41 protein-coding genes (1 of these 41 running past the window's edge) are annotated in these 49888 nt (G+C 38.1%); 26 read left to right on the top strand and 15 right to left on the bottom strand.

Annotated elements, in window-relative coordinates:
* On the top strand, positions 1-4017 hold a 4017-nt coding region (locus H4J61_RS09560; protein WP_182184889.1), incomplete at its 5' end, for an Ig-like domain-containing protein.
* Positions 4018-4624: 607 nt separating this feature from the next.
* Here the strand turns inward: H4J61_RS09560 and H4J61_RS09555 are convergent.
* Positions 4625-5491 carry a LysR substrate-binding domain-containing protein gene (locus H4J61_RS09555; RefSeq protein ID WP_182184888.1) on the bottom strand — a complete coding sequence of 289 codons (867 nt, stop codon included), beginning with the start codon at positions 5489-5491 and terminating at the stop codon, positions 4625-4627.
* Between the two features lie 221 nt (positions 5492-5712).
* Here H4J61_RS09555 and H4J61_RS09550 point away from each other — a divergent pair, with 221 nt between their 5' ends.
* On the top strand, positions 5713-6843 hold the full coding sequence (locus H4J61_RS09550) for an S-(hydroxymethyl)glutathione dehydrogenase/class III alcohol dehydrogenase (RefSeq protein WP_220461236.1): 1131 nt from the start codon (positions 5713-5715) through the stop codon (positions 6841-6843).
* A gap of 125 nt (positions 6844-6968) precedes the next feature.
* Positions 6969-7820, top strand: a complete 852-nt coding sequence (gene fghA, locus H4J61_RS09545; protein WP_220461235.1) for an S-formylglutathione hydrolase — start codon at positions 6969-6971, stop codon at positions 7818-7820.
* Between the two features lie 308 nt (positions 7821-8128).
* Here the strand turns inward: fghA and H4J61_RS09540 are convergent, their stop codons facing one another.
* Complete coding sequence (locus H4J61_RS09540) at positions 8129-8788, bottom strand: response regulator transcription factor (RefSeq protein WP_182184887.1); 660 nt, start codon at positions 8786-8788, stop codon at positions 8129-8131.
* Complete coding sequence (locus H4J61_RS09535; protein ID WP_182184886.1) at positions 8778-10184, bottom strand: cache domain-containing protein; 1407 nt, start codon at positions 10182-10184, stop codon at positions 8778-8780. The genes H4J61_RS09540 and H4J61_RS09535 overlap by 11 nt, the downstream gene beginning before the upstream one ends.
* Positions 10185-10381: 197 nt before the next feature.
* On the opposite strand from H4J61_RS09535, the gene H4J61_RS09530 reads away from it, so the two are divergent.
* The 5 genes from H4J61_RS09530 to H4J61_RS09510 all read left to right on the top strand — a co-directional run bounded on the left by H4J61_RS09530 (position 10382) and on the right by H4J61_RS09510 (position 14774).
* The gene (locus H4J61_RS09530; protein ID WP_182137848.1) at positions 10382-11461 is read left to right on the top strand and encodes a TRAP transporter substrate-binding protein; all 1080 of its coding nucleotides are present in this window, start codon (positions 10382-10384) and stop codon (positions 11459-11461) included.
* Positions 11462-11521: 60 nt separating this feature from the next.
* The gene (locus H4J61_RS09525; RefSeq protein ID WP_182137849.1) at positions 11522-12043 is read left to right on the top strand and encodes a TRAP transporter small permease subunit; all 522 of its coding nucleotides are present in this window, start codon (positions 11522-11524) and stop codon (positions 12041-12043) included.
* The gene (locus H4J61_RS09520; protein WP_182137850.1) at positions 12040-13320 is read left to right on the top strand and encodes a TRAP transporter large permease subunit; all 1281 of its coding nucleotides are present in this window, start codon (positions 12040-12042) and stop codon (positions 13318-13320) included. The genes H4J61_RS09525 and H4J61_RS09520 overlap by 4 nt, the downstream gene beginning before the upstream one ends.
* A 42-nt stretch (positions 13321-13362) precedes the next feature.
* A complete protein-coding gene (locus H4J61_RS09515; protein ID WP_182184885.1) occupies positions 13363-14121 on the top strand; it encodes a sulfite exporter TauE/SafE family protein in 759 nt (252 codons plus the stop codon).
* Positions 14122-14357: 236 nt separating this feature from the next.
* Positions 14358-14774: a GFA family protein gene (locus H4J61_RS09510; RefSeq protein WP_182184884.1), complete on the top strand. Its 417-nt coding sequence runs from the start codon at positions 14358-14360 to the stop codon at positions 14772-14774.
* 163 nt (positions 14775-14937) lie between these two features.
* On the opposite strand, the gene H4J61_RS09505 is transcribed toward H4J61_RS09510, so the two are convergent.
* Positions 14938-15291, bottom strand: coding sequence for a site-specific integrase (locus H4J61_RS09505; protein WP_182184883.1), 354 nt, complete (start codon positions 15289-15291; stop codon positions 14938-14940).
* A gap of 384 nt (positions 15292-15675) precedes the next feature.
* On the opposite strand from H4J61_RS09505, the gene H4J61_RS09500 reads away from it, so the two are divergent.
* The 5 genes from H4J61_RS09500 (at position 15676) to H4J61_RS09480 (ending at position 18365) form a co-directional block, all read left to right on the top strand.
* Entirely contained in the window at positions 15676-16167 is a 492-nt protein-coding gene (locus H4J61_RS09500; protein WP_182184882.1) for a hypothetical protein, read from the top strand.
* A 189-nt stretch (positions 16168-16356) separates the two neighbouring features.
* Entirely contained in the window at positions 16357-16698 is a 342-nt protein-coding gene (locus tag H4J61_RS09495; RefSeq protein WP_182184881.1) for a PDZ domain-containing protein, read from the top strand.
* Positions 16699-17188: 490 nt separating this feature from the next.
* The gene (locus H4J61_RS09490) at positions 17189-17659 is read left to right on the top strand and encodes a DUF2846 domain-containing protein (RefSeq protein ID WP_182184880.1); all 471 of its coding nucleotides are present in this window, start codon (positions 17189-17191) and stop codon (positions 17657-17659) included.
* Between the two features lie 72 nt (positions 17660-17731).
* Complete coding sequence (locus H4J61_RS09485; RefSeq protein ID WP_182184879.1) at positions 17732-18067, top strand: hypothetical protein; 336 nt, start codon at positions 17732-17734, stop codon at positions 18065-18067.
* A gap of 1 nt (position 18068) precedes the next feature.
* Positions 18069-18365: a hypothetical protein gene (locus tag H4J61_RS09480; RefSeq protein ID WP_182184878.1), complete on the top strand. Its 297-nt coding sequence runs from the start codon at positions 18069-18071 to the stop codon at positions 18363-18365.
* A gap of 602 nt (positions 18366-18967) precedes the next feature.
* Here the strand turns inward: H4J61_RS09480 and H4J61_RS09475 are convergent.
* The 6 genes from H4J61_RS09475 to H4J61_RS09450 all read right to left on the bottom strand — a co-directional run bounded on the left by H4J61_RS09475 (position 18968) and on the right by H4J61_RS09450 (position 26653).
* Positions 18968-20938, bottom strand: coding sequence for an LTA synthase family protein (locus tag H4J61_RS09475; RefSeq protein WP_182184877.1), 1971 nt, complete (start codon positions 20936-20938; stop codon positions 18968-18970).
* Between the two features lie 221 nt (positions 20939-21159).
* Positions 21160-21885, bottom strand: a complete 726-nt coding sequence (locus H4J61_RS09470) for an ABC transporter substrate-binding protein (protein ID WP_182184876.1) — start codon at positions 21883-21885, stop codon at positions 21160-21162.
* Between the two features lie 380 nt (positions 21886-22265).
* Complete coding sequence (locus H4J61_RS09465; RefSeq protein ID WP_182184875.1) at positions 22266-22631, bottom strand: diacylglycerol kinase; 366 nt, start codon at positions 22629-22631, stop codon at positions 22266-22268.
* A complete protein-coding gene (locus tag H4J61_RS09460; RefSeq protein WP_182184874.1) occupies positions 22631-24319 on the bottom strand; it encodes a phosphoethanolamine transferase in 1689 nt (562 codons plus the stop codon). Before H4J61_RS09460 ends, H4J61_RS09465 begins: the two co-directional genes overlap by 1 nt.
* A gap of 216 nt (positions 24320-24535) precedes the next feature.
* Positions 24536-25978 (bottom strand): HAMP domain-containing sensor histidine kinase, encoded by a 1443-nt coding sequence (locus H4J61_RS09455; protein ID WP_182184873.1) that lies wholly within the window; start codon positions 25976-25978, stop codon positions 24536-24538.
* Between the two features lie 9 nt (positions 25979-25987).
* Positions 25988-26653, bottom strand: coding sequence for a response regulator transcription factor (locus H4J61_RS09450; RefSeq protein ID WP_182137861.1), 666 nt, complete (start codon positions 26651-26653; stop codon positions 25988-25990).
* Positions 26654-26989: 336 nt separating this feature from the next.
* On the opposite strand from H4J61_RS09450, the gene H4J61_RS09445 reads away from it, so the two are divergent.
* The 11 genes from H4J61_RS09445 to H4J61_RS09395 all read left to right on the top strand — a co-directional run bounded on the left by H4J61_RS09445 (position 26990) and on the right by H4J61_RS09395 (position 39138).
* Complete coding sequence (locus tag H4J61_RS09445; protein WP_259363239.1) at positions 26990-27325, top strand: hypothetical protein; 336 nt, start codon at positions 26990-26992, stop codon at positions 27323-27325.
* Positions 27326-27474: 149 nt separating this feature from the next.
* Entirely contained in the window at positions 27475-28017 is a 543-nt protein-coding gene (locus tag H4J61_RS09440; protein ID WP_182184872.1) for a DUF411 domain-containing protein, read from the top strand.
* Positions 28017-29474, top strand: a complete 1458-nt coding sequence (locus H4J61_RS09435; RefSeq protein ID WP_182184871.1) for a TolC family protein — start codon at positions 28017-28019, stop codon at positions 29472-29474. The genes H4J61_RS09440 and H4J61_RS09435 overlap by 1 nt, the downstream gene beginning before the upstream one ends.
* Positions 29474-31090, top strand: coding sequence for an efflux RND transporter periplasmic adaptor subunit (locus H4J61_RS09430; RefSeq protein ID WP_182184870.1), 1617 nt, complete (start codon positions 29474-29476; stop codon positions 31088-31090). Before H4J61_RS09435 ends, H4J61_RS09430 begins: the two co-directional genes overlap by 1 nt.
* Positions 31091-31092: 2 nt before the next feature.
* Positions 31093-34230: an efflux RND transporter permease subunit gene (locus H4J61_RS09425; protein ID WP_182184869.1), complete on the top strand. Its 3138-nt coding sequence runs from the start codon at positions 31093-31095 to the stop codon at positions 34228-34230.
* Positions 34231-34334: 104 nt separating this feature from the next.
* Complete coding sequence (locus tag H4J61_RS09420) at positions 34335-34667, top strand: hypothetical protein (RefSeq protein WP_182184868.1); 333 nt, start codon at positions 34335-34337, stop codon at positions 34665-34667.
* A 67-nt stretch (positions 34668-34734) separates the two neighbouring features.
* Positions 34735-35268 carry a cytochrome c gene (locus H4J61_RS09415; protein WP_182184867.1) on the top strand — a complete coding sequence of 178 codons (534 nt, stop codon included), beginning with the start codon at positions 34735-34737 and terminating at the stop codon, positions 35266-35268.
* A 32-nt stretch (positions 35269-35300) separates the two neighbouring features.
* A complete protein-coding gene (locus H4J61_RS09410; RefSeq protein ID WP_182184866.1) occupies positions 35301-35786 on the top strand; it encodes a DUF4440 domain-containing protein in 486 nt (161 codons plus the stop codon).
* Between the two features lie 285 nt (positions 35787-36071).
* Positions 36072-36500, top strand: coding sequence for a MerR family DNA-binding protein (locus H4J61_RS09405; protein ID WP_182184865.1), 429 nt, complete (start codon positions 36072-36074; stop codon positions 36498-36500).
* Positions 36493-38757 carry a heavy metal translocating P-type ATPase gene (locus H4J61_RS09400; RefSeq protein ID WP_182184864.1) on the top strand — a complete coding sequence of 755 codons (2265 nt, stop codon included), beginning with the start codon at positions 36493-36495 and terminating at the stop codon, positions 38755-38757. The genes H4J61_RS09405 and H4J61_RS09400 overlap by 8 nt, the downstream gene beginning before the upstream one ends.
* A 15-nt stretch (positions 38758-38772) precedes the next feature.
* Positions 38773-39138: a cupredoxin domain-containing protein gene (locus H4J61_RS09395; RefSeq protein WP_182137871.1), complete on the top strand. Its 366-nt coding sequence runs from the start codon at positions 38773-38775 to the stop codon at positions 39136-39138.
* A gap of 287 nt (positions 39139-39425) precedes the next feature.
* Here the strand turns inward: H4J61_RS09395 and yfaE are convergent, their stop codons facing one another.
* The 5 genes from yfaE to ubiG form a co-directional block, all read right to left on the bottom strand.
* A complete protein-coding gene (gene yfaE / locus H4J61_RS09390; RefSeq protein ID WP_182137872.1) occupies positions 39426-39683 on the bottom strand; it encodes a class I ribonucleotide reductase maintenance protein YfaE in 258 nt (85 codons plus the stop codon).
* A gap of 12 nt (positions 39684-39695) precedes the next feature.
* Positions 39696-40826, bottom strand: coding sequence for a class Ia ribonucleoside-diphosphate reductase subunit beta (nrdB, locus tag H4J61_RS09385; protein WP_182137873.1), 1131 nt, complete (start codon positions 40824-40826; stop codon positions 39696-39698).
* 142 nt (positions 40827-40968) lie between these two features.
* Positions 40969-43239 carry a class 1a ribonucleoside-diphosphate reductase subunit alpha gene (gene nrdA, locus H4J61_RS09380; protein WP_182137874.1) on the bottom strand — a complete coding sequence of 757 codons (2271 nt, stop codon included), beginning with the start codon at positions 43237-43239 and terminating at the stop codon, positions 40969-40971.
* 678 nt (positions 43240-43917) lie between these two features.
* Positions 43918-44595, bottom strand: a complete 678-nt coding sequence (locus H4J61_RS09375) for an HAD family hydrolase (RefSeq protein ID WP_182184863.1) — start codon at positions 44593-44595, stop codon at positions 43918-43920.
* A gap of 125 nt (positions 44596-44720) precedes the next feature.
* Positions 44721-45428 carry a bifunctional 2-polyprenyl-6-hydroxyphenol methylase/3-demethylubiquinol 3-O-methyltransferase UbiG gene (gene ubiG / locus H4J61_RS09370; RefSeq protein WP_182184862.1) on the bottom strand — a complete coding sequence of 236 codons (708 nt, stop codon included), beginning with the start codon at positions 45426-45428 and terminating at the stop codon, positions 44721-44723.
* 478 nt (positions 45429-45906) lie between these two features.
* On the opposite strand from ubiG, the gene gyrA reads away from it, so the two are divergent.
* Positions 45907-48651 carry a DNA topoisomerase (ATP-hydrolyzing) subunit A gene (gene gyrA / locus H4J61_RS09365; RefSeq protein ID WP_182184861.1) on the top strand — a complete coding sequence of 915 codons (2745 nt, stop codon included), beginning with the start codon at positions 45907-45909 and terminating at the stop codon, positions 48649-48651.
* A 507-nt stretch (positions 48652-49158) separates the two neighbouring features.
* Positions 49159-49888: the 5' portion of a 3-phosphoserine/phosphohydroxythreonine transaminase gene (gene serC, locus H4J61_RS09360; protein ID WP_182184860.1), read on the top strand. It continues 353 nt past the right edge of the window; the window shows 730 of its 1083 coding nt (coding positions 1-730); it begins with the start codon at positions 49159-49161; its stop codon lies off the right edge, out of view.

Genomic DNA, 49888 nt, shown 5'->3' with positions numbered 1-49888 from the left:
ACGTTAACCGGCACACCAGTTCAAGCCGATATAGGTACCACCTCAGGTATTATCATCAGTGTTGCCGATGCTGCGAATGCAACAGTAAGCTTAGCGGCCTTTACTATCACAGTGTCAAACACCAATGATGCGCCGGTAATAACAGGTACGCCAGCAACAACGGTGGCTGAAGATACTGCCTACAGCTTTACTCCAATAGTTTCTGATGTTGATGCAGGGGATACCCAAAGCTTTAGCATTAGCAATAAACCTAGCTGGGCAACGTTTAGCACTTCAACAGGCGCCTTAACGGGCACACCCATTAATGCGGATGTTGGTATAACTAGTGGTATTATCATTAGTGTGACCGATGCTGCGAATGCATCAGTAAGCTTAGCGGGCTTTACTATCAAAGTGACAAACACCAATGATGCGCCGGTAATAACAGGTACTCCAGCAACAACGGTGGCTGAAGAGGACGCCTATAGTTTTACCCCAACGGTGACTGATGATATTGGTGATACCCAAACCTTTAGTATTACTAATAAACCTAGTTGGGCATCGTTTAACGCGTTAACCGGCGCATTAACCGGCACTCCTTCGAGAACAGATGCTGCAGATTATGCAGATATTGTGATTAGTGTTACTGATAGTGCTAATACCGTAGGAAGTTTGCTTGCCTTTACCATTACGGTGACTAATACCAATGAAGCTCCTGTGGCTGATGCACAAACTCTATCACTTGAAGAAGATAGCGAGTTAACCATCATATTATCTGCCGAGGATTTTGATGAAGATGAATTAACCTATGCCATTTTGACTGAGCCAGTACATGGTTCTTTAGTTCAATCAACTGATAATATATGGATTTATACAGCGAATACAAACTTCAACGGCACGGATAACTTTACTTATAAAGCAATGGATGCAGAAACTGATTCTGAGCCAGTAACTGTTGAGTTAACGATCAACCCTGTTAATGATGCACCTGTCGCTCAAGATGACACAATTGTTCTTACTTATAGTGAAAACGGACGTTATAACCTTGATGTGTTAAATAATGACAGCGATGTTGATGGCGATGTTTTGAGCATTATTAATGCTAATAGCGCTATTGGTAATACGCGCATCGAAGTAGGAGAATTGATTTTTCAAATACAAGGTGTTTTCGAAGGTGAGATTAAATTACAGTATGCTATTAGCGATGGCAATGCCGTTAAGGATAACGATGATAGTAAAGCAAACGTAACACTTGTTTTTGATAACCATATTGATGCCTTACTGCCTGTTATTACTCTACCTCAGGATATTGATATTAATGCGACGGCTTTATTTACTAAGGTTGACTTAGGTGTTGCTACCGCTATTAACAGTGAAGGTGGTTCAGTGCCTGTTTCTCTTGTTGATGGCATTACACGCTTTGCCCCAGGTAATAACTTGGTCTATTGGCAAGCGCAAGACAGTGATGGCTTTAAGCGAGTTGTTACGCAGCGTGTTACCGTTCAGCCATTAGTTAATATTGCTGTAGACAGCCAAGGTACTGAGGGTTCTCATTATAAAGTCGCTGTTCACTTAAATGGTGAGTCACCGACTTATCCTGTCATCGTTCCTTACTCTGTAAGTGGTGATGCGGATAGTAATGACCATGACTTAGTATTAGGTGAGCTTATCATTGATTCTGGTTTATTGGGCTATATCGAATTTGATACCTTTAGTGATGGGGTAGTTGAAGCCGATGAAGTCGTTGTTATCACCCTTGATAATAATGTTAATTTAGGTGCGAAGTCAGTATTCACCTTAACCATTACTGAAGGTAATCTTGCGCCACAAGCAAGTATTACGGTTTCTCAAGATAATGAACAACGGACACTGATTGATAAAACTTTAGGAGAAGTGGTTATTACCAGTGAAGTATTTGATGCTAATAATGACGATAACCATAGTTACACTTGGACGAGTGTTAGCGGTGTATTAGTTGACAGTGATGCAGAGGATACAAGCTTTACCTTTGACCCAACAAATGTAGCAACAGGTCAGCAAACATTATCACTTAACGTCACCGATAATGGTGAGTCGCCATTAAGCACTGTAGTATTTGTCTACCTTGATATTGTTGAGGCATTACCGACATTAACTGATATTGATAGCGACGGTGACTTAATTCCTGATAATGCTGAAGGCTATGGTGATATAGATGATGACGGTATTGCTGATTACTTAGATAACAATAATAGTCGTTGTAATATACAAACTTCAGAAATAAGTCAGCATGAGTTATACCTTATTGAGACTGAGCCAAGTACTTGTTTACGCCGAGGCATTAATACGGCGAGTAACCAGTCTGGTGCATTATTACTGAGTGTAAATGAAGTTATCAATGATAATGAAGCGATAAATGTTGGCGGTATTTTTGACTTTATCTTAAGTGGATTACCTGTTGCAGGACAAAGTATCAGTCTGGTATTACCACAACGCTTACCTATTCCTGAAAATGCTATTTATCGTAAATTAACGTCAGATAAGGTTTGGGTTGAATTTGTAGTAGATACTAATAATTATTATTCATCAGCCGCTGGCGAAATTGGATACTGTCCTGCGCCAAATGATGATAGTTGGTCCCTCGGGTTGACCGCTGGCCATTGGTGTGTGCAGTTAACGCTAGAAGATGGTGGCCTAAATGATGATGATGGTGTTGCTAATAGTCGTATCGTGGACCCTAGCGGTGTTGGTGTTTTTAACAACAACAATACCTTACCAGAAATTATGTCAGAGCAGGTTGTGACAACACAAAATAAATCAGTGACAATTGATGTGCTTGCTAATGATATAGATAGCGATGAAGACAGTTTGAGTATTACCAGTGCAATTGTTGATTTTGGTAATGTGACGATTGTAGACCAACAATTACACTATCAACCTGACGCTAACTTCTTTGGTTTAGCGACCATCATTTATGGTGTGAGTGACGGCAACAATGGTACAGGCTTTGGTGATGTAGCTGTCAACGTTATTGAAAATACAGCGCCTGTTACTGTAGATGATAGTGCCACTACGGATGATAGAACAGCCATAACTATTGATGTACTAGCGAACGACACTGATGTTGATAACGACGAATTAACTTTGATAAGTGTCAGTGCAGAGCAAGGTGGTATCATTATCAGCAATAACATGCTGGTTTATACGCCGCTTGATAGTTTTGACGGTGTTGATACCGTTACCTATCACATTAGTGATAATAATGGTGGTGAAAGTCAGGGGCAAGTTGCGGTCACAGTTAATGCTTATGAAACCATTATTATTACCAATAAATCGAGTGGCGGTAGTTTGGGGTCAATCATTTTACTGTTAGGAAGTGTAATGCTATTTATTCGACGAAAAAGCACTTTAGTGATGTCTAAAACAGCAACAGGTAAAACATTAGTGCAATGCTTTAGTTTATGGGGGCTGCTTAGCTTTAGCATAATTTTTAGTAGTTATGCTGCTCAAGCAGCAAAGTTCGACATTTTCATTAAAGCTGAACTTGGTCAAGGTAAAGCAAAAACTTCAGGGATTTCTAAGCAAGTTCCTGTTGGGATTATTACTCATATTGATAATAAAGCAACAAGCTGGTCTATAGGTGTAGGGACTAATATCACCAAAGATTGGAGTGTAACACTTAGTTATGTTGATATGGGTGAAGGGTCTTTATCAATCACGGGGGATACGCTTATCGCTAGTGAGTATCACCAAAGTGTTGCTAAAATTGTACCTGTTTTAGTTAAAGGGGTCGGACTTAATGGTCACTATCATTTTTTACAAAGTGAGCAATATAATGCCTCTGTTCTATTTGGGTTGTTAACTTGGGACGGTGATGTTGTTAGTGCCTATGAAGACCAACGCATTGATCATGATAACGATGGTATAGATATGTATTATGGCATTGAAGGCACTTATAAAATAGATGAGGCGTGGGGAGTTAATGCTGGCATTAAGCGTTATGCGCTTGATGTTAATGATGTTGATATCGCCTATTTAGGATTGACGTATGAATTTTAAACTTTAATTTAAAATACTTATTTCGCACTTAATCTCGCATGCGGGCAAACTGTATGCGCTGAGTGTAAAATGAAGATTTTAAAAACTAAAAACATAGATTTAAGTAAAATACACCTATCAAAGAGTGTATATTTTATTTCTCAAACACAGGTGTAGAGGCATATATTACAAATACCTGTTTCACTTTCTACTCTGGTACCGCAATAGTAAATGTTAGTGTTGTGATTAAAATACAATTGCGCAACATATAAAAAAGTAGTTATAAGTACTGAATTTAAAAAGTGTCTAAGTAACCCAGCCCAATCTGTAAGGCATTCATTATTAAGCTAAACCATCCAAATAAATATCAATATGGATGGTTTTATTGCAAATAGGGCTTACGCAACAGGTTTTCTAATAGCAATGCAAAAATTGTAGCTATCAAAGAAAGCAATCTAAGAAAGTCACCACTTAAATATCAGCGAAGTTAGTCAGCTTAATCTGCGGTTATTACATCGGTTGCTTTTTGTAATCACAGCGCTATTGAGTCGCTAGCATTTATGTTTAGGTATGTTTAGCTATTTATAGCAAATGAGTATCATTAAACCGCTGTGAAAAACCCAACAGATTAAACTAACTGCTCAGCCAAGTAGTCCACCAGTAGCCTTATTCTGGGGGATAAATGACGATTTTGCGGGTAAACTGCCCATATACCTTCATCAAGAGCACGATAATTATCTAATAAAGAGATCAGTTCACCACTTCGTAGATGTTGCTGCACATAATAATCGGGTAATTGCACTATGCCTAAGCCTTTGAGTGCAGCATCGGTTAAACTATGACCACTGTTATAGCGTAATCGACCTTTGACGCGGACACTTTTTTCTTTGTTTAATTCTCTAAAGTGCCAATAATCAGCTGTGCCCAATAAACAGTTGTGTTTACTTAGCTCCGATATTGAGTGGGGTATGCCATGACTGTCGAGATAACGTGGCGAGGCACAAACATAGTTGGTTCGTTTACCTAATTTTTTTGCCATCATCGACGAATCACTTAATTTGCCCAGACGAATGGCTAAATCATAACCATCTTCGGCTAAATCAATTTGTCGGTTACTTAAGTAAGCCGACACTTCAACATCGCTATAGCGCTTTACAAAATTATTCACGAGCGGCAATATTTGTTTTTCACCATAGGTTACTGGCGCGGTGAGTTTAATTTTACCTTGAGGTTTTGATTGTAGATTGGTGATTGCACGCTCTGCTGCGTCTAAGCCATCAAGTACGCTGCGACAGTGCTGATAAAAAACCCGTCCTTCTTCTGTTAAAGAAACTTTGCGGGTAGTACGGTAAAATAACTTTATATTTAGGCGCTTTTCTAACGCACTTATTTGACGGCTTACTTGCGCAGTTGATATGGCCATTTTTTTTGAGGCCAGTGTGAAGCTCTCATTTTCGGCGACATATACAAATTCGCTAATCCCTTCCCATTGCATAATTGTTACCTATATGTACAAATATTTTTATAAATTACTATATTATCACTTTTTAAGAAACAATTATAATAGCCGTCAGTAATAGCAGATTACGGCTATTATTGTTACCAGCTGGTAAAAGTGAATTGTATTCTAGTGGTATTATCATGCCTAAAAGAATGTATTAAACTACAGTTAATAGTAAAAATAGAAATATCTATCAATTGAAGGTGAGCATAAATATGTCAGACAAGTTTATTAAATCAAAAGCGGCTATTGCTTGGGGACCTAAGCAACCATTATCTATCGAAGAAGTCGATGTGATGTTACCACGCAAAGGCGAAGTGCTAGTAAAAGTTATCGCCTCAGGCGTATGTCATACCGACGCATTCACGCTTTCAGGAGAAGATCCAGAAGGCATTTTTCCGGTTATTTTAGGCCACGAAGGTGGTGGTATTGTTGAACAAATTGGTGAAGGTGTTACTAGTGTACAAGTGGGCGATCATGTTATCCCTTTATACACACCAGAATGTGGCGAATGTAAATTTTGTTTATCGGGAAAAACCAACCTTTGTCAAAAAATTCGTGAAACCCAAGGTAAAGGGCTAATGCCTGATGGCACTACGCGTTTTTATAAAGACGGCCAACCCATTTTTCATTATATGGGCTGCTCTACGTTCTCTGAATACACGGTATTACCTGAGATTTCTTTAGCGAAAGTGAATAAAACTGCACCGTTAGAAGAAGTTTGCTTATTAGGTTGTGGCGTTACTACGGGTATGGGCGCTGTGATGAATACGGCGAAAGTTGAAGAGGGCGCAACCGTTGCTATCTTTGGTCTTGGCGGTATTGGTTTATCGGCAGTTATTGGCTCAACTATGGCGAAAGCGAGCCGTATTATTGCAATTGATATTAACGAAAGTAAGTTTGAGTTAGCCAGAAAACTCGGTGCTACTGATTGTATTAATCCGAAAGATTACGATAAGCCGATTCAAGACGTGATTGTTGAATTAACTGATGGCGGCGTTGATTACTCGTTTGAATGTGTGGGTAACGTCGACTTAATGCGCTCTGCTCTAGAGTGTTGTCATAAAGGTTGGGGTGAGTCAGTCGTTATTGGTGTTGCCGGTGCAGGGCAAGAGATAAAAACCCGTCCGTTCCAACTTGTGACTGGGCGAGTATGGAGAGGATCGGCATTTGGCGGTGTTAAGGGGCGTACTGAATTACCTGATTACGTAGAACGCTACTTACAAGGTGAATTCAAATTAAGTGATTTTATTACTCATACTATGGCACTTGAAGATATTAATGATGCGTTTGAGTTGATGCACAAAGGCGAAAGTATTCGCAGTGTTATTCACTTTGATAAGTAAGCTTTATTTTACTCGCTGTGACTTATCTTAAAAATAAATTGCAAACTATCTTAATATAACTTTTATTCCCCCTTTTTTGCAGCATAAGCTGTAAATACAAAAGGGGGAATATGGTGAGGTGTACCATGACAATTGAGCATTTAATAGAAAATGTAAGTGTAAATAAAAGCTTTGGTGGCTGGCAGAAACAATATAGCCATCAATCCAAAATCTTGAATTGTACTATGCGCTTTGCTATTTACCTGCCGCCGCAAGTATCAAACGGCGAAAAAGTACCGGTGTTGTATTGGCTTTCAGGCTTAACATGCAGTGATGAAAACTTTATGCAAAAAGCTGGTGCACAGCGTATAGCTGCCGAATTAGGTATGGCTATTGTTGCTCCAGATACTAGCCCACGCGGCGAGGGTGTTGCCGATGATGAAGGTTATGATTTGGGTCAAGGCGCAGGCTTTTATGTCAATGCCACCCAAGCACCTTGGAATCGTCATTATCAGATGTACGATTATGTGGTTAATGAGTTGCCAGCGATAATTGAAGCGGCATTTGAAGTGTCAGATCAACGCGCTATTAGTGGTCATTCGATGGGTGGACACGGCGCATTAACTATTGCGATGTTAAATCCTGAACGCTATAGCTCAATGTCGGCATTTAGCCCCGTTTGTAATCCAGTGCAAGCGCCTTGGGGCAAAAAAGCTTTTACCACTTATCTAGGTAAAGACAAAGCTGATTGGCGCAATCATGATGCCAGTGAATTAATGCGCAAAGCCACGGCGTTTATTCCAGCTAAAGTGGCTCAAGGCGGTGCGGATAACTTCCTAGTTGAGCAGTTAAAGCCTGAAACATTAGTAGCGGCAGCTAAAGATAATGGTTATCCATTAGAGTTAACTATTCATGAAGGTTATGATCACAGTTATTACTTTATCTCATCATTTATTGAAGAGCACCTGCGCTTTCATGCCGAGCACTTTACCCAATAGCAGCATCACGGCCGTTGCACGATTTGGCGGCCGTTTTTCCGGTATTAACCTGAGTTTTTTCTGCTTTATTTAGAGAGTAAAAAGCTAACTCTTATATCGATAGGGCTACTACCATGAAGTATTAGCTGTTGTTTAACAGCTTAATATTAGGATAGCCAGAGTGTTTCATAGCCTGGTATCTTTCGGGGCAAAGCCAATGAATATCTGCATTAAATTTACTGATGACCATTAAAAACGTAGTGTTTTTTAGCTTATACTTGTTCTTTTACAACCTATTATGCGCTATCTTCTGAACCCTCTTCTCATTCTCATTCTCCTTCTTTATTAATTAAGCCATGGTTAATCGCAAAGCGAACAAGATCAGCCAGTGATTCTATATTGAGTTTAGCCTTTATATTGCGACGATGAGCTTCAACAGTACGAAAGCTTATGTCGAGCTTTTTAGCGATATCTTTACTGGAAAAACCTTGTGCAACAAATGAGAGAATAACTTGCTCACGTGTAGTTAACTTATCGTTTTCCATTTTCAATGGACTTTCTTGTAACATTTTTGCAATCGAACTACTAAAGTGGGTATTACCTTTGGTGACCGCTTTTATTGCAAAATAAACTTCCTCTGATGAAGTGTCTTTTAATACATAACCTGAAGCGCCTGCTTGAATGGCGCTGTGAACAAACTCAGAACTATTATGCATAGTAAAAATTAACACTTTAGTATCGGGCAACTGCTCGGTAATAATCTCTGTTGCATCAATACCATTCATTAATGGCATACTGACATCCATCAAGATAACATTGGGTTTAAGCTCCTTAGCTTTATTTAGTGCATCTTTACCATCATGGGCTACGCCTATGACTTCGATATCATCGTAATAAGCCAGACAAGCAGACAATCCCCCTTGAACCATAGGGTGATCATCGACTAATAAAACTGATATTTTTTTTTGTGGTTTATTATCATGTATCATTTTGTTTTACTGCTCGATTTAAGTGATTAAAATAATTTGCAAAACTTTTCGTTGGAATTTTAACGGTTATTTCAGTGCCGGTTTTGGACGAACTAATATGAAATTGACCCCGCTGATATTCAACACGTTCAGCCAAGTTTCTTAAGCCGATACCTGAGTGTTTCTGTTTCGTTATCGCGTTTACGTCAAAGCCTACACCATCATCTTTTATACTCAAGGTTAGCCAAGTTTGTTGTATTGAAATGTCAATTAATACGCATTTAGCGCCAGCATGTTTTTTAATATTGGTGAGTGACTCTTGCACTACGCGGTAAAGCGTTGTATTAATAAAATCGGGTAACAGTTTTTTTAATGATGGTTTGCTGACTTTTATCTCAATATTTGTTTGTTTAGCGAAATCGCGACTCAGGTTTTCAATGGCGGCTGACAAACCTAGCTCGTCTAATATTTGGGGATGCATATGATGAGATATTCTGCGCACTTCTTGGATAGCAAAGCCTAAGTTATCTTCCGCCTGTTTAAGTGATGCTGGCTTTTCTTGTTTGTTTTTTCGAAGAAAAAAAGTAGTGGCTTCGAGCGAATATTTAATTGAAATTAAGGTTTGAATAATTCCATCATGTAACTCTCTTGAAATATGCCGGTTTTCTTCTTCTTGCACATCAATGATCCGTTGACCTAATTCACTAATTTTTGCTTCAGCTCTTTTTTTATGACTTAGATTAACGGCAATGCCAAATAAAAATATAAAAAATATCGAAGAAAGCGCCACAATCAAAATAATTTTTTTAGTATAATTTATATGTAAATCAATCTCTTGATGTAAGTTGTTTAGTTGTGAGTAAACGTCATCTAAATAGACCCCAGTGCCTAACATCCATTGCCATTTATCAATGTAAACAGAATAGCCCAATTTGGGCGCTTTCACTTTTCCTGACGGTTTCAGCCAGTCATAGCGATAAAATCCTCCGCCAGCATGAGCATTTTCCAATAAAACTTGAATAATTTTATCGCCATTTTCACCTTCTAAATCCCACCAACTTTCCCCAACTCTATCTGGCTGTTTAGGGTGAACAATGGCGATGGCTTTATCATCATAAATAAAAAAATAGCCATCATCTCCGTTGTATAGCATATTTTTAAAGATGTTTGCCACCGCAACTTTAACCAGGTCTTTTTTATCTTCTGATAACTCAGTCATATGTTCGACCGATGAAAGTGCAATGGCTATATAGTTTTTTAATTCTTGTTCTTTTTGGGTAATAAGGAAAGTTTCCAGTGTTTTAACATTGAGATCAGACAATTCACGATATTGACTAGAAACGAAATAATAGATAATAAAAGAGGTTAAAATAACCTGAATTATGGCAAGATAAAACATCCGTGATGGAATTCTCATGTCAACAGCCTTTATTAATATTAAGATAAAAAATTTAATCATCGCAAAATTAGCACTAAATTTCTATCACAGATAAATAGTTAGGTAGTAATACCTAGTAAAGAAGTCTAATACTTCCTTACGGGCTATTATGTGAAAATTGATTGCTTACGCAACAATGGGTTGCTTAAAATAGACTAATAGGTGGAAAGGTGAACATGTTAAAAACCTCAATACTAAAAGTATTATTCATTGCGTCAGTTGCATTCTCTGGATTTGCAAATGCTGATGCTGACGATAACAAAAAATACCGATGGAAATTAGCCGAAACTTGGGGGCCTAATTTTCCTATATTTGGTGACGCATCAAAAAATATGGCTCGTTTGGTTGACGAAATGTCAAATGGGCGATTAACCATTCGCATTGATTCTTCAAACAGACACAAATCAGCCTTTGGTATTTTCGATTTTGTTAAAAATGGTCAATATCAAATGGGACATTCGGCATCATATTATTGGAAAGGGAAAGACTTTAATACGATGTTTTTCACTACGCTTCCTTTTGGTATGACGGCACCTGAGCAATATGCTTGGTTCTACCATGGCGGCGGCATGGAATTAATGAAGTCGGTATATGACAAACACGGCATCATGTCATTTCCGGGCGGTAATACCGGTAATCAAATGGGGGGTTGGTTTCGTAAAGAGATTAATACTGTTGAAGATCTTAAAGGCTTAAAAATGCGCATTCCTGGATTTGCTGGTGAAGTACTTGCTAAGCTAGGGGCTAAACCGACTAATATTCCTTCTGCCGAACTTTATACGGCGCTAGAAAGAAATACTATTGACGCATTAGAATGGGTTGGCCCATCGCTTGATCTTAGAATGGGTTTTCATAAAATAGCGCCTTATTATTATACTGGCTGGCATGAACCTGCGACAGAACTGCAGTTTATGGTTAATCCAGAAGCTTATAATTCGTTACCTGAAGACTTGCAAAAAATTCTAACCGCAGCAATGAAACTGGCTGCTTACGATATGTACATTCAGTCGATGCATGAAAGTGGTAAAAACTTGGCGACTATTCAAGAAGATTACCCTCATGTAAAAATTAGATCGTTTCCAAAACCTGTTATGGCAGCAATTAAGCAAGCAAACGATGAACTTTTGCTAGAAGCAGCGGAGAAAGATCCTAAAACAAAAGAGATTTTAGATTCAATTGCCACTTATCAGAAACAAGTACGTGCCTGGACTAACTTTTCAGACCGCGCTTACCTCGATAACTTTGATTCGAAATAATTCACTTCTAACCATCACACACATACCTAGCCGCCATTGTTAGGTATGTGTGGAGACAACATGAATACTTTAATTAACCTATTAAGAAAAATCATTGATACGGTAGGAAACCTATGTAGCCTGCTGATGGTATTGATGATTTTAAATGTTTTCTATGACGTGGTATTACGATACTTTTTCAATGACGTCAGTATTGGTATGCAAGAACTTGAATGGCATTTTTTTGCTGCAATGTTTATGTTTGGTATCGGATACACCCTTAAAGAAGATGCACATGTAAGAGTAGACATAGTCTATGATCAATTATCCAGCAAGAAAAAAGCCATCATTAATCTTGTAGGATCGCTGTTTTTGGCGCTGCCATTTGCTTGTGTATTAATCTATTTTGGTTGGGATTATAGTTATGAAGCTTATGCTATTGGTGAAGGTAGTGGCGACCCTGGTGGCCTGCCACATCGCTGGATAATACGCAGTGTTATTCCCCTTTCTTCGCTATTTTTAGTGCTTTGCATTACCTATGTCGTGTTAACTCAAGTGAAAGCATTAATGACTAAACCCAATTTTAAAGAGGCGCAAAAATGACTGGAATAGTTTTATTTGCCGTAGCGTTAATGTTCCTGTTTTTTGGTTATTCAGTGGCTTTTACGTTTGCGGGTATCTCCCTTATTGTAGGGGTTCTCAGCCTAGGGACAGATCTTTTCGCCTTTATGCCATACCGCATCATGAGCATTATGGAAAATACCACGCTAATGGCTATTCCTATGTTTATTTTCATGGGTATTGTTTTACAAAAAACAGGCCTTGCTGAAAAATTATTAGAGTCTTCGGCAAAATTATTTGGTCAGGTAGCGGGTGGTTTGGCTATTTCAACCATTATCGTTGGAGCACTATTAGCGGCATCAACAGGTGTTGTTGGTGCAAGCGTTGTGGCGATGGGAGTGATATCTCTACCGGTAATGTTAAAAAATAATTATCATCAACCAACCGCTACTGGCGTTATTTGCGCCTCGGGTACCTTAGGACAAATTATTCCCCCCTCAATTATTTTGATTATATTGGGTGATGTGATGGGCGTGCCTGTGGGAGATTTGTTTAAAGCGGCGATATTGCCAGGCTTTTTGTTGATTTTGATGTATACGCTTTACATTCTTGTGCTAGGAAAAATAAAACCAGAATTTTGTCCACCTATGGTAGTGACAGAAAGTAAGCAGGAATTATTAATTCAAGCCTTGAAAGATATTGTGCCGCCAATGCTATTAATCATCACAGTGTTGGGGTCAATATTTGGCGGCATTGCTACGCCAACAGAGTCATCGGCCATAGGGGCTGTTGGCGCAGTTATATTGGCAACATGCTATGGTAAGTTTTCTTTTAAAATGATCAATGACGTTTCAAAAGAGTCGGTAAAAGTGAGTTCTATGATCTTTGCTGTACTGCTTGGCGCTACGGCTTTTTCAATGGTTTTTACCTATTCAGGCAGTGACTTTATCGTTGAAGACTTTTTCATGGATCTTCCTGGTGGTCAATGGACATTTATATTATCTGCAATGGTGGCGATATTAATACTGGGTTTTTTCATTGATTTTATTGAAATTGCTTTTTTAGTTGTGCCAATTTTAACCCCCATTGCCATGGCATTAGATATTGACTTAATTTGGTTTGCTATTCTTATTACGATGAATTTGCAAACATCATTTTTAACCCCGCCGTTTGGCTTTAGTCTGTTTTACTTAAAGGGGGTAGCCCCTAAATCAATAAAAACGCTAACCATATATAAAGGTGTGATTCCATTTATCCTAATGCAATTAGTTATTTTATCGCTAGTTTTATTGTTACCTGGATACCTGATCATTACATAACAGTTAGCGAGTTCACTATAGAGAACTAAAGGACTTATCTGAGTGAGTGAATATTGGTTTTATTTATTACTGACAATAACAGGATTTATTGCGGGAATTATCAACACATTAGCAGGGGGAGGCTCTAACTTAACTCTTCCTGCATTAATGATAATGGGTATGCCTGCTGACATAGCTAACGCGACTAACCGAGTGGGTGTGCTGTTACAATCAGTATCAGGCATTGCTGGTTTTAAGAAATATAACAAGTTAGCAAGCCACGATTTACCTGCCATTTTAAGTTTAACTATACTGGGTGGTGTATTTGGTGCATTGGCTGCGTTAGTGATGTCAGCGCAAACCCTTAAATATGTGCTACTTGGCTCAATGATCGCTATGTCGTTGGTGATGATTTTGGTGCCTAGTATAATATTACCCAATGTTGAAACAGCCCCTAAACTTGTTCGTTCAACACCCAGTTCCTGGCTAATACTGTTTATTTCGGGCTTTTATGGCGGATTAATACAAGCAGGTGTGGGTTTTATCTTGCTGTTTGCGCTTGCGGGCTCTCTTCATTACGATTTAGTGCGAGCCAATGCTTTAAAATTAGTGTGTACGCTAGCATTTACCTTAAGCGCTTTAGGAATTTTTATTTATCAAGACTTAATTCTTTGGTTACCGGGCCTAGCATTGGCCTTGGGTAATATCATCGGCGCTTGGATAGCGGTTAAAATATCAATAAACATAGAACCTAAGTTATTGAAAATATTTATACTAATAATGACTTTATTGGCGTGCGCTGCAGTGCTGTACCTAGATTAGCATGCAGTACGCTATGATATATGCAAGGTAACGCCATAAGCTTGAGCGTTTAATGAGCACTAGAATACTAGATCAGTTATTACTTGTCCTCCATGTACTTTAAATAAAAAAATTAGACCTACGAATGCATGTCAGTATTATTACAAGTGCACTTACTGTCGATAAAGTGTCGAAAAATGTGTCGAACAAGCATTAAACCTTTAGCGGCATTGCTATGAATGAGGAATAATTAGCGTATGAAATATCCTATTAAAGGCTCCTGCCAATGTGGGCAAGTAACATACAAACTGTATGAACAACCTAGTAGGGTGTGGGCTTGTTATTGCACGGAATGCCAAAAGCTCTCTACTAGCCCATTTAGTGTTACAGCCATTATTGCGTCAAATGCTATTGAGTTTGAAGGTGAGTTAAATGAATGGAGTAGAATCGCCGATAGTGGTAACAGAAATAACGCAAAGTTCTGCTCAACTTGCGGGAATAGAGTTTATCATTACAACCCAGATGACTTAAGCACGATCAAATTAAAATTAAAACCAATCAGTTTAGCAGACGCCACTATATTTAAACCATCGGCTCATGTTTGGGTCAGTGAAAAGCTCAGTTGGTGCCAGATCCCCAGTGGAGCTAAAACATTCGAAAAACAGCCTTTTTAGATTTATCCAATCAGGCGCAACTTATGCTCTAACGTGGTTAACCATGAGGGTAATATCCCTAATGCTTGGGCTATTCATTATAGTTTTTTATTAATAAATTCATTATGTTAGAATCATTAGTTAGGCGTTTTAACCAAAAACGGTCTTAATATTTGTTCTATTATTATTCATTAATAATTGTCAATGCCTCATCATTAGATAATACCGTTGGGACTCTCGTTGCTGCCTTAGCTCTGACGGTGTTTGTTAATAACGTTAATTCTCTTTTTAATCCATGTTGGTAGATAAAAACGCTAGAGCAAAGTGCTAAGTTCTGTACAGATGAAGTAACCTTTCTATCGACAGCAAAGTAAGTTAGATAATGACTTACCTCTTCTTCCCCAATATTGTTAGCGTGGCGTTTGTTATTAAAAATTAAATTTTTTATCCAATGCCAATAGGTTTTTTCAGTTTGAATGCTGTCATGCATAGTACAAATAATAGTGCGAATACTTTCTAACAATAGAGAGGCAAACATAATAAAAAACCTTCAGCTATATACTTGTACAGCTACAGTAAATGGTTAAATAAAAATAAAATATCTCTTCAAGTTGTATTACTACAACGTTTTAGTAATGCAGTATTAATTACACATATGATGAAAGGAAATAATTTAACTATATGAAGATAAAGTATTTTATTTTTCGTCTGCTAAGAGAGGTGAGTAGTAAGACGTCTTATTAATCTCCTCATTAGTATTATATTCTTTGTGTTAATTGTTTCTAATACCTTGTAAGTATGGGATATTAGTGTAAATAAAGTGTTAATTATGGTGCGGGGTTAGTAAGACTACCCATAATAAGCTGTTATGTGCAAATGTCACTTTGGCATTCGTAATTATCATTCAAAATAAGGATATACTTTGAACAAATTAATTTTACTCTTACCTATGCTGTCTCTTGGTTGTTTTGCTGAAGAAAATAGTCAAACTAAAAATTACTCTGTCGGCCTTGGTATGGGTGCTATGTATAGTGGTATAGGTGCAAATATCGCACTGGTTTCAAAAAACGATTTTAAATATTTTTCAGCTGGTTGCACCGCATATGGCTCCATTAGTGGTGCTGAATGCGGGTTTGGTGTCGGTTGGGTTACAGCAGACTTATTTGACTTTGAAACAAACAATCATGGCTTTGGTATTTATGCCGGCATGTTGGGTGAGGAGAGGTATGCTACCTTCAAAAATAATCAATATTCATTCCATAAAAATAACTACTATGGGGCAGGTGTAAGCTATACCTACTTTATGAATAGTATAAATAAATCAGGTGCTACTTTTGGGATATCTTTTCATGCCACTAATGCTGAGTATGACGGACGATATGGTTCTTTTCTTCAGCTAGGTTATCAGTTTTAGCACATAGCAAGGTGTTGAGACTGTAGAGTAACTAATTCAGCCGAAATCACTAAATTTTTGTGTTCCTGTATCGCGCTGTAGACAATTTATTCGATATAGGTAATGCATTTGGTACCCCGATTTTTAGGGGGAATTCATAATAAACGAGTTATGCTACAAGCTCGTTAGGTTTTTAAAGGAGTAAGGCTTTTGAATTCAATTAGAAAGATTATATTAATTAGTTTGTTTTTACCATTTACAGCTTTCGCAGAAGGTAAAATTGGGATTGCCGCAGGTGTGTCAGTTGATGGATTCTTTAGTCCTGAAATAACCGAGTTTAAAATTGATAAAGTTAATTCTGGATCTCCAGCAGAAAAAGCTGGAGTTAAAGTTGGTCAATTAGTTCTTGAACTTGATGGTTGTAAAATCCCAGGCTGCCCAGCGGATAAAGCCAAAAAATTAATGGATAAAGAAACAGGTGAAGTATTATCATTGCTAGTTAAAAATTTAGATGGCAGTGAAGTTTTGCTAAAAATTCATGTAGGTGAGTAAAAACCGAATAAGAAATTAAACAAGTACAAAAAACAGTTGACTATCGCCACTTGCTTTAGTTATCTTTTAGGTTTGTGCTTGTTTTTATTCGTTTTTGTGGTAACTTGAGCGACATAGAATATTTTGTATTTTTGGTTACACAGTTTTCGCCTAAATGGATTTAGTGCACATCGTTCAACTCCCTCTAGGTTTTATAAATTCTGCTTCTGTTTTCGCTTAATCAGTTTTTGTATAAACGGCTCAAATTCACGGTTAGCAGTAAAGTGGTGATAAATTTTTAAATCTACTCAGTCCACACAACAAACTTTGATTTTTTTGGTCATTTCAGTGTTTTCCATTACGCAACATATAACTAGTCAATAAAGCAGGATTAAAATTGTTTGCTCGCTTTCTTAGCAAATAATTTTTTGCCTCTTATTAAAGCGTTAGGCAATTAAATCAAAAAGTAGAGCATTTTGCTCTTCTAACTATTATCTTAAAGGGATATTTAATGAAAAAGGTATTACTAGCAACCGTAGTCGCTACGGCAGTATTAGCGGGTTGTTCTTCTGTTCCTATGGAATCTAAAGAAAAAGCAAATATAGCAAAAAAATTCAGTGCACCTTCTCAAGATACTGCAGGGATTTACGTTTATCGTAAGGATACTTTTGTAGGCGCTGCCTTAAAAAAAGATGTCTGGGTTGGTACCGATTGTGTGGGGCAAACAGCAAAAGGTGTATTCTTTTATAAAGAAGTACCAGGAAATGACAAACTTGAAATATCCACTGAATCAGAATTTTCTCCAAATCAACTAACCATTGAGGCTAAAAATGGTGAACTATATTTTGTTGAGCAATATATTAAAATGGGTGCTTTTGTGGGGGGGGCTGATCTTCAGTTAGCTAATGTTGACACAGGTAAATCCGAAGTTCAAAGGCTAGCTATGGCTATAAGTGGCAACTGTAGCTCTACATTACAGTAATTGCTTAGCAAGGCGTTATATTTTTGTGCACGTTTTGTGCATTTTTTAGTTTCACTAAAAACAGGAGTTATAATGAAACTTAGTAGTAAGTCAGCCCTAATTTTAGGTCTGTCATCCATAGCTGTAATCGCAAGTGAATACAGTTCCCCCATAGAAAATGTCGAAGTTTATAAAACAGAATTATCAACTTTATCAATCCAAAACCTTTCAAGTGAAAAAGTTGAAATAGACCTTTATGGTGAAAATTTCAATTTAGATTCTGCATCAGGTATTAAATTTGAATGTTCAGGTTATGAAAAGCTTGAGCTTCAAATTAAAAACAATGACCACGAATATTTTGAGGTTCCTTGTAAGTCTCGTGTAGTAATCACTGAATCATTTACTAACCAATATGTGCAAGGAGAATAAAATGAGAAAAATTTTCATATTAAGTGCTATTTTTGTTTTATCAGCATGTGGTGGTAGTAATGGTGATGGTTCATCTAAATCTACATATTCATCTTGTAAAATTACTAGCTCTCAAGCTATATTTACCGCTGATCGTGACAATGACTTAAAACAATGCTGGAATGCAGGTGGTAACGGTTATGAAAGCCAAGGTGATGCAATGCAGTGGTGTGAAAAACAAGTTAATGCTTATATTGCTAATCAATATTTAATTGGTCACACAGTTAATTATGCAGTGGAATCAACTAACTGTAAGTAAAAAATATAAAAAACTGTTAAAGTTGGACAAATTACAGTTGGCTCGCGCTGTACCTCGCACATTTTAGCCAACTGTAATTTTCTGCTTAACAGGGCTACATGTTTTTAGAGCGACTTGGCGAATTTAGGCAATGTAGACACAACAATTATAAAAATCATATTTTACACTGCCTTTTTAGCCTTGTTTTTTGTGCTTATTTACTTATTTCAATTGTTGGCTGAATTTGTAATGGTTTAATGAAATTGGAATGCTTACGAGGATATTCAGTCAGATATTTTCGATCATGTTATTGCGGTGTTACCCGCTTTTTCACTGAGAGTGCATGAGTCACCGACCGGGAATGATATCAGGTCATTGGCTAAGCACTAGCTTGATAAATTACAGAACTGTTAAACTAACGGTCTTTGACGCTAAGCCATAAATATTGGGCTTAGCGTTTGTCGCACTCTTAAAGCAGTAACCTTTAAAGCATTCAGGTAAAGCATCAAGGTTTAAAGTATAAACATTTAAAACTTGCCACTCGCTTATAGAACATTTTTCCGCTTTGGCAACGCATCAGCAGTAGTGGCTGAATTTTTACTGATAGTAGAGATGACAAGCTATTAATCATATTCACTGGCATACCATTCATGTTCATAAGCTAAACTACCCCATAAAGCATGTGCTAAAGCGACTTCAGACAATGATTGATTAAGCTTTGTTGGCGATAGTTTTTTTTCATCAAAATCATAACTGAAATTCAACGGATCTTTTTGTGGTTGTAGTATCGTCACTTCATCGTCTTCCATATAAGCAAAATTTTCAGCATATTGCATCATAGCTCGTCCTGAACTTTCTGGTTTGGTTAAATCATGGCCCAGCATAGGTGAATGGTTTGTCACGCCCATTAACGACAAAAGTGTTGGCGCTAAATCAATTTGACTGACAACTCTTTCGTCAGAAAACTGCTGCTTTGATGAATTGAGAATAACACCTGGAATATGAAAGTTTTTGATGGGCACAAGATCACTGCCAAATGCTCTGGCATCATGATCGGCAACCACCAAAAATATAGTATCTTGCCAATAAGGCTGTTGCTTTGCTTTAGTGATAAATTTACCTAAGGCATAGTCGGCATATTGGATAGCTTTGTGACGTAATAACTCCTTCTCATCATATTGGCTTAGTTGCTCTGCTGTATACTCAATAGGGGTTATAACGCCTGGTGGAATTTCAAAAGGGTCATGATTACTAGACGAAAAAATAAAACTAAAAAAGGGCTTGTCGCTATTGTTTAACTTGGTCAATTCAATATTGGCTTGCTTGAATAAATCTTCATCACTGGCTCCCCACGAGCCAATAAACGCAGGGTTTTGAATATCGTTAAAATCAACAATATCACTAAAGCCGTTGCCCAAGAAAAAACTTTTCATGTTGTCAAAATGACTTTCGCCGCCATAAATAAATTGTGTGGTGTAATTATGTTTGGCAAGTAAACTCGCAATAGTGAAGAAGCCATGCTGTGATTTATCAAGTTTGACTACTGCTCTGGCAGGCGTTGGTGTAAAACCGGTAATTACGGCTTCAATGCCTCTAACAGAACGTGTACCTGTGGCATATAAATTTTTAAAGGCCCAGCCTTCATTATTTAATTTATTAATTTCAGGACTAAGAGGAAGCCCGCCCAACGATGAGACAAACTGAGCACCTAAACTTTCTTCTAAGATAATAACCAAGTTTTTAGCTTTACCTTGATAAGTAGGTGCGCGAGAAGCCAAAGAGGGTTGAATGAGATGGGTAAATGCTTGTGGTGCTAAACCGGTTTCCTGTTGCACAATGGCAATGACTTTTTCAGTGGCCATTTCACCATAAAGCTTTGAGGCATTTTTTTCATTACCTAACTGTTTATAGGCATGAGCAACACTATAGATAGAATTTAGTGTTAACGAATTTATTAAGGGATCGGTAGAAAAATAAACTAACGACGGATTTATTGGCCGATGTCCAACAGTGCCTCTGGCACACAGCACAAGTACGACAAATAAAGTAACAAATGAAAGAGTCGCTGACTTAAACGATACCGAACGTCGAGGTTGGTTTGTATTGATCAGTTTAGCTAACAGGTGCCAAAACAATTTACCTGGAATAAGTATTAAGGTGAGAACCATAACTAAGGTAAATAAGTGACCGTTGAACAACATTTTCATTACTTCATTAGGATAAGCTAAGTATTCAATGAATAGTCTATTCGGTCTGAAACCATATTCATGAATAAATGCCGGTGTGGCTAATTCAAAAAATAGTACGCTGATAAAAATGAAGAAAAATAGTACCTTTAATACTTTTAGCCATATTTTTTGATAACCGGAAATCATAAACCATGGATGGACTATGGCAGGTAAAATTAATAAATAGCCTAATGCGCTTAAATCGATTCTAAAACCATTTAAAAATAAGGTTAGAAAGCTATTAAACGTATCGAATCGCTGCATTTGCCATAGACCTAAGCCCAGTCTAGAAATGAAAAGTGTCAACATTAATAGTAAGAAAAATAAGACAAAAGGTCGTAATAAATTAAGTGTAGCTTTAAACATCGTTTCAATACCGCTAATAGAGGACGCTGCTACTTTAAAAGATGAAACTTAAGAGACGCTTAATTTAAACTGAAAGCGCGCTATGTTATTTACAATTGTTACATTTTTTAACGAAAAACAGGTTGACTAAGGCTTAATCTACTTATTTTGTATTTACTTTGCAATAAATACTTAGCATAGAATTTTGGAAAATGAGGGTTGAGAATATTTTAAAAATTATATTATTTAGGGACAGGCTTAAGTGAGTTTATTACTTTTAACAGTACTGTATTGACACGGTTTATATCGATCACACCTTTTTTAAAGGCTAAATATACGGGTAACTTGTATTCGGCTATGTCTAAAACCTTGACTTTAAAATCGACATATTGATTTTGTAAAATATATTTCCCAACAACTTTACTGGTCACGACTGCATCAAGTCTTTTAAGACTCAGCATTTGAAAAAGCACTTCGTTTGATGGTAGTTCATGAAAATCAGAAGTTCGTAAACTGTTAAACGAGAGAATATCTTGATGAAAATTTATACCTCGATAAACTCCAACTTTTTTACCTGATAAATCAGTGGTCTGTAAATTTTCGGGGTAAAATATCGATATCCTACTGATATGCGTTGGTTTATTCGAATATTCTAGAAATTGCTCTCTGTCTTTAAGTTTTGCTAAGGAGAAATAACAATCATAGGTGTTTTTTTTGATTTCTTTTTTAAGTCTAGCCCAAGGTATATTAACTATCTTGACGTCATAATTAAGTTGTTTAAATACAGGGTCAATGATGGCCATATCTAAACCAGTAAAGCGGTCGTTAGATTGGTCAAAAATGGTGTAAGGAGGATAATGAGTTGTAGCACAAGTTAATGCTTTTACTGCGGCAAATGAATGATTTGGTATCAGCAAGGTAAGTAACATAACTAAAGTAAATTTGTAGCAAGCATTATGTTTAAACATCAATAAAACCAAATCTCATTAGATAAATATTGCACTAAACAACATAACATATGAAATCAGTATAAGGTAATTATTGTTTGGAATTATAGTTTGGAAATATAGTTTCAAATTATAGCTTCGAACTAGTGGCTTAAAATAGTGGCTTGAAATATAGATTTGAATAGAGTGTTTAAATATGATTAAAGCCCGATTAAATTTAAATAATAGCACTGAACTGCTTTACTCAAATAAGGTCATTATCTAGGTATATTATCTAGGTTTATTGTCTAGGTTTATTGGTCGCCTGAAAGCAATTATTAAATAATAGTCTGTTCATCACAGCCAGATAATTACGTTAATAAAAGGCTGCTACTGCAACCCTTTTATTAACGTATCAGCTTTTAAAGTAATACTACTAGCCAAATACTGCTGGCGACAATAAGACTAATAAATACCGCCGCTGAGCCTAAATCTTTTGCAAGACCTGATAAAGGGTGAATCTCTAAGCCTACACGGTCTACCACAGCTTCAATTGCGGTATTGATGATCTCGGTAAATAGTATGAAGAGTACAGCAAGTATTAAGGTAACTTGCTCTTTGGCGCTTATATCAAATATAAAAGATACCGGTATAGCAATAAACAGCAGTAACAGTTCTTGCCTAAATGCAGATTCATTTTGATATAACCATTTGAAAGCTCTAAATGAGTTCAATGAGGCTAATATTATTCTTTGGATGCCCTTAGGCTTATTTTTATTGTCAAACACTAGTCTGCTAGCTCCATTTCTAATGAGGTTGATACTGTGGTGCGGGCTATCGCCTGTTGCGATTTACAATCAATGAAGGGATCACTTTCAATGCGATAAGCTGTAGTTTTAACCGACATGATACTCAATAAGGTATCGAAAACATTATCATGACTTATCGGCGATTTTGCCAAAGCATTTAAACATTGGCGATTAAAGTCAGTTTGTATTTTATCCGTCCAGTAGATCATGGGCACGTGGGTTTGTTCTTCAGGTGCAAACGCATAAGGTAAACCATGTAAATATACCCCATTCTCACCCAGTGATTCACCATGATCTGAAATATAAAGTAAAGATGTTTCAATGTCATCTTTTTTATCTAAGCCACTTAATTCATTAATAATTTTTGAGAGTACTAGATCAGTATAAGCAATGGTATTGTCATAAGTATTAATCAGTTGCTCTTGGCTACAGTTTTGAATGTCACTGCGTTGACAGTCTGGTGTAAAGACACCTTTTTCTTTTGGATACCTTTTGAAATAGGTTGGCCCATGGGAGCCGATCATATGTAATACAATGAGGGTGTTGTCATTGCTTAATGTCTTTAGTTTATTTTTTAATGGGGCTAATAGCGCCTCATCATAGCAATACTCACCATCACACAAGGGGTTAGATTTATCAGGTTCAATTTGTTCAGTTTTTACTCGGGTACAAACACCTTTACAACTACCATTATTATTACTGATCCATAAAACGTCAGCACCGGCTAAATGTATCAGGTCTATGGCATTTTGTTGAGCAGTTGCGATACGCTTATCATAATTATTTTTGTTTAATCTTGAGAACATACAGGGTACCGAAACTGCGGTAGCTGTTCCACATGAACTCATTTGTGAAAAAGATATAACCCCTTGTTTTTCTGTATATTGATTGGTAGGTTTAGCATAACCATTCAGTGAAAAACTTTGTGCACGCGCTGTTTCTCCTAACACCATTACCATGACATGCCGGCGAGTATTATCGCGAACGATTGCAGGCGCTGTGTCTAAGACCTTAAATTGTAAAGGTGGATAAAAATACTGATTTCTGACAAATTTATATGACGCATCTAGCAGTTTATACGGTGTAACATAACCCAGCAGTTCTTTATTATTTCGGCCAACCGAAGCATAATTTGAATAAAATACACTGGCAATTAAAAATGCTGCGCCAAAGCTAAGGGTGATCATTTTTACTCGGCTTAACAATTCGGTCAAGAAAGGCTTATAAGTTAATTTAATCGTATAAATGATCAGTGAGGGGATAACACCAAAAATCAAGAAAAATAAGATGGCGTAAAGGTTAACGTAAGATAAGGCTTCGGCTGAATCGGTTTCAACAGTATTTTGCACCATACCGTAATCAAACACGATACCGTAAGTAATGGTGCCATAAAATATCAAAGATGAAATCATCACTGTCGTAATAAGTAGCGGTTTGGTTAGCCATCGAAATGAAAAAACCCCTTGAATTATAATACTTAAAGAGAGTAAAAATATGGGTAGTGACATTAAAAACAACAGATTATAGTTATCTAACGCGGTAATTACGCCCGCTGTTTTTACTAAGAAAGGTAAGTTCAATATCAGTGCAATATAACAGCAAGTGAAGAATAACAACTGGTTGGTTGTTAGTGTTAAGTTTTTAAAGTACGCGATAAATTTATTCATGTGAGACACCTATTAACAAGTGTCGCTATATTATAAAAGTAAACTTAAGATAACCTTAGGCTAACCTGAACATTAGCTTAGATTAAACTGAATATTGTATAAAAAGTTAAGTGTAAATGGTGAAAGGTTACTGCTTGTTATCATGAAGGGCGTGGTCTATTAAAATATCTGTTTTTTGTGTACTAAACATTATAATAAAGCTGATAAAAATAATAATTAAACCACGGCTGTTGTTGATAATATAATAGTAAAGGTAAGCTCTTTATCTGCGGACATAGCGACATTTAAATGGGCAGAGATACTCTCACAATAAGATTTAACAATCGCTAAACCCAAGCCATACCTTTCTGCTGATGTTCGTGATGAATCTTTCTGCCATAAAGGTTCAAAAAACAGCGCTAAGTCTTTTTCAGCGTAATCATGTTTACTGAGATTAGACACTTTTATCATGACCTGATTATTGTGTGAATGAGCTTCAACAGTAACGTTTACTGAGCTTGAGGCGGGGCTATAATACAAGGCATTGTTAATAAGGTTGCTCATAATAGTCGTTAAAGCGAACTCATTGGTATAAACATTTTCACATGACTGATCAAAGTTAACATTAACGACTCTATTGGCTTTTTTTTCTCTCATGATGACTGAATTTAGTAGTACTTCTAGATTAACCTGTTGCTTTTCTAAGGTCGCATTATTGGTACTTTTTTGTAGCAGAAGTATGCCATTTACAATGTTGCGCAAACGCTCTGTAATAGTAAGCACATCAGTCTTGAAACTTTCTGTTAATTGTTTTTCATGAGGAAACTTTATCGCGACTTCACTCAGGCTGAGTAATTCTGCGATTGGGGTTTTTAACTCATGGGCAATATCTGAGGTGACTCTTTTTTCTCTGGAATAAAGCACTTTATTTTCACTTATAAAGTGGTTGATACCATGGGCAATAGCCATGAGTTCTTTTGGCAAATTAGTGGTGTCTATCGTGCTAACGGTAGAATTTAAATTGATTTGTTTTAGTTCAATATTCAATTGTTCAATTGGTCTTAAACCGCGTTCAACCACATTAAAAACAATAAACCTTACGGCGATAATAGCGCTAATTGAAGTGAAAATAAAAATTATATCTACAAACCAAAGAATTTGATTTACGCCTTCGTTGCTGATGGCATAAGCGAGCTCCATCGGCTTTTGTTGTTTTACGAACTGCGCTTTTGTTAGTCCTTGACTTTCCCTGACATCACTATCAATTTGCGGTTTAAATTTTGCAAAATACATTCTTCCAGAGCGACCGTCAGGTAAAACAATGTCAGTTATTGATGAGCTATTACCGGCAAGGTCTACTCTAGGTAGCTGATTAATGTCAAAGAGATCTAGGGTTTTAGAACGCTCAAAAACCTTATTATCTAGCCATAATTGGAAATATTCGGGGTCATTAATACCGGAAAATTCAGGCATGAATTCATCAGCAAAATCAAAGTCAATTTCGTGGGTGTCTTCACTGACTAATGTAGTGAGTAAGCCAGCTTTGTTGATCATAGCTAGATCAAACTCGCCACTGATCCAGGTATCAACAGCAAGGTCGGTAAGCATTAAAATAGAGACCAATAATATGGATATTGAAATGGATATATAACGGCTTAACTTTTTCTTAATCGAAATCATGCACGGGTCTCAACAAAAATAACCGAAGCCACGTTTAGTTTTAATAGGCAGGTCATGTCCGAGTAGTTTTACTTTTTTTCTGGCGCTTGATAGATGTGCTTCGATTGAATTTTTAGCAACAGCATCATATTGACCGGCTAAATATTCACTTAATTTTTCAGGTGATATCACTTTACCTTGATTAGTGAATAAACATTCAACCAATTTATACTCATTAGGGGTTAAATTGGTATCTATTGAGTCACAAAATAATTGTTTTAAATGCAGGTCTAAGGCAAATGAGCCGATAATAATTTTACTGTCATTGACCTTTAAAGCGCCTCTGCGCATGAGGCAAAGTAGACGAACATGCAGTTCATCGAATGAAAAGGGTTTAGTGAGATAATCGTCAGCACCATTAAGTAAGCCTTGAACTTTGTCTTCGGTGAGGTCTCGCGCAGATAATATTAACACTTTCAGTTCTTTATTCGCTTTGCGAATAGCCTTTAATATGGCGGTGCCATCAACAGTGGGCAGCATTAAATCAAGTATCAAAAGAGAATAGTCACCCGACAAAGCCATGCTTAAACCTTCTGAGCCGTCTCCGGTGTCATCAACGGTATAACCTAGGTTCGATAAGCCAATTTTTAAACTTCTTCTTAGAGACGTTGAATCTTCTATAATTAAAACTTTCAAGGGTAACCCGCAACGCAGAAATATTATTAAATAAAAGATACCAGAAAAAACTTAAGATTGGCTGATTTTCACTTAATTTGTTGTGGTGTTTACAATAAATTTTTAATAACGGTCACTTGATAGCTGGAACTTGTTGATAGAAAATATGATGAAAGGAGAGGGGGCATAAGGAAAATATTCGATTTTCATCTAGGTAAAAACATTTATTGCATTGAATATAAACAGAAGTTATGCCAACATTGATTTAGTATAATCTTTGGCTAGTTACTTGTGACTTTACACTGCTCTAAAACATTAATGGTATTGCTGGTATGTTTGACCTTTGTGGGTCAGGCAATGGCGTCTACTATTATGCCTTATCAAATGATGGCTATGGCAGGCATAAGTGGGCAAGTAAAAGTAGCAGCACAGTCACAAACTAAGCCGATGACAGCTCACAGTAACCATAATATGTCCGGTGATGCGGTTGATAATACAACAGAATCAACTGAAGATTGTTGTGCTCAAGTATGCAACTGCTTTATGGGGGGCTGCTCAAGTGTTGCTGCTCTCATGAAGGGCGTATCGGGCAATACGCCGATCGCTGATCTACCCTCTAAAATACTTTCCTATTCTACTTTGGCGTTAAGCCAACCAGCTAGATCATTATATCGTCCGCCAATATTAAGCTAAATACAGCATAAATGTGTCCAAAATTTGGTGCATTTATAACTATGTCTGTATTAGGCTTTTTGATTTCGTGTTGGTATAAGTATTTCTAACCTCATCAAAAATAACCTAATTAATTAAAAATATTAATTAATATCCCTATTGGGGCGGTTATGTTTTCAACTAAATTTACGTTAAACCTTATCACTACCTTGGTTGTAGTCTGTACGCTGGCGAGCTGTTCAGATAAAACCGCTCTTGCGACTAAAACTGATACAAGTGCTGTGGCTAAATCTCAAAAGCTTAAGTCGCCATCTATTGCCTTAGATGTTTATAAAAGTCCAAACTGTGGTTGTTGTAAAAAATGGCTTAGTCATATCAATGATAATGGCTTTGAATCAAAAGTTTACAGTAATGATGACTTTTCAGTCATTAAAAATGAAAAAGGCATAGCGCCCAGATATCGCTCTTGTCATACCGCTATTTCAACCAATGGTTATGTTTTTGAAGGGCATGTGCCAGCAAAATTCATCCAAAAATTTATGCAAACGACACAGGCCGTTGATGTTATCGGCTTGTCGGTTCCTGCTATGCCTGTAGGTTCGCCAGGCATGGAAGTTGATGACAAGTTTCAGCCATATCAAATTTTACTTTTGAAGTCAGATGGTACGAGTGAAGTTTATGCTCATGTTCAATCGTATAAGGAACAATTCTAATGAATAAACTCAACCAGTGCAGTCAGTTTGGCCTCACGTTTGGTCTCAAGTTTGGCGCAGCGATTTTAGCTTTTTCTGTTGTTACTGTTAGTGCTGCCCAGTTACCCGTGCTGGCTGATAGTAAGGCTTTGTCTTTTAAAAAAGCCATTGAAGTGGCTCAAAAAAGTGACCCTTGGTTAACCGGCAATAAGCATAAACAACAGGCCATTGAATTAATGAGTAGGGTGGCAAATACATTACCCGATCCCAAGGTGTCAATTGGTTTCGCTAACCTGCCAACCAACGGTTTTGATTTTGCTCAAGAAGGCATGACACAGGCTAAGGTGGGTATTGCTCAACTGTTTCCTCGTGGCGATACGTTAGCGATTAAAAGCCAGCAACTAAAAACGCAAAGTGAAGCGTTTCCCTATCAGAGAAAAGACCGAGCATCAAAAGTAGCGGTTACGGTAGGAAGTTTATGGTTGGATGCTTATCGAGTTCAACAAACCATGGCGTTAATAGAAAATAATAGGTCGTTGTTCGAACAGTTAGCTGATGTAGCAACAGCAAGCTATTCGTCGGCGTTAGGTAAAACGCGTCAACAAGATATTGTGCGAGCACAATTAGAGCTAACACGTTTAGAAGATAGGTTAGCGCAGTTGGCACAACAGAAAAACGGCTTTGTCGGTATGCTTACTCAATGGTTGAGTCAGATTTCTAGCGAAGATAGTACCGGTGAACCGGTATTAGCCTCTGACTTTGCTTTATATCAGTTAGTGCTTAGTCAAGAACTGCCTGAAATAGAGTTAATTAATCGTGCGTTAGTCGCCAAAGAAACCTGGCTTGAACCTAGCGCGTTAATCCCCTATTTTTCAAATCATCCTGCGGTTATGGCGTTAGAAAAAAACATTCAGGCGACTAAAACAGGCATTAAGTTAGCGCAGCAAAAATACCAACCTGAATGGGGCGTAAACGCAAGCTATGGATATCGCGCAGACGATGCTATGGGCAGCAGTCGAGCTGATTTATTTTCTGTTGGTGTGACGTTCGATCTGCCAATTTTCACTCATAATCGACAAGATAAAGCAGTGCAATCAGCGGTCTCTGCAACAGAAGCGGTGAAAACTGACAAAATTTTATTACTCAGACAATTATTGGGCGCTTACTCAAGTGCCAAGGGTAGGTTATTACGTTTAAAAGAGCGACAAATGCTTTATCAATTTAAGTTACTACCTCAAATACATGATCAAGCAGCAGCCTCTTTATCTGCCTATACCAACGACGATGGTGACTTTTCTGAAGTTGTTCGCTCACGCATTGCCGTGCTAAATACTGAAATAGACCTGCTAACACTGAACGTAGAAGAACAGAAAATAGGCTTAGAGCTTAATTACCTTTTTATCGGCAGCCTTAATACAGCAAACACCCATAACAAAACCAATAACAAGCAAATTGTTGTTAATTCGGGACAAAAATAATGAGCAAAAATATCGTCAGCAATAATAGTAAAACCATCATTATTGGCATGGTTATCGGTTCAATACTCACGCTTAGTGTTTATAGTTTTATAACTCCTGCGAAAAATGAGCAAGCCATTAGCGCTAAAACGGTTGAGAAAAAACCGCTTTATTGGGTTGCTCCGATGGATGCAAATTATATGAAAGATAAGCCAGGTAAATCACCCATGGGCATGGATTTAGTGCCAGTTTATGACGATGATGGCAAAGGACCTGATGCCGGTGTTGGCACCATTCGTATTTCTGCTGATGTGGTGAATAACTTAGGCGTAAGAACCACTATAGCGAACTTTAGCTCATTGCACAGCGAAATAAACACCATGGGGTATATTACTTTTGATGAAAGCAAAATCGTTCATATTCATCCGCGTGTTCAAGGCTGGATAGAAAAGCTCTATGTTAAGGCGGTAGGTGATCCTGTTAAGCAGCATCAAGCCCTTTACGATATTTACTCCCCTGAGTTAGTTAATGCTCAAGAGGAGTTGTTATTGGCATTAGAGCGGAAAAATAGTCGCTTAATTACAGCGGCTGAAAATAGATTGATGGCATTGCAGTTACCTCAGTCGGCGATTATAAAACTGAAAAAAACCAAGCAAGTTCAGCAAAAAATAACTTTTTATGCGCCACAAAATGGGGTGGTTAAAACGCTAAATATACGTGAAGGTTTCTTTGTTAAGCCGGGTACTACTTTGCTGTCAATTGCTGATCTGTCTCAAGTTTGGCTTGAAGCAGAAGTTTTTGAACGACAAGCAAACCAAGTTAAAACCGGTGCACCTGTCACGATGACATTAGATTATTTACCGGGTAGAAAATGGCAAGGGCAAGTAGACTATATCTATCCAACGCTTGATACTAAAACACGCACAGTGAAAATACGCTCAAGTTTTAGTAATGAAGAAGCTGAGCTTAAGCCTAATATGTTTGCTCAGGTTGTTATCCATTCTACCAGTGATAAACAAGCCTTGTTAATTCCGCAAGAAGCTCTGATTAGAACGGGTATGCAAGACAGAGTGGTGCTAGCTTTGGGGCAAGGTAGCTTTAAATCGATTGCCGTCACTGTAGGTCGATATGACCGCAACAATGTTGAAATACTTAGCGGACTGGATGCCGGTGAAAAAGTGGTGAGCTCAGCGCAATTTTTATTAGATTCAGAATCAAGTAAATCATCTGATTTTAAACGCATGCATCATGAATCTGGCCAAGAAAGTTCTTACCAAGAAGGTTCTGATCAAGAAGAGTCTGCCCAAGACAAACCAAACGAAATGGATATGAGTCATAACAATGACAGCGCTGCTGACACAGTTTCCTCAGCGACCGTTAACGGTACAGTGGTCAACCTAATGCTTGATCACAGAATGGTCACTATTGACCGTGAAGCCATTGTAGAATGGGGTCGTGCAGCAGACAGAGTTGATTTTATTGTGGATGATAATGTGGATATGGCCTTATTTTCAAATAATGCCTATGTCATGTTCACCTTTGAAATACGCGAGGGTAATTTTATTATTGTCAGTGCGATGAAAATGCCTAAACCTGATGCTGTAATGAAAAATGCTGCTAACGACAAAGGAGCATAATAATGATCACTGCTATTATTCGCTGGTCTATTGGTAATCGATTTTTAGTCTTGCTAGCAACATTATTACTGGTGGCCGTTGGATTATATTCTGTCAGTAAAACCCCGATTGATGCACTGCCTGATTTATCTGATGTGCAAGTAATCATAAAAACAAGCTACCCTGGCCAAGCACCACAAGTGGTTGAAGATCAGGTTACCTATCCCATGACTACTGCCATGTTGTCAGTGCCGGGTGCGGTTACCGTGCGAGGTTACTCATTCTTTGGCGACTCATATGTTTACGTTATTTTCGATGAAGATACCGACCTTTATTGGGCACGTTCACGGGTACTTGAGTATTTAAGTCAAGTTGCTCCCGATCTACCTGCTGATGCACGGCCTCAATTGGGTCCGGATGCAACAGGCGTTGGCTGGGTATACTTGTATGCACTTACCGATAAAACAGGCCAACATGATTTAAGCCAACTACGCAGCATACAAGATTGGTTTTTAAAGTTTGAATTACAAACCGTGCCTGGGGTATCAGAAGTTTCTGCGCTTGGCGGTATGGTTAAGCAATATCAAGTCCAGGTGAGTCCTGATAAATTAGGCGCCTTTGGTATACCGCTGTCACTTATTCAAACCGCGATTAAACAAGGTAATCAGGAGATAGGGGCTTCAGTGGTAGAAATGGCTGAAGCCGAGTATATGGTCAGAACCACAGGCTATATAAAAAGTGTTGAAGATCTTGAAAATATCCCGCTAGGGGTCAACCAAAATGGTACGCCGTTACTGTTAAAAGATGTTGCAGATATTGGCACTGGCCCACAAATGCGCCGAGGTGTTGCTGAACTTAATGGTGAAGGTGAAGTGGTTGGCGGTATTGTCGTGATGCGCTTTGGTGAAAATGCTCAGCAAGTGATTAACCGTGTAAAAGCAAAGCTTGAACAGCTTAAAAAAGGCTTACCTGATGGCGTAGAAATAGTACCGGTTTATGACCGGTCTGCATTGATAGAACGAGCAGTCGATAATTTAGCCTCTAAGTTATTGGAAGAGTTTGGCATAGTTGCTTTAGTTTGCATTATTTTCTTATTCCATGTGCGCTCTTCTTTAGTGGCGATTATTAGTTTACCTGTGGGTATTTTAACCGCCTTTATCATCATGCATTTGCAAGGACTTAACGCAAATATTATGTCATTAGGTGGTATTGCTATTGCCATTGGCGCCATGATTGATGGCGCTATCGTCATGATAGAAAACATGCATAAGCATATGGAAAAAACCCCACTAACGAAAGAAAATCGCTGGCAAATAGTGACTGAATCAGCCAGTGAAGTAGGGCCAGCATTATTCTTTAGTTTATTAATTATTACCGTGAGTTTTGTGCCAGTGTTTACGCTAGAAGCACAAGAAGGGCGCATGTTTGCCCCGCTAGCATTTACCAAAACTTATGCCATGGCGGCATCTGCTGCCTTGGCGATAACATTAGTACCGGTATTAATGGGCTATTTTATTCGAGGTAAAGTACTACCTGAGCATAAAAATCCGGTGAATAAATTTCTAACCTTTATCTATATGCCGGCCTTGAAAACTGTTTTACGTTTTCCAAAAATGACCCTAGTTGCTGCACTAGCTGTGCTTGCGGTTGGCATCTATCCACTGGATAAAATCGGTAGTGAGTTTATACCACCGCTTGATGAAGGTGATTTGATGTACATGCCCACCACTTATCCAGGTATTTCGATAGGTCAGGCTCGACAACTTTTGCAACAGACTGACAAGCTAATTAAAACGGTACCCGAAGTAAAAACCGTATTCGGTAAAGTAGGTCGTGCTGAAACCGCAACCGATCCCGCGCCATTAACCATGATAGAGAGCTTTATTCAGTTTAAGCCGCATGATCAATGGCGTGAAGGGGTAACAACTGAAAGTTTGAAAAAAGAACTTGATGCGCTAATTCAACTACCTGGGGTAACTAATGCTTGGGTTATGCCGATTAAAACCCGCATTGATATGCTAGCAACAGGCATTAAGACCCCGGTTGGGATAAAAATAGCGGGACCTGATTTATTGACGATTCAGGATATTGGCAAACAATTAGAGCTGATATTAAAAGACGTACCTGGTACCACATCGGTTTATTCAGAACGTGTTGCGGGTGGTCGATATATAAAAGTTGATATTCAGCGCGCCAAAGCCGCACGATATGGTTTGAATATCGCTGAAATTCAACAAGTAGTAGCCACCGCTGTCGGTGGCATGAATGTGACTCACACCGTTGAGCGTTTAGAGCGTTATCCGGTCAATGTGCGTTATCCACAAGACTATCGTGACTCCCCTGAACAGTTATCATTGCTACCTATTGTGACGCCAAAGGGTCAACATATAGCATTAGGTGATGTGGCCAATATTTATATCGAAGATGGCCCTCCGGGCATTAAGTCTGAAAATGCTCGCTTAAACGGTTGGGCTTTTGTTGATATTGAAGGTGTTGATGTGGGCACTTATGTTGAGGCGGCCAAGAAAGTCGTCACAGATAAGTTAGTACTGCCTGCCGGCTACTCGGTGACCTGGGCAGGGCAATACGAATATATGCAGCGAGCCAAGGCGAAATTGGCTTATGTGGTGCCATTAACCTTATTTATTATTGTTATTTTACTTTATCTTAACTTTCGTAACGTGATTGAGGTGGCGATGATTATGGGCACTTTACCCTTAGCTATGGTGGGCAGCATATGGTTGATGTATTTAGAAGGCTTTAACTTCTCAGTGGCGGTTGGCGTTGGTTTTATTGCGCTAGCAGGGGTAGCGGTAGAAATTGGCGTTATTATGCTGGTGTATTTAAATCAAGCGTACCAAACAATGCTTGATGAACACCACTCAAAAAACATGGTGACGACAAAAGAAGATGTATTACAAGCCGTGCTGCACGGAGCCGGTATGCGTGTTCGTCCTGTGATGATGACGGCAGCAGCAATTATTGTCGGTCTATTACCGATTTTATATGGCACAGGCACAGGGTCTGAAGTGATGAGCCGCATTGCAGCCCCAATGGTTGGCGGCATGATGAGTGCCGTGTTATTAACTTTGCTAGTATTGCCGGCCTTGTTTTATTTATGGCGTTCATCATCAATAAAGCTTACTGGGTCAAAAGCCTAGAGATATAAGTTGATAAAACACAGAACCTTGATGGCAATCATATGGCACTGAATGAATTTATCTAGAAAACGTTAAATATTAAATCACTAACCCAGGAGTAAAATATGAAAAAAAGCTTAATTAAAACAATCAGTAAAATCGCTTTGGTATTAATACCCAGCATTTCTTTATCAATGACAGCTACAGCACATGATCCCAGTTTGCATGCAAAAAAGGCTGAAAAAGCTGATTGTAGCAAAATGGATCATAGCAAGATGGATATGAAGGATCCGGTCGCCATCGCCATGATGAACAAGTGCATGAAACAAGCTGACAAATCAAATAACAAGATGGACCATAGTAAAATGGATATGAAAATGGATAGTAAAATGGACCACAGCAAAATGAAAACGATGGATGAAAAAAAGCAGAAAAAAGCTGACAACAATAATCACTAATTAACTTTTAAAAATCACTTAGTACAAAGACAGCTGCTAAGTGATTTTTATTGACGAAGGAAAGCTGATGAAAATGCTTAAATGGCTCTTGATTCTTATTGTGTTAGGCCTTGGAACTACGGCGACAATTATTTACTCGGGTAATGTCGATGTAGCTGCCGATGAACCTCACAGTGATTTAGTCCACTGGCTTTTGGAAACAACGAGAGAAAACGCTATATCAAAAGCGGCTGAAGATATTAAAGTGCCAGATTTAACCGACCCTGAACTATTGTTATCTGGTGGCGTTGACTATGGGTTTATGTGTGCTAGTTGTCATTTAAAGCCCGGACAAAGTGAAAGTGATATGAGCTTAGGCTTATATCCTGCACCCCCTAATTTAGCGGTGTCTGATTATAACGATGATAGTGATGAATATGGTGATGACACGCAAGCTGATCGTAATGATTTCTGGGTTATTAAGCACGGCATTAAAGCCTCAGGAATGCCAGCTTGGGGTAAAACTCATGATGATCAGCGCATCTGGGCAATGGTGGCTTTTATAAAACGGCTACCAAGTTTAACACCTGAACAATATCAAATACTTACAGCTATAGAATAAAAGATAGCCCTCATAATTATAAAGAGAAAAATATGAAAGTAATTCACAGTATATTAATGGTCACTTTACTCTTGTTAGCAACAGTGAGCTTTAACTTACTTGCACATAGCAATGACAAAAATACAGCTAAAATTGTCGCCAAAAATTCAATAGTTGCCACTGAAGCGGGAAAAACTATTGCACAATTTCATCATGCACTGAAATCAGGCGACAGAGTAACAGCTAAAGCCTTATTAGCGAATAAGGTGACGATTTTTGAAGGTGGCGGTGTAGAAAAATCCGCAGATGAATATGCGGAACATCATATGCTTGCGGATATGAAATATTTGGCAGAAATTAATACCGAAGTCTTAGATCATCAAATCAAAGTTATCGGTAATATTGCTTATTCTATGTCGAGAAGCAAATCAACGGGTCAGTTTCAAGGGAAAGATATTAATAGTGAAGGTATGGAAACCATGGTGCTTTCAAAAGCAGCTGGAAAATGGAAAATTGTTCATATCCATTGGTCGCACTAACTGAACTAATTAAAAACAAGCAAGTACATATATATTATTGGCGCTGTTAGTACGGATAAGTGTTTCTCAATCAACTGTCCAAGGTGATAAAAGCCAGTTTAATCAAGCTATTACCTTACATTAAAAATGGCATAAAGGTTAAAAGTTGCGCTTAATTAAGCACCATTGTGGTTATCTAACTGACAAAGATATATTTTATTTGACCTGTGTCTTAGACATAGGTGTAAAGTGAGTTTATGTTATTAAAAACATATTTTTTTCCTTATTTAAAAGAGGAGTCATGTCATGACAGTAACTGAATTAGCTAATGCGATAAACACAACACCTGATACGGTGCGTTATTACACCAAAATGGCGTTTATTACTGCCCGCAAAAACCCTAATAATGGCTATAAAATTTATGGTAAAAGTGCCCAGAATAGACTTAAATTTATTTTAAGTGCTAGGCAATTAAATTTTTCAGTGGCCGAGATCAAAAGTATTTTAACTGAAGCTGATAAGGGATATAGCGCCTGCCCATTAGTGAGAGAAATAATTGAACATCATCTTACTGAAACTGAAAAGCAGTTTCAGGCGGCGTTGCTGTTACGTGAAAAATTAAGCAAGGCCATTAACGATTGGCAAGACAAACCTGATAAAACACCCACTGGAGATATGATCTGTCACCTAATTGAAAGTGAAGATAACACAGACCAAGGAGGTAATAATGAGTAAATTAACCGGCAGTACGGGCAATCAAAATACCCAAGAGCTGATTATTGAAGGCGCAGGCTGTGCAAGCTGCGTGGGTAAAATTGAAACCGCGTTAAAAAATATTAATGGCGTAGACAGTGCAGAAATGAACTTTGCTTTGCGCACAGTTTCTATCGTTGGAAAAGTTGGCCCTAACGTGCTGATAAAAGCGATTGAAACCATAGGTTATAATGCGAAAAGTGCCAGTGATCGTAGTGATAATGACTTATTAGATGAAAAAGAGCTTGCCGATCAAAAATACTACACCGTATTAATAAGGCAGGTTTGGATTGCTCTCGGCCTAGGTGTACCTTTGATGATTTACAGTGTTTTTGGTGGCCCTATGACTGTTGAAACATCGCTAGAGCGCGGTATTTGGTTATTTATTGGTGTGTTATGCGCTGGCATTATGTACTTTGCAGGTAAACATTTTTATATAGGTGCGTGGAAATCATTGGTAAATCACAACGCTAATATGGATACCTTAATTGCGCTAGGAACAGGTACCGCCTGGATCTATTCGATGGTCGTTGTTTTCTTTCCTATGGCATTACCAGAGATGGCACGACATGTTTATTTTGAAGCGACAGCCATGATTATCGGCTTAATTAACTTAGGGTTAGCGCTTGAAGTGAAAGCAAGAGGCAGAACGAGTGAAGCGATAAAACGCTTAATTGGTTTACAAGCTAAAACAGCGCGTGTTGTGCGTGACGAGAAAGAAATAGATATCGCTATCGAGCTAGTTTTGCTCAATGACATTGTACGAGTAAGGCCAGGAGAAAAAATTCCAGTCGATGGCATTGTAACGCAAGGGCGCAGCTCAATCGACGAGTCGATGTTAACAGGTGAGCCCATGCCAGTTGAAAAAGCTACAGGCGATGCCATCGTTGCCGGTACTTTAAATAAAACCGGTTCCATTTTATTTAAAGCAACGCGAGTGGGTAAAGACACGGCATTAGCACAAATTATTAAGATGGTTAAAAGAGCACAAAACTCTAAACCGCCCATTGGCCGTTTAGCTGATGTTATTTCGGCTTACTTTGTACCGGTAGTGATGATTATTGCCATCGTCAGCGCGTTAGTCTGGCTTAACTTTGGTCCGGAGCCAACATTAGCTTTTGCCGTAGTTTCAGCAACAACGGTTTTGATCATTGCTTGCCCTTGTGCTCTTGGCTTAGCCACACCTATGTCGGTAATGGTTGGCGTAGGTAAAGCCGCTGAGGCAGGGGTGTTAATACGTAATGGTGAAGCCTTGCAAGCCGCTTCAAAAATTACCACCATGATTTTCGATAAGACCGGCACAATCACCGAGGGTGCGCCAAAAGTCACTGATATTATTGTTGCTGATGAAAGCTACACAGAAAAATATATTTTAACCGTAGCCGCGAGTATAGAGCGTGGCTCTGAACATCCCCTGGCACAAGCCATTGTTGACTCAGCCATTGAGCAAGAAATTGAACTTGAAAGTACTACTGATTTTCAAGCCATTGCAGGTCATGGCGTAACAGCAATATACCATGGTCAGCAATTACTTTTTGGCAATCAGAAGTTGATGTTGAAAAATAATGTCGTGTTAAATGAAGTTGTTACTAAAGCGCAAAAGCTTGCCGATGAAGCTAAAACACCGATGTATTTAGCGATTGATAACAAACTCGCCGCCATTATCGCGGTATCTGATCCCATTAAGCAAGACTCTGTTGAAGCGATAAAGAGGCTTCAGGCTAATGGTATCCGTGTCGTTATGCTAACGGGTGACAACAAAGCGACAGCTAATGCAGTGGCGAAAAAAGTGGGTATTACCGAAGTATTTGCTGAAGTATTACCAGAAGAAAAATCAGATAAAGTGGCAGAGCTTCAAGCTCAAGGTGAAATTGTTGGTATGACAGGTGACGGTATTAATGACGCCCCCGCATTGGCATTGGCCAATGTTGGATTTGCTATCGGTACCGGAACCGATGTGGCGATAGAAAGCGCAGATATCACCTTGATGAGAGGTTCATTACATGGCCTTGCGGATGCGATAGCCGTGAGTAAAGCGACACTGCGCAATATCAAACAAAATCTTTTAGGTGCCTTTATCTACAACGCGGCGGGTATACCTTTTGCCGCAGGCATTTTATACCCATTTTTTGGCTTGTTACTGAGTCCAGTTATTGCCGGCGCTGCCATGGCATTTTCATCATTAACTGTGGTCAGCAATGCTAACCGTTTACGCTTTTTTAAACCACAAGATCATTAAGTTAAGGAGAGCAATATGTTAATAATCAATTTAGTGGGCTTAGGGTTAATTGTGTTAATTATTTGGTGGTTTTGGTTATACAAAGCGCCATCAACTCAGGTGAGTGATGAACAATATAAAAGTGAAATAACGGTAGTGGTTGCAGACGGAATTTATCAACCGGCACATATTTCATTGCTTGAAGACAAACCACTGGTCATTACATTTATTCGCAAAGATGCGAGTCCTTGTGCGGCAACTGTGCTATTTCCTGATTTAGAAATTAGTGCAGATTTACCGTTAAATAAAGCGTTTTCAGTACAATTACCAGCGATGAAAAAAGGTGAATATGCCTTTCATTGTCAGATGAAAATGTATAACGGCACTATTGTTGTTAAGTAAATATAGCCCAATGGAGTTTGGGTATTATGACCGATTTAGATGAGAGTGTTGATGTGAGAGAAAATAGCTGGGTAGTTAGGTCTATTAGGTTTTTCAATTCTTGGCTGAGACAAGGCTTTGTTTAGCGAAAAGAAGCCAAATTTTTATTTAACTTCTGATTTGATCAATTTTAATTTTGATGACATTGAAGAAATTATTTAACAATATGTTCAACATCAAGCTTGGCGTTGTTATACCACAACGCCAAGTTCGACTATCATAAAATCTTAATCTTACAGCGGCGAAACTTAGCCGTGTATATCTATCTCTATATCGCTGGTAGGCGTTGAACAGCAAGTGAGAATTTCATTGTCGCCGATAAAAGCCAAGGGGAATTGAGCGTACTCAACCGTGCCTTTTTTTAACAAACAACGACAAGTACCACAAAATCCATCTCGGCAATGAAACTGTGAGTCAATATTTTTTCTTTCTAACGCATTGAGAATATTTTTGTCTTCATCGAGGAACATTATCTTCCGTCCCTCGACGGTAATATTAAAAGCCATCAATACTATAAATTATAAATCGAAGTCGTCAAAATCATCACTTGATACTGATGAGTCAACTTGTCCAACTAAGTAGCTAGAAATTTCAGTTTCTTGTGGCGCTACTTGTACATTGTCACTCACTAAATAGGAATTCATCCAAGGTAATGGGTTACTTTTTATATCAAATGGTGCATCAAAGCCAATGGCAGTTAAACGTTGATTACTAATATATTCAATGTATTGCTTTAAGATAGCAGCGTTAAGACCAATCATTGAGCCGTCTTTAAATAGATAATCAGCCCATTCTTTTTCTTGCTCTACTACATCCATGAAAATTTCTTTACCTTCTTCACGCAAGGTTTTAGAAATTTCTTGCATTTCAGGGTCGTCTCGACCTGACATCCAGTTATTAAGAATATGTTGTGTACCGGTTAAATGCAGTGCTTCGTCTCGGGCAATAAGTTTAATGATTTTTGCATTACCTTCAAGTAACTCACGTTCTGCAAAGGCGAAAGAACAAGCAAAACTAATATAAAAACGAATAGCTTCTAAGGCATTGACCGAACAAATGGCTAAATATAGTCGCTCTTTCAATTTACGTTCGCTAACCTCGATAGTTTTACCTTCAACCTGATAACTACCTGGGCCTTGCGACTGTAATAATTGTGTGGTGATAATAACCGAGTCAAAATACTTTGCGATGCTGGTAGCACGCTTCAAAATTGACGGATTCACCATGATGTCGTCAAACACTTCACTAGGGTCAGTAAATAAATTACGTAAAATATGGGTGTATGAGCGAGAATGAATAGTTTCACTAAAAGCCCAAGTTTCAATCCATGTTTCGACTTCAGGCAATGAAACTAGTGGCAATAATATCGTGTTAACTGAACGTGCCGTTATTGAATCGAGTAACGTTTGATATTTTAAATTAGATATAAAAATATGTTTTTCAGAGTCAGTTAGACTCTGCCAATCGGCACGGTCTTTTGATACGTCAATTTCTTCTGGACGCCAAAAAAATGATAATTGTTTTTCGATCAGTTTTTCAAACGCCATAAAACGTTGTTGATCGTATCGTGCAATATTAACACTGTTTCCCAAAAACATTGGCTCTAACAAGGCATTGTTAGCTGTTTGGTTAAACGTAGTGTACGACATTTATATCTCCTAGAAATAGCGCCGTTTGAGGCGCGATATTTCATCTTTTAATAGTAATTAAGCTGATTTTTATTAGTTTTTATGCCAGATATATAAATTGGCAAAAAAAGAGGAAAACTAGGTGTTCTCCTCTGGTGGTGCTTTATATCTTACATGCGCCGCCGGCACAATCGTCTTCAGCTTCTATTAGGTTGTCGTCAGCACCATCACGTGTGTTGTGATAATACATCGTCTTAATACCAAGCTTGTAGGCGGTTAAAATATCTTTTAATACTTGTTTAATTGGCACTTTGCCACCTTCAAAACGAGAAGGGTCGTAGTTGGTATTAGCTGAAATAGTTTGATCGATAAACTTTTGCATAATGCCAACTAATTGTAGATACCCTTCATTACTTGGAATGTTCCAAAGAAGTTCATAATTATCTTTTAATTTTTCATATTCAGGTACAACTTGCTTTAAAACACCATCTTTACTGGCCTTAATACTGATTAAACCCCGAGGCGGTTCAATGCCATTAGTTGCATTAGAGATTTGTGATGAGGTTTCAGACGGCATTAATGCTGATACGGTTGAGTTTCTAACGCCATGTTTTTTAATACTAGCGCGCAACGACTCCCAGTCTAAATGTAAGGGTTCAGCGGTAACATTATCGATTTCTTTTTTGTAAGTATCGATAGGTAATATACCTTGAGATAAACGCGTTTCATTAAATTTAGGGCAAGCACCTCGTTCAATAGCTAACTGATTTGACGCTTTTAGCAAGTAGTATTGAATCGCTTCAAAAGTACGATGAGTTAAGTTATTGGCACTACCGTTTGAGTAGTAAACCCCATTTTTTGCTAAGTAATAAGCGTAGTTAATCACACCTATACCTAATGTACGACGCCCCATAGTGGCGGTATGTGCTGCCGGAACTGGGTAATCTTGATAATCTAACAAGCTATCTAAAGCACGTACGGCTAAGTCAGCTAGACCATCAAATTCGTCAAGGCTTTTAATAGCACCTAAGTTAAACGCTGATAATGTACATAGGGCAATTTCACCATTGGGATCATTAACATCTTCCATCGGCTTGGTGGGTAAGGCAATTTCTAGACATAAATTACTTTGACGAATTGGTGCCACAGTGGGGTCAAATGGAGAATGTGTATTACAGTGATCAACGTTTTGTAAATAAATACGTCCTGTACTGGCGCGTTCTTGAGCAAATAAAGTGAACAGTTCTATCGCTTTAATACATTTTTTACGAATTGAATCATCAGCTTCGTATTGAACATAAAGCGCTTCAAATTTTTCTTGATCTTCAAAGAATGCATCGTATAAACCAGGTACATCACTTGGGCTAAACAAAGTAATAGATTGACCTTTGATCAAACGTTGGTACATCAATTTATTAAATTGTACGCCGTAATCTAAATGACGAACGCGGTTTTCTTCAACACCACGGTTATTTTTAAGTACGAGTAAACTTTCAACTTCTAAATGCCAAAGTGGATAGAACAGGGTCGCTGCACCACCACGAACACCACCTTGTGAACAACTTTTCACAGCGGTTTGAAAGTGCTTATAAAATGGAATACAACCGGTATGAAATGCTTCGCCATTGCGAATCGTGCTGCCTAATGCGCGAATACGACCAGCATTGATACCAATACCAGCACGTTGAGAAACATACTTAACAATGGAACTTGAGGTAGCATTGATTGAATCTAAACTATCGCCACACTCAATCAATACACATGATGAGAATTGACGAGTTGGGGTACGTACACCGGCCATAATAGGTGTTGGCAACGAAATTTTAAAGGTAGAGATAGCATCATAAAAACCTTTAACATAATCTAAGCGCGTTTCTTTCGGGTATTTAGCGAACAAACAAGCTGCGACTAAAATATAAAGAAATTGTGCACTTTCATAAATTTCACCGGTGACACGATTCTGTACTAGGTATTTACCTTCTAACTGCTTTACGGCTGCGTAACTGAAATTTAAATCACGGCCGTGGTCCATAAAGCTTTCTAACTGTTCAAATTCGTCAGCAGTGTAATCAATTAATAAATGCTGATCGTATTTACCTGCCTCTACTAGTTGTACGACATGTGGGTAAAGCTGAGGTGGCTCAAACTGACCGTATGCTTTTTTGCGCAAATGGAATATAGCTAAGCGCGCTGATAAATATTGATAATCAGGTGTTTCTTCTGAGATCAAATCAGCCGCTGCTTTAATAATAGTTTCATGAATGTCAGACGTTTTAATACCATCATAGAACTGAATATGAGACTTCAGCTCAACTTGAGAGACCGAGACATTGTCTAGGTCTTCAGCAGCCCAAGCAATTACTTTATGGATTTTTTCTAAGTCTATGAGTTCTTTTGAACCATTGCGTTTTGTGACAAAAAGTTTGTTAGTCATGCAGTACCTGTAAATCTGTTTGTTGTTATAAATACCCAAAATAGATGGATATAATGTTAATTGCCTCAAGATGATATTTACACAAGGTAAATTGTATTTCATTCAAAATACCTTTGAATGAAAAATGCACTATATCTTGGGGTTTTTAAGAAACTAATCACAAGATAGTGCGGTTTGTGTGATATTGCAAGAATAAAAGTTGTCGAATATTGGTTGCTTTTTTGACAGTGAAAGTTCTGTTAGTAACAACTAACTTAGTAGCTCTTTTCAATTTTGATTTTTCTAAAACGCAACGGTTATTTTAATTTTTTTTTAGCCCTAAATTATTTTAAGTTATTTTTTAGAGTTTATATGACTAAAGAGAATATTAAAAATATAAACCTTAATATTCAATGGCTTATATTTTTGGTTGATTCTTGGGCGCATTAATTGACGAATGATTATTTTATCAACGCTAATAGATGATATTTTGATGCTATTAATTAAAACGCTAGTGAATAAGGAGGAGGGATTAGCCACGAAAGCGTGCTGTTTTTAATATTTATACTCATTTGGTATTAGGCTAGATTTACTGTCAGTAAAACCGGTTAATCGCTTAATGTCATCAGCAAAGTAAAGCTGCACTGAAACTAACAAAGTAGTGCAGCTTATCATTCAGTATCGGTTAATAATTCAGTATCAGTTAATAAAGCTGAGTAGGTCTAATGGTGTAGCGATGATATGATCTGCTTGCCAAGTTTGACAATTTTCGTTGCTAAGAATATATCCCCATTTAGCCACGAACGTAGTCATTTCAGCGCGATTACCGGCTTGGATATCACGTAGAGCATCGCCAACATAAAAACACTGCTTATTATCAACATTAATTTGCTGACAAGCGTGTAATATTGGCTCAGGATCAGGCTTTCGTTTAGTTAAGGTGTCACCCCCGACCATAACAGCACAGTTTGCCAACTCAGAGTAATAAGGTAAAAGCAGTTTTGTTAAGCCCTCAGGTTTATTGGTGATAATACCCCAAGGTATATTGTTGGTTTCTAATTTTTTCAGTAATTGAGCAACGCCTGGATACAGGCAGGTATGCTCAGCAATATTTTCTTGATAGTAATGGAGAAATTGTTGACGTAAAACTTCATAGTCATATTGTTTAATGGCTGAGCCAAAACCTAGGTTTAGTAATCCTAAAGCACCGTCTGAAGCAATAGGGCGATAATCTTTTGCGGCGACAGTGGGCTTATTGTAATGGCTTAAAACATGATTTAATGCCGCGCCTAAATCATCAGCGGTATCTAATAGTGTGCCGTCTAAATCAAAAAGTACACTGGCAAGTTGCACAGTGGAATGATGGGGAGTTGACATAATATCGCTCTATTTCGTTATAATTATTTTTATCGGCGGGGTAGCGGCGAAAATAAAATTTTATTAACGCGTTAATTTGCACCCATGCTATTTTAAACGGCAGTTTCAGCGTTAAGCTAGCACAGCTAAACGCGTTGACAGCAAAGAATATAGTTGACATCAAGTGATGAGTTTAACTTATGATTTTCAGTCAACGGATTATAGTGAATACCGGCGGCATCGATGCATTTTAGCTCATACGACTCAGCCCATGCTATTAATGTTGATGGGCGAATAAAACTCTTGTGGTCATGAGTGCCATTAGGCACAAGCTTCAAAATCTTCTCTGCTACGACTATCGCCAATAAATAGGCTTTTAATGACTTATTCAGGGTAGAGAAAAAAACAAAGCCACCGGGTTTAACCATTTGAGCACAAGCCTTTATAATAGATTCGGGATCAGGCACATGTTCGAGCATTTCCATACAAGTAACGACATCGTAGTGTTGTGGCTGTTGTTGGGCTTTTTCTTCGGCGGTTATTTTTTGATAGTCGACACTAACACCGGCTTCTAAAGCATGCAGCTTGGCAACATTTAAGGGCGCTTGTCCCATATCAATGCCAGTAACATCAGCACCAAGTTGCGCAAGGCTTTCTGCTAAAATACCACCACCACAGCCGACATCAATTATTTTTTTTGCAGAAATATCGCCGACATGCTGGCAAATAAACTGTCGGCGCAAAGGATTAATTTGGTGTAGAGGCTTAAAATCACCATCAAGTTCCCACCATTGGCTAGCAACTTGTTCAAATTTAGCGATTTCGTCTGGATTAACGTTTAAAGGATTAGACATAACTACCATCGTTGTTGGTCTTTTAATATTATCGATTCTAAAGCAATAATTACTGCAAGCCTAGTGTGAAAGTTGATTGACCTTAAATCGACAGCAAAAAAGGTGATTTTTTATTTGTAATCTAATTGCTAGTAGCACATTGCTTTGTTTTTTCTCAATCAGGTCGTAGGTATATCAATGACAATGATGGTAAAATAAGTGCTTGAATATGAGATATGTTTAACACCCTAATAAGCGCTAATATTTTTAGGTATAGGCGCTTGAATTTAGCTGATAAATACCTCTAAAATCAAATCCATATTATTGTTGTGGTTAATATCGAGCATTTACTTGAAACTTTACCTTTTTAACGGCAAGATTAAGCCATACAAAGCGGTAGGGCATGACAAATATTTATGCTAGTATGCTGTGTTAATTATAAATATAATAATTTCGAAATTTTCTGAATTAGATTTACGTTAAGGGATACCATCAATTTATGACCGATTTGGCGAATAATATTGCTCCTGTCAATATTGAGGACGAGCTAAAAAGCTCCTATTTAGATTACGCGATGAGTGTAATCGTAGGTCGTGCATTACCAGATGTACGTGATGGCTTAAAGCCAGTGCATCGTCGCGTACTTTTTGCGATGAACGTGTTGGGTAACGACTTTAACAAGCCGTATAAAAAATCAGCACGTGTTGTTGGTGATGTTATCGGTAAGTATCATCCACATGGTGATACTGCTGTTTATGACACTATTGTTCGAATGGCGCAGTCATTTTCATTACGCTACATGCTTGTTGATGGCCAAGGTAACTTTGGTTCTGTTGATGGTGATTCAGCAGCGGCTATGCGTTATACCGAAATTAGAATGTCGAAAATCGCTCATTCTATTTTGGCTGATTTAGACAAGGAAACTGTTGATTACGTTGCCAACTACGATGGCACAGAAATGATACCAGCGGTAATGCCAACGCGCATTCCTAACCTACTGGTCAATGGTACCTCAGGTATCGCAGTAGGTATGGCAACTAATATTCCTCCTCATAACTTAACTGAAGTTATTAATGGTTGTTTAGCTGTTATAGAAAATGACGATATTAGCTTTGAAGAATTATTAGAATATATTCCCGGTCCAGACTTTCCAACAGCGGGTATTATCAGTGGTCGAGCGGGCATTCAAGAAGCTTATCTTACTGGCCGTGGTAAAATTAAAATTCGTGCTCGAGCTAGAATCGAAGTTGATGAAAAGTCGGGTAAAGAAACCATTGTTGTCTACGAATTACCTTACCAAGTTAACAAGGCCCGTTTGATTGAAAAAATGGCCGACTTGGTGAAAGAAAAACGTTTAGAAGGTATTTCTGCTTTACGTGATGAGTCTGATAAAGACGGCATGCGTATGGTAATAGAAGTGAAACGTGGTGAAGTGGGCGAAGTTATCTTAAATAACTTATATAAGCTTACTCAAATGCAAGTTTCATTTGGTTTAAATATGGTGGCATTGACCAACGGTCAACCTAAACTATTTAACCTGCGTGAAATGATTGATGCCTTTGTTTTACACCGTCGTGAAGTGGTCACACGCCGAACTATCTTTGAATTGCGCAAAGCACGAGAACGCGCACATTTATTGGAAGGTTTGTCGATTGCACTTTCTAACATCGACCCCATTATCGCATTAATTAAAAAATCACCAACACCAGGCGAAGCAAAAGAACAATTATTAGCTTGTGGCTGGGACTTAGGTCTTGTGGCTGACATGTTAGCTGCTGCCGGTGATGACGCTGCACGTCCTGAGTGGGTTGAAGAAGAGTTTGGTATTCGTGATGGACAATATTTTTTAACGCCACCACAAGCACAGGCGATACTTGACTTACGTTTACATAAGTTAACGGGTTTAGAGCACGAGAAAATTTTAAGTGAATATAAGGTATTATTAGATGTAATTGCTGAATTACTTTATATCTTGGCAACACCTGCTCGCTTAATGGAAGTTATTCGTGAAGAGCTTGAAGCGATTCGTGATGAATTTGGTGATGAACGTCGCACTGAAATTACGAATGCCTCACATGACTTATCTATGGAAGATTTAATCACCGAAGAAGATGTGGTGGTAACGCTTTCTCATGAAGGTTATGTTAAGTATCAAATATTAAGTGATTATCAAGCGCAACGTCGCGGCGGTAAAGGTAAAGCAGCAACGAAAATGAAAGAAGAAGACTTCATTGAACGTTTACTGATTGCCAACACACATGACACCATTTTATGTTTCTCTGACCGCGGTAAACTTTATTGGTTAAAAGTATACCAGTTGCCATTAGCAAGTCGTACCGCTCGTGGTCGTCCAATCGTTAATATTTTACCGCTTGATAAAGGTGAACGTATTACGGCTATTTTACCTGTACGCGAATACGAAGAAGATAAATACATCATTATGGCAACAGCGTCAGGTACGGTGAAGAAAACCGCTTTGACCGCTTATAAAAATCAACGTGCTAATGGTATTATTGCGCTGAATTTACGTGATGATGATACTCTCATTGGTGTTGCTATTACTGACGGAACTAACGACATTATGTTGTTCTCTGACGCTGGTAAAGTGGTTCGTTTTAATGAAAAAAGACGTGACAGTGAAACAGGCGAAATAAAAATTGATCCTGAAACAGGTCTAGAGCAATGGGCATTAAAACCTATTGGTCGTACAGGTACTGGTGTTCGTGGTATCAAGTTAGAGGGTGAACAAAAAGTCGTTTCTTTAATTGTACCTACCAATGATGGTCCGATCATGACCATTACTGAAAATGGCTACGGTAAGCGTACGGCATTAGATGAGTATCCTGCGAAGAGTCGTGCAACCAAAGGTGTTGTTTCAATTAAAGTCAGTGAACGCAACGGCCCTGTTGTTGGCGCGGTACAAGTTGAAGAACAAGACGAAATCATGCTGATCACAGATAATGGTACCCTAGTGCGTACTCGTGTTAGTGAAGTTAGTGTTATTGGTCGTAATACTCAAGGTGTTCGTATCATTCGTACCATGGAAGGTGAGCATGTTGTTGCCTTACAACGTATCGATGAAATAGCAGAAGTTGAAGTATTTGAAGAAAACGAGGATGGCGAGCTAGTGCCAATTCAAGTTATAGAGGGTGAGCAAGTAAACGCGCCTGAAACTGATATTGATATAGAGAGCGAAAGTGAAGGCGATGAGCCAACACTCAATAATGACGATACGCCAGAGTAACTGTCGTTAATTTATAAAAAGGCGGTTATAACCGCCTTTTTTTATGCGTAAAATTTAGCCATTTAATTAGCTTGATAATGGTTATATCAAATTCTATTTTTGAATTGATGCTACGTACCAAACAGGTATGCTAGTAGCGGTTAAATTTCATGTGAATTTTTACAGTGGTTATCATACCAATTTGATTAATTAAGCCAGTTACTTATTCATTTTCATCATTAAAAATGAATAAGTAACTAATTGGGTAAAATACCCATGCCATTAAGTTATTGCCCACTTTTGCTCGTTACAATAGCCCAAGGCTGTGTTGTTCATATAAAGGTGAGTACTTAGGTTTAGTTTGGAACAATAAACCTGTGCCTTGATTTGTTTTCCTGCGCACAACAAGATCACAAATTTGATGGAACTGGTATAATATCGTGAGATAATAGAATAACTTGCTATTGATGACCTAATGTCAGGCCAATACTAATTTAATAAGTTTAATAAATAAGGGTGTAGTGTTAAATGTCTAGTGTTTACAATTTTTGCGCAGGTCCTGCGATGTTACCTGTCGATGTAATGAACAAAGCGCAGAGTGAATTTTTAAATTTTGCCGATACCGGTAGCTCTGTGATGGAACTGAGCCATAGAAGTAAAGAGTTTCTTGTTGTTGCAGGACAAGCTGAAGCAAATTTACGTAAGCTGATGGCTATTCCTGAAAATTATAAAGTGCTTTTTTGTCATGGTGGAGGTCGTGGTCAGTTTTCTGCTGTTGCCTTAAACTTGTTGGGTGAGACTAAAAAAGCAGATTATATCGTCAGTGGCTCTTGGTCTAAATTAGCGGCAGAAGAAGCCAGTCATTACGGCAATATTAATGTGTTCAATGCCATAGAACATATTGATGGCGTTCAACGTATTAAACCCAGTAGCGAATGGCCCATTAGCCCAGATGCCGCCTATGTGCATTATTGCCCCAATGAAACAGTAGACGGCATCGAGATTTTCGAGGTGCCAAATACCGGTAATATCCCCTTGGTTGCTGATATGTCGTCAACTATTTTGTCACGTGAATTTGACGTCAGCAAATTTGGCTTGATTTATGCCGGTGCGCAAAAAAATATTGGCCCGTCGGGTTTAACTATAGTTATCGTACGTGAAGATTTATTGGGTAAGGCGCATTTAGACACCCCATCAATTTTGAACTATGAGATACAGGCTAAAAATGGCTCAATGTATAACACACCACCCACTTATG

It is taken from the genome of Colwellia sp. MB3u-4 (assembly GCF_014077065.1).
GTDB lineage: Bacteria > Pseudomonadota > Gammaproteobacteria > Enterobacterales > Alteromonadaceae > Cognaticolwellia.
The sequence above is the reverse complement of the archived record's forward strand: the minus strand, read 5'-3'. Positions and strand labels throughout refer to the sequence as shown.

Excerpts from the sequence above, each read along its gene's own strand:
- gyrA (WP_182184861.1), top strand. The coding sequence starts at position 45,907 with ATGACCGATTTGGCGAATAATATTGCTCCTGTCAATATTGAGGACGAG.
- H4J61_RS09445 (WP_259363239.1), top strand. The coding sequence starts at position 26,990 with ATGGCGTCTACTATTATGCCTTATCAAATGATGGCTATGGCAGGCATA.
- yfaE (WP_182137872.1), bottom strand. The coding sequence starts at position 39,683 with ATGGCTTTTAATATTACCGTCGAGGGACGGAAGATAATGTTCCTCGAT.
- H4J61_RS09550 (WP_220461236.1), top strand. The coding sequence starts at position 5,713 with ATGTCAGACAAGTTTATTAAATCAAAAGCGGCTATTGCTTGGGGACCT.
- nrdB (WP_182137873.1), bottom strand. The coding sequence starts at position 40,826 with ATGTCGTACACTACGTTTAACCAAACAGCTAACAATGCCTTGTTAGAG.
- H4J61_RS09395 (WP_182137871.1), top strand. The coding sequence starts at position 38,773 with ATGTTAATAATCAATTTAGTGGGCTTAGGGTTAATTGTGTTAATTATT.
- H4J61_RS09510 (WP_182184884.1), top strand. The coding sequence starts at position 14,358 with ATGAAATATCCTATTAAAGGCTCCTGCCAATGTGGGCAAGTAACATAC.
- ubiG (WP_182184862.1), bottom strand. The coding sequence starts at position 45,428 with ATGTCTAATCCTTTAAACGTTAATCCAGACGAAATCGCTAAATTTGAA.
- H4J61_RS09505 (WP_182184883.1), bottom strand. The coding sequence starts at position 15,291 with ATGTTTGCCTCTCTATTGTTAGAAAGTATTCGCACTATTATTTGTACT.
- H4J61_RS09430 (WP_182184870.1), top strand. The coding sequence starts at position 29,474 with ATGAGCAAAAATATCGTCAGCAATAATAGTAAAACCATCATTATTGGC.
- H4J61_RS09535 (WP_182184886.1), bottom strand. The coding sequence starts at position 10,184 with ATGAGAATTCCATCACGGATGTTTTATCTTGCCATAATTCAGGTTATT.
- H4J61_RS09470 (WP_182184876.1), bottom strand. The coding sequence starts at position 21,885 with ATGTTTAAACATAATGCTTGCTACAAATTTACTTTAGTTATGTTACTT.
- nrdA (WP_182137874.1), bottom strand. The coding sequence starts at position 43,239 with ATGACTAACAAACTTTTTGTCACAAAACGCAATGGTTCAAAAGAACTC.
- H4J61_RS09555 (WP_182184888.1), bottom strand. The coding sequence starts at position 5,491 with ATGCAATGGGAAGGGATTAGCGAATTTGTATATGTCGCCGAAAATGAG.
- H4J61_RS09455 (WP_182184873.1), bottom strand. The coding sequence starts at position 25,978 with ATGATTTCGATTAAGAAAAAGTTAAGCCGTTATATATCCATTTCAATA.
- H4J61_RS09480 (WP_182184878.1), top strand. The coding sequence starts at position 18,069 with ATGAGAAAAATTTTCATATTAAGTGCTATTTTTGTTTTATCAGCATGT.
- H4J61_RS09490 (WP_182184880.1), top strand. The coding sequence starts at position 17,189 with ATGAAAAAGGTATTACTAGCAACCGTAGTCGCTACGGCAGTATTAGCG.
- H4J61_RS09475 (WP_182184877.1), bottom strand. The coding sequence starts at position 20,938 with ATGTTTAAAGCTACACTTAATTTATTACGACCTTTTGTCTTATTTTTC.
- H4J61_RS09405 (WP_182184865.1), top strand. The coding sequence starts at position 36,072 with ATGACAGTAACTGAATTAGCTAATGCGATAAACACAACACCTGATACG.
- H4J61_RS09530 (WP_182137848.1), top strand. The coding sequence starts at position 10,382 with ATGTTAAAAACCTCAATACTAAAAGTATTATTCATTGCGTCAGTTGCA.
- H4J61_RS09440 (WP_182184872.1), top strand. The coding sequence starts at position 27,475 with ATGTTTTCAACTAAATTTACGTTAAACCTTATCACTACCTTGGTTGTA.
- H4J61_RS09415 (WP_182184867.1), top strand. The coding sequence starts at position 34,735 with ATGAAAATGCTTAAATGGCTCTTGATTCTTATTGTGTTAGGCCTTGGA.
- fghA (WP_220461235.1), top strand. The coding sequence starts at position 6,969 with ATGACAATTGAGCATTTAATAGAAAATGTAAGTGTAAATAAAAGCTTT.
- H4J61_RS09525 (WP_182137849.1), top strand. The coding sequence starts at position 11,522 with ATGAATACTTTAATTAACCTATTAAGAAAAATCATTGATACGGTAGGA.
- H4J61_RS09460 (WP_182184874.1), bottom strand. The coding sequence starts at position 24,319 with ATGAATAAATTTATCGCGTACTTTAAAAACTTAACACTAACAACCAAC.
- H4J61_RS09410 (WP_182184866.1), top strand. The coding sequence starts at position 35,301 with ATGAAAGTAATTCACAGTATATTAATGGTCACTTTACTCTTGTTAGCA.
- H4J61_RS09485 (WP_182184879.1), top strand. The coding sequence starts at position 17,732 with ATGAAACTTAGTAGTAAGTCAGCCCTAATTTTAGGTCTGTCATCCATA.
- H4J61_RS09375 (WP_182184863.1), bottom strand. The coding sequence starts at position 44,595 with ATGTCAACTCCCCATCATTCCACTGTGCAACTTGCCAGTGTACTTTTT.
- H4J61_RS09520 (WP_182137850.1), top strand. The coding sequence starts at position 12,040 with ATGACTGGAATAGTTTTATTTGCCGTAGCGTTAATGTTCCTGTTTTTT.
- H4J61_RS09425 (WP_182184869.1), top strand. The coding sequence starts at position 31,093 with ATGATCACTGCTATTATTCGCTGGTCTATTGGTAATCGATTTTTAGTC.
- H4J61_RS09540 (WP_182184887.1), bottom strand. The coding sequence starts at position 8,788 with ATGATACATGATAATAAACCACAAAAAAAAATATCAGTTTTATTAGTC.
- H4J61_RS09420 (WP_182184868.1), top strand. The coding sequence starts at position 34,335 with ATGAAAAAAAGCTTAATTAAAACAATCAGTAAAATCGCTTTGGTATTA.
- H4J61_RS09400 (WP_182184864.1), top strand. The coding sequence starts at position 36,493 with ATGAGTAAATTAACCGGCAGTACGGGCAATCAAAATACCCAAGAGCTG.
- H4J61_RS09435 (WP_182184871.1), top strand. The coding sequence starts at position 28,017 with ATGAATAAACTCAACCAGTGCAGTCAGTTTGGCCTCACGTTTGGTCTC.